Here is a 57,671-nt window from a genome sequence, read left to right as displayed (position 1 = left end):
GCATCCCGAAGACGCTGGTCGATGGGCTCGCCGGCACCGCCTCGACCTGCGCGCTGATCGCGCTCGGGGCCGGGCTGACCCGCTACCGCGTGCTGCACGATCTGCCCGGCGCCAGCGTCGTGGCGGCGCTGAAGCTAGGGCTGCACCCGCTCGCGGTCTACCTGATGGCGTTCCACGTCTTCACCATGCCGCCGGCCTATGCCGGCGTCGCGACGCTGTTCGCGGCGATGCCGGTGGGCATCAACGCCTACCTGCTCGCCGCCCGCTACCGCACCGAGCAGGGCCTCGTGGCTGCCGCCGTGCTGGTCTCGACGCTCGCCGCGGCGGCGACGACGGTGGGCTGGCTGATGGTCTTGGGGCGGGGGTGACACGCCCGCCCGCGCGTTGACCCGCGGGACGCCCCTCCATAGGGTGCCGCCCTTCGCGCCCCGGCCTTCGTCCGGCGCCTGCTCCCGATCCGAAAAGCCGTCTCAAAAAAGAATGTCCGCCCCCCAGTTCGATCCCGACATCCTGGAGGCCACCGCCTCCGCCGCCGCCTGGCCGTTCGAGGAGGCGCGCAAACTGGTGGCACGGCTGGAGCGCAAGCCCAAGGCGGAGGTGTTGTTCGAGACCGGCTACGGCCCCTCGGGCCTGCCGCATATCGGCACCTTCGGCGAGGTCGCCCGCACCTCGATGGTGCGCCACGCCTTCCGCGTGCTGACCAAGGACGCGGTGCCGACCCGGCTGATCGCCTTCTCCGACGACATGGACGGCCTGCGCAAAGTCCCGGACAACGTGCCGAACCGCGAGCTGCTGGCGGGCGCCCTCAACCTGCCGCTGACCAAGGTGCCCGACCCGTTCGGCACGCATGACAGCTTCGGCGCCCACAACAACGCGGAGCTGCGCCGCTTCCTCGACGCCTTCGGCTTCGAGTACGAGTTCCGCTCGGCCACCGAATGCTACCGCTCCGGCGTGTTCGACGATGCGCTCCGCCTCGTTCTGGAGCGCTACGAGGCGGTGATGGCGATCATGCTGCCCTCGCTGCGGGCCGAGCGCTCGGCCTCCTACTCGCCGTTCCTGCCGATCCATCCCGTTACCGGCCACGTGATGCAGGTGGCGATCGACGAGGTGCGCCCCGCCTCCGGTACCATCGTCTGGCGCGATCCCGCGACGGGCGAGGCCTACGAGACCCCGGTGACCGGCGGCCACGTCAAGCTGCAATGGAAGCCCGACTGGGCGATGCGCTGGGTCGCGCTGGGCGTCGATTACGAGATGGCCGGCAAGGACCTCATCGATTCGGTCAAGCTCTCGGGCCAGATCGCGAGGGCGCTTGGAGCGGAACCGCCGGAGGGGTTCAATTACGAACTCTTCCTCGATGAAAAAGGACAAAAAATCTCGAAGTCGAAGGGCAACGGCCTGACGATCGACGAGTGGTTGACCTACGCCACGCCGGAATCGCTCGCCCTGTTCATGTACAACAAGCCACGCGAGGCCAAGCGCCTGTTCTTCGACGTGATCCCGCGCCACGTCGACGAGTACGACAACTTTCTGGGCCGCTTCCCCGGCCAGGAAGCGAAGCACAAGCTCGGGAACCCGGTGTGGCACCTGCATGGGGGCAACCCGCCGGCACCCGAGGCGATCGACGAGGCCGGCACCACGCTCTCGTTCGGCATGCTGCTGAACCTCGTGGCGGTCGCCAACGCCGAGAACGAGACGGTGCTGTGGGGCTTCATCCGCCGCTACGCCCCGAATGTCGGTCCGCAGACGCATCCGCGGCTGACCGCCCTCGTGACCCGTGCGCTCGCCTATTACCGCGACTTCGTGCGCCCGCAGAAGCAGTACCGCGCGCCCACCGAGGAGGAGGCCGCGGCGCTCCGCGACCTTTCCGATACGCTCGCTGAGCACGAGGGCTCGACCGATCCGGAAGCCTTGCAGGCGGCGGTCTACGAGGTGGGGCGGCGCCACTTCCCCGACCTGTCCGGCAAGGCCAAGAGCCCCGACGGGCGCCCCGGCGTGTCGAAGTCGTGGTTCGCCTCGATCTACAACGTGCTGTTCGGCGAGGCGCAGGGCCCGCGCTTCGGCTCGTTCATCGCGCTGTATGGCGTCGCGGGGACGCGGGCGCTGATCGAGAAGGCGTTGAGCGGCGGGCTGGTGGCCGAGCATGCGGCGTTCTTGGAGGGGCGGAAGGCGGCGTAGGTCGTACCGTCAGGCGAAGTCCGCGGGCTTAACCGCGATAGTCAGGTGTGGCGGCTCGAAGTCGCCATCCTGCGCCTGCGGCATCGCCAGGGCGTCAGCGATGTTGCGCCGAGGCTCCGCGAGCTGCCGGTAGGCTTCGATCGTCAGGAGGACGTGCGTAAACCGACCGTCTTCGGCGATGAAGACGGGCCCGTCCTGAGCCGCCTCCATCGCCCGACGCAGGTTGCGGCCGGTCAGGGTCGTGATGTCCATCGCGATCCTCCTCCGGGAACGCCGGAGATCATGCCATCGAAACGCCTGCGTCGACATCGGTGACTTGACGCCCTGGATCGCCTCGGCTCCGCCTAGCGATGACGGTGCGGGGGCGTCATCGCCGGCTCGCCGCGTCACACCCCGCCGCCACGGCGATACCCACGGCATACGCCAGCAGATTCCACGGCGAAAACACCCGCCCCAGCAGCAATTGCCCGGCCAGCGTCAGCCGGAAGGCGTCGAGCCAGGGGGTATGGACGAGGCGGAAGAACTCGACTGCGGCCGAGACGGAGAGCGCAGCGACGGTAAGGCGGCGCACCGCGGCGGCAGGCCTCACGGCGGCGATGAGCCCGTAGACCATCGCGCCCCACAGCGTGGAGCCGGCATACTTCACCACGCCCGCCGGCAGCCCGAGCGGCACGAACCGCACGGCGAGGCCCGCCGCGATCACGGCGGCGACGGCGAGGATCAGGGCAGGGCGGCGGTGTCCGGCATCGACCATGGCAGGCGCTTGGGTTAAAGGGTCGGGCACGCCCGGTATCACCCGCGGCCCTCACACACGAGTTCCACACCAGATGCGCGCCGAGATCGAACAGGCCTCGGATGCCGCCAAGCAGTCTATAGGGCTGCTGAGGAGGCATCTTTGACTGGGATACCGTTGATAAACGCCTCGCGGAGCTGAATGCCGCGTCCGAAAACCCCGACCTCTGGAACGACGCCGAGGCCGCGCAAAAAGTCATGCGCGAGCGCCAGCAGCTCGACGAGGCCGTATCCGCCATCCGCAAGCTCGAGCAGGATCTCGAGGACGCCGCGACGCTGATCGAACTCGGCGAGATGGAGGGCGATCAGGCCTCCATCTCCGAGGGCGAGGCGGCGATCAAGGCGATCGAGAAGGACGCTGCGAGCCGGCAGGTCGAGACCCTGCTCTCGGGCGAGGCCGACGGCTTCGACACCTATCTCGAAGTCCATGCGGGCGCGGGCGGCACCGAAAGCCAGGACTGGGCCAACATGCTGCATCGCATGTATTCCCGGTGGGCCGAGCGGCGGAAGTTCAAGGTCGATGTGGTCGAGATGACCGACGGCGAAGAGGCCGGGATCAAGGGCGCCACGCTCCTGATCAAGGGCCACAACGCCTATGGCTGGCTCAAGACCGAGTCCGGCGTGCACCGGCTGGTCCGCATCTCGCCCTACGATTCCAACGCGCGGCGGCACACCAGCTTCGCGAGCGTGTGGGTCTATCCGGTGGTCGACGACCGGATCGAGATCGAGATCAAGGAATCCGACTGCCGCATCGACACCTACCGGTCGTCGGGCGCGGGCGGCCAGCACGTCAACACGACCGATTCGGCCGTGCGCATCACGCACAACCCGACCGGCATCGTCGTGGCGTGCCAGCAGGAGCGCTCGCAGCACAAGAACCGGGCCACCGCCTGGAACATGCTGCGCGCCCGCCTCTACGAGGCCGAGCTGAAGAAGCGCGAGGAGAAGGCCAACGCTGAAGCCGCCTCCAAGACCGACATCGGCTGGGGCCACCAGATCCGATCCTACGTGCTGCAACCGTATCAGCTCGTGAAGGACCTGCGCACCGGCACCCAATCGACCGACCCGGACGAAGTGCTGGACGGCGACCTCGACCCGTTCATGGAAGCCTCCCTGGCGGCGCGGGTCTACGGCGCGACCGAGCCGGTCGAGGACATCGACTGACGCTCTTTCGGCCGGCGCGTGTCGTGCGCCGGCCGAACCCTCGCGGCGCGGTGGTTTTCCGTCGACCGCCGAAATTCGGTTCGCTATACAACTTGAAGACGATTCGGCCGCGCGCGGTCGGTCGCCTCGACGGCTCCGTTTCGGGGCCCTCTGCGCATGTTTTGCCGATACTGTGATGAGATTGCCGTGTCCTCCACCGCGACGCCCGTTCAAGTCGCCTCGCCGGCGACTTCGCCCTTCGCGCTCCTCGATTGCCGCATGGCCCATGCGAGCCTGCTGGCCTACGCGATCGCCACCGCGGGCGGCGGCTGGTCGGTTCCGACGAATGCCGACTACGACGCCGTCGGGTTCGCCAGCGCCCCGGCCTGCTTCGCCGACGGCGAGGAGAACATCAACGCGGGGCTCGTCGGGACGACCACGGACGGCTGGGCGCTCGTGGCCTTCCGCGGCACGCTCCCGCCGTTCGAGGGCGATTTCTGGGCCTGGGCCGACGACTGGCTTCAGGATTTCGAGGCCGGGCCGGTGCCGTTCACGGTCGGCGGCAAGCCGTTCGGCAACGTGGAGCAGGGGTTCGCCGCGGCGATGGGCCTGCTCTTGCCGAAGGTGGAGGCGGCGCTCGCCGTGCTCGATCTGCGCAACGCCCGGGGCATCCTCGTCACGGGCCACAGCAAGGGCGCGGCCCTGTGCTTCCTCGGCGCGGCGCTCGTCAAGGCGGCCTATCCGAACATGCTGGTCAAGGTCCGGGCCTTCGCCGCGCCGCTCGCCTGCGACCGCGCCTTCCAGGATCAATACGACAACACCCTGAAGCTCGGCGCCTTCAGCGTGCGCTACCAGAACATCGACGACATCGTCCCGTTCCTGCCGTGGGTGCCGGCGCTGGACGTGCTCGCCACCGCCGAGCGCATCGACCGCAGCGACAGCCAGAACCATGTCGTGACGCTGCAACGGCGCCAGGATCAGGTGGACAACGATTACGTCCCCCTCGGCACGCTCCGCTTCACCGACGCGGCCGGTCGGGTCGTGCTCGAACCGGCGGCGAGCCACGACGCGCTGATCGCCATCGAGGAGGCGCTGCTGATGCTGGAATTCGACACGATCGCCCACGCGCACTCGATGGGCGGGGCGTATCTGAGCTGCCCCTGCACGGTGGTGGCGACGTCGTAGGCCCCTCTCGCGCGGTATCGCCCGTTCACGCCGAAGCGACGAACCGGGCACCCGTCAGTCCGAAAAGACCAACTCCGCCCCCGCGCGCAGGAACCGCTGCGGATCGACCGGCTCGCCGTCGATGCGGGTCTCGTAGTGGAGGTGGCTGCCGGTGGAGCGGCCGGTGGAGCCGACGAAGCCGACGACCGAGCCCGCCTCGACCCGCTGGCCGACGGCGACCGCATAGCCCGAGAGGTGGGCGTAGCGGGTGACGAGGCCGCGGCCGTGATCGACCTCGACCATGTTGCCGTATCCGCCCGCGTACTCCGCTGCCGTCACCCGGCCGGCGGCGGTGGCGCGGGCCGGTGCGCCGGTCTCGGCGCGCATGTCGACGCCGGTATGGAGCGCGACGGAGCGGGTGAACGGATCGAGCCGCGTGCCGAAGCTGCTCGTAGTGGCGATCTCGCCCGGCAGCGGCGGGCGGAAGGGGAGGGCGTCGGCGACGCGGCGCAGATGCGTCTCCTCCTCGATCTGGCGGCGCGCCTCGGCGAGGCTCGCCTCGAACGCATCGCCCGAGAGCGGCACCAGCGGGCCGCCGACCCCGCCCGTTGCCGGCTCGAATCGGGCCGGGTTCAGGCCCGTGCGGGCGATGAGATCGCGGAACCGGTCGGCGCTGCGCCCGGCGGCCTGGGCGACGCGGGACACGGCGCGCGCCTGCCCCTCGGCCAGACGATCCACCACCCCTTCGATCCGGGCAAGGCGGGCGGCAGCCGCGCCGTCGCTGGCCTCGACCCGGTCGTCGGAGTGCATCCGCAATTCGGGCGTCGGGAATGGTTTTTGCCCCCGCGAGGGGAGGGAAGCCGGCGGCTCGGGCGTGGGGATCGCGGCGGTGGTCGGCACGTCGAAGGCGGCAGTCCCACCGGGGAGCCCGGCCAGAAGACCCTGGCGTCGCTCAATCACGGCCTGCCGCTCCATCAGCGTCGCGAGCCGGGTCTCGATTCCGCCGCGGGTGGCGGCGTGGTCCGAGGCCGCGCGGTCGAGCGCCCGCTGGAGCGTGTCGATCCGCTCCTCGTAGGTGTACTGGATCGCGCTCTGGCGCGAGACGAAGCGGGCCAGCACCTCGTCGTGGAAGATCAGATAGTAACTCGCCGCCCCGGCCCAGGCCGTCGTCAGCGTCAGCCCGAGTCCGAGCGCCGCCGCGAGACGGGGCCGGGGGAGGGGTTTGGGGCGACGCTGGGCGGGTGAAGGCATGAGGCGACCGCTTCCGGTGACGGAGGCGATCACACCCGATTAAGGTTAAGGAAGGCTTCGGCTGCGCAAAGGCGCACGCTTCACTCACCGCCGTCATTCCGGGGCGCGCAGCGAACCCGGAATCCACCCGCGATGCACGGCTTCAAGAGGCGTTGCGGCCAGTCGTGGATTCCGGGTTCCGCTTCGCGGCCCCGGAATGACGGTGGTGAAATCCCAAAAAACCTCAGCCCAACGCCTTGGCGGCCTCCAGCACCTCCTCGACATGGCCCGGCACCTTCACCTTCGGCCAGATCCGCGCGATCTTGCCCGCGCGGTCGATCAGGAGGGTGGTGCGCTCCACGCCCATGTACTTGCGGCCGTACATGCTCTTCTCGACCCACACGCCGTAGGCCTCCAGCATCGACTTCGCCTCGTCGGAGGCGAGCGGGAAGGTGAGGCCGTACTTGGCGCGGAACTTGTCGTGGCTCTTCACCGAATCGGGCGAGACGCCGATCACGCGGGTTTCGGCTTCGGCAAAGGCGCCCTGCGCCGCGTTGAAGCCCTGGGCTTCCAGCGTGCAGCCGCTCGTGTCGTCCTTCGGGTAGAAGTAGAGCACGATCTTGTGACCACGCAGCTGGATAAGGCTGACGGTCTCTCCGCCTGCCCCAGGTAAGCTGAAATCGGGCGCGGGTTCGCCTTGTGCGATGGGCATCATGCCTTCCTTTCGGCCGATTGATGGTGTGCCCTGGTGATGCACGGATCGCCCGGCGGACGCCATACCGGAGGGGCCGAATCCTGAGGACGGGCGCTCGGCGAGGGCGGCGTCTTCCCGGCGGCAGCAGCGAACGAGTGAATGGATCAGGAAACGGCTAGGACCCTGCTTCAGGAAGCGGTCGAGCCTGCACCGTGCAAGGTCGTGCGCCGACGGCGCCGCCCCCTGCTGTGGAGCGCGGTCGTCCTCGTCTTTCTGCTCGGGCTCGGGTCCGGGCTCGCCTATCTGCGGCTGTCGCAGGGCCCGCTGCGGATCGACGGCCTGAGCCAGCGCGTCGCCGAGGCCATCGCCGGCAGCGTCGGCCCCGGCTGGCGCGTGTCGCTCAACGACAGCGCGCTCGAACTCGACGCCGAATCGTCCCTGGCTTTGCGCGTCGGCGGGCTCGACGTCTACAACCCCGAGGGCGCGCTGGTGGTGCGCGCACCGCTCGCCGTCGTCAGCCTCGACACCTGGGGCCTTCTGCGCCTCTCCGTGCTGCCGCGCTCCATCGAGTTCCGCGACCTGCAGATGACCGCGCTCGTCCACGACGACGGCTCGATCGCGTTCGCGGCCTCCGCCCCGTCCCAGGTCGATGCCGCCAAGCCCCATACGCTCCCGAGCGTGGACGCCGCCCGCGGCCAGATCTCGCCGGTCTCCGCCGCCGTCGCCTCGATCTTCGGCGTGGTGCTCGACCCCGCGGGCGTCATCGGCGCGCTCGACCGCGCCCGCATCACCAACGGGCGCCTGACCCTGGTGGACGACGCCGCGCGCCACCGCGCCACCTTCGAGCGGGTCAACGGCCTGTTCCACCGCGGCGGCAACGGCGACGGCGCGCGGATCTTCGAGCTGCGTATCGACGGACCGAACGGCGAGTGGCGCTTCGGCGGCAAGGTCCACGACGAGGCGGAGGGGCGGCGCGCGGGCGTCATCACCCTCGACGACCTCCCGGTGAGCGACCTGCTGCTGCTCTCGGGCCAGTCGAAGATGCCGGTCGAGACCGACCTGAAGGTCTCGGCCAAGGCCGACGTGGCGCTCCGCGGCTCGCGCATCGACACCATGACCTTCGAGGTGAAGACCGGCGAGGGCCTGTTCGTCGTCGATGAGAAGGACTTCAACCCGGTCGTCGTCGAGCAGGTGCGGGCCGAGGCGCGCTGGGACGAGGCTCGCCGCGCCCTCGACATCACCGCCATCGACTACCGCGGCGGCGGCAACGAGGCCCATCTCACCGGCGCCTTCGCCATCGGCCCGCCGGGCGCCGAAGACGTCTGGACCTTCGATTTCGGGGGTAAGGACGTCATGCTGCGCGGCGCCGCGCGCTACGATCCGTCGTTCCGCATCGGCGAGGTCAAGGGCCGGCTCACCGGCAGGGCCGGGGGCGTCAACATCGAGTCGCTGAGCATGGTCGGCGGCGGCATCAACGGCAATCTCAGCGGCACGATCGGCACGTCGAAGGACGACGACGGCATCACGCTCCACATCGTCGCCCACGACACCGACGGGCGCACCGCGCTCCGGCTCTGGCCGGAGAACATCGCGCCGGCCGTGCGCAACTACCTCGTGGACGAACTGCGCGGCGGGCGCCTCACCAGCGCGGACATCAAGGTCGATCTGAGCGGAAGCGAACTCGCCGCCGCCACCCGCGGCGATCCGATGCCGGATCACGGCCTCATGGTGAACTTCGCCGTCTCGGACGCCTCGCTTACGGTGTCGAAGGATGCGCCGCCGCTCACCCACGGCCGGGTCTCGGGCGTGGTCACCGGGCGCACCACGACGATCCAGGGGGCGACCGCCGAGGTGCGGCTCTCCGACACCCGTGCGCTCACGATCTCGGACGCCTCATTCCTGATCCGCGATCCGCAGCCCGACAGGATCGTCGCCCAGCTCGGCCTGCGCCTCGCCAGCAGCGCCGACTCGCTCGCCGCGCTCCTCGAGACGCGGATGTTCAAGGGGCTGACCGGCACCGAGATCGATCCCAGCGCGATCAAGGGCAAGGCGGACCTGCGCATCGACGTGCCGATCAATCTCAAGCACGTGCCCGACCTCGCCGAGCTGCCGGTGACGCTGTCGGGCACGCTCACGGACCTGTCGATGGACAAGGCGATCGGCAAGGACCGGTTCGAATCCGGTCGCTTCGCCATCGCCTTCGACCGCAACGGCTTCGCCCTGAAGGGCGACGGGCGCCTGCTCGGTGCGCCGATCGCCATCGACCTCAAGCAGTCGAAGCCCGGCGCACCGGGCGAGGCGGTGGTGACGCTGCCTCTCGACGATGCCTTCCGGGCCAAGCGCGGCCTGCCCGCCGCGCCCCAGCTCGCGGGCACGATTCCGGCCCGCGTCGTCGTGCCGATCGGCCATTCGGCCTCGGGGGCCAAGCCGCCGGTGCGGATCGAGGCGGATCTGACAAAGGCCTCGATCGACGGGTTGTTGCCCGGCTGGTCGAAGGCAGCGGGCAAGGCCGGGCGGCTGACCCTGTCGCTGATCGAGGCCGCGAACGGCCAGATGGAACTGCGCGACATCGCGCTCGACGCCGCGCCCGCCATGGCGCGGGGCAGCGCCACGGTCTCGACCGAGGGCGGGCTGGAGCGGGCCGACCTCACCGCCTTCAAGCTCTCGCCCGGCGACGACATGCGGGTGAGCCTCGACAAGTCCGGCAACGGCTACAAGGTCGCAGTGAAGGGCGGGGTCGCCGATGCGCGGCCCTTCCTCAAGGGCATGACGAGTTCGGATTCGAAAGGATCGAAGGATTCCGGCAAGGACGTCGAGGCCGACGTCGCCGTCAACATCCTGACGGGCTTCAACGGCGAGGCGCTGACGAATGCGGCGCTGAAGGCGAGCATCCGCGGCGGCGATGTCCGTAGCGCTCAGTTCCGCGGCCGCTTCGGCGGGGCCCCGCTCGCCGCCACCGTCGCCAGGGGCGAGCGCGGCCAGCCGCTGCTCTCGCTCGAATCCGCCGATTCCGGCGCGACGCTCCGCTTCCTCGACATCTACAAGCGGATGTATGGCGGGCGCCTCGCGCTCAGCCTCTATCTCAACGATGGCCCCCAGGCCGGCGTCGTGCAGATCAAGGACTTCGCGCTGCGCAACGAGCCGGCGCTGTCCAGCATCGTCGCCCAGGGCCCGGCCGACGGGCGTCGCGCCGCGCCCAACGCCAACGATGTCGGATTCGACAAGATGCGGGCGAATTTTACCCGCGCGGGGTCGCGGGTCAGCTTCACCGATGCCGCCATCTCGAACGCTGCCATGGGCTTCACCGCGGGCGGCTGGCTCGACACCGTCAAGGAGCGTACGCAGATCGACGGCACCTTCGTGCCGCTCTACGGGCTCAACAACGTGGTGGCGCACGTGCCGCTGGTCGGGCCGCTGCTCGCGGGCGGCAGCAACGAGGGCCTGTTCGCGGTCAACTTCAACGTCTCCGGCCCCATCGCCAAGCCGACGGTGAGCGTGAACCCACTCTCGGCGGTGGCGCCGGGCTTCCTGCGCAAGCTGTTCGGCGCGGGCAACGGTGAGGCCTTCGCCAACGGCGCGCCGGGGCCGGCGCCGGAGCAGTAGGAAGCGGCCGGCTCAGAACGGCAGCAGGATGTCCACCAGTTGCTGGCCGTAGCGCGGCTGCTGCACGTCGCTGATCTGGCCGCGGCCACCATAAGCGATGCGGGCTTGGGCGATCTTCGTGGAATCGATGGTGTTGTCCGACTCGATGTCCTCGGGCCGGACCACGCCGGCGACGATCAGCTCGCGCACCTCGAAGTTGATGCGGATCTCCTGCTTGCCCTCGACCACGAGGTTGCCGTTGGGCAGCACCTGATTGACCACCGCGGCGACGTTGGTCGTCACCGTCTCGGCGCGCTGGACCGAGCCGGCGCCGTCGCTCGACGAGGTCGATGAGCCGGTGATCAGCTTGCCCGGCGTGATGCCGGCGGCGGCGATCGCCGCGCTGCTCTCCAGGCCGAAGGCGTTGGGCAGGCCGAGGCCCTCCGCGTTCGAGCGGGAGCGCTTGGTCTCGTTGTTGAGGTTGGCCTTGTCGGTGACGTTGACCTTCACGGTCAGCAGGTCGCCGATGCGCGCCGCGCGCTGGTCCTTGAAGAAGGCGCGCGAGCCCGTGCGCCACAGCGAGTTCGGCGCGTAGCTCACCGGCTGGATGTCCGGCATCGCCATCCGGACGGGCTTGTAGCCCGGCTGGCTGGTCGGGTCCTCGATCGCCGACAGGTTCGGCGTCGCGCCGACCTGCGACAGGCGGTCGGCGGTGTTGCAGGCGGCCAGCGGAGCGATCGCGACGGCGGCGAGCAGCAGGCGGGAGAGGCGAGGGGCCATCGGAGGGGACGCCTTACAAACGAGAAGTTAATTGAGGCCGGCGCGTGCGGGCAGCGCGCTCGCCTGGAGGACGGGCTGCGGCGCCTGCGGGCTGACCGAGACGCGGCCGGGGCCGACGACGACGGCCTGGAGCACCTTCTTCGAGGCGCCGTTCGTCACCGCGACGCTGGCGCCGAGGCGCCCGGCCTCGTTGGCGGTGCCGCGCATGGCGAGCGACACGCCCGCGGTCTCGAACACGATGGTGACGGTTTCACCACGGCCGACGAGGTCCGGCGGGGCCACGTCGCCGGAGCGGAGCACCTGACCGGCGCCGACCGGGCGCTGCGCCACCTGGCCGACGGCGAAGGTGGCGGCGAGCGCATCGACCGGCACCGTCTCGCGCGGGCGCCGCTCGGTCGCGAGGTCGGAGGCGGTCACCGCCTCGCCGCGGTTCAGGTTGCGCGTCAGCACCGCGACTTCGCGGATTTCGACCGCAATCCCTGAGACCCGGAGCGAGGCCTGCCGCTCGCCGAGCACGACGAGGCCGGCGACGCGGCGGTTGCGCGGATCGTAGGTGACATCGACCGCCGCCGCCGGGCCGTCGAGATCGAGCGGGGCGAGCAGTTGCGGCGCCTCGCCGTCGAGGCGCACCGAGAGGGTTTTTGGGTCGAGCCCGTAGGCGGTTTCGAGCGTGCGCTTCAGCGCGGCCTCGATCTCCGGCGCGCCGACGCGGCGGGCGGCACGCTGTACGCTCACCTGCACCCGGCCGCCGGTCTCGATGCCGGTAAGCCCCAGCGCCGCCGCCGCCTCGACGATGCGGCGGGCCTGGATCGTGCCCACTGCGCCGAGGCCGGGGGCGCGGAACATCGCCCGCGCGGCCATGTCGGCGGGCGCGCCCTCGACGAGGTCGCCGAGGCTCAGCGTGTCGCCCCGCGCGGTCACGTCGCCGCGCAGGCGCAGGGCTTCGGCGGCCATCAGCGGGGCGGCGAACAGGGCCAGCATCGCGAAGGCGGCCACCGCGAAGGCCGTGCGGCCGAACGCGCCGCGGGTCGGCGGCGTGACGGCGAGTTTGACGGGGCGGCGGATGGGCTTGAGGGCGTGCATCACGGAAGTCCTCAGCCGCGGAACATCTGCGAGGTGGTGGAGAGCATCTGGTCGGCTGCCGTGACGACCTTCGAGTTCATCTCGTAGGCGCGCTGGGCCGCGATCAGCGACGAGATCTCGGTGACCGCGTTGACGTTGGCCTCTTCGAGGTAACTCTGCTGCAGGTTGCCGAAGCCCTCCGAGCCGGGAAGGCCGGTGACGGCCGGGCCCGAGGCCGCGGTCTCGACGAACAGGTTGTCGCCGATCGATTCGAGGCCGACCTTGTTGACGAAGCGCGCCATCTGGAACTGACCGAGCGCCTGGGGCGCGGTCTGTCCGGGGATCATCGCCTGCACCGCGCCGGTGGCGCCGATCGTCACCGAAGTCGCGGTGTTCGGCACGGTGATACCGGGATCGAGCAGGTAGCCGTCGCGGGTCACCATCTGGCCCTGCGCGTCGAGGTCGAACGAGCCGTCGCGGGTATAGGCCGTCCTGCCATCGGGCATGCGGACGCGAAAAAAGCCCTCGCCGCGGATGGCGACGTCGTAGTCCTTCTCCGTCATCGTCATCGTCCCCTGGGACATGACGCGGGCGGTCGAAACCGTCTTCACACCGGAGCCCAGCGCGAGGCCGGCGGGCAGGATGGTGTTCTGGTCCGAGGTCGAGGAGCCGGAGCGGCGCAGGTTCTGGTAGAGCAGGTCCTGGAAATGCGCCTGCTGGCGCTTGTAGCCGGTGGTGCGCAGGTTCGCGATGTTGTTCGAGATGACCTGGACGTTGAGTTCCTGGGCCGCCATGCCGGTGGCGGCGGCGTAGAGGGCGCGCATCGGGGCCGATCCTTATGCGAAGCGATCAGGCGACGTCGGCGAGGCGGCGGATCGCCGTGCCGCGCAGGTCGTCGAGGCGCGAGACGATGCTCGACACCATGGAATAGGTGCGGTTCACGTCCATCAGCCGGGTCATCTCGATCACCGGCTTGACGTTGGAGCGCTCCAGCGCGCCGGGCTCCAGCCGCCCTTCGGCGCCCGCGGGCAGGGCCGGCGTGTCGGAGGAGAACAGGTTGGCGCCCTCGTTCTTGAGCGCGCTCTGGTTCGCGAAGCGCACGAGCTGCACCCGGCCGCGCACGCCGAGATTGGTCGAGACCGTGCCGTCGGGGGCGATGGTGAGCCCCGTCTCCTGCTGGCCGATGGTGATCGAGCCGCCGTCGCCCTGAACGGCGTAGCCGTCGGAATTGACGAGGTTGCCTCCGGCGTCGAGTTCGAATGCGCCGTTGCGGGTGTAGCGCAGGCCCGAGGGCGTCTGCACCGCAAGGAACGCGTCGCCGCGCACCGCCACGTGCATCGGGTTGCCGTCCGGCTCGACCGGGCCCTGGCTGAGGTCGAGCGGCGTGCCCTGGTCGATGACGTAGGAGACGCGCCGGTCCTGCCGCTGGAAGCTGTCGGCGGAGGCCACCGGCATCAGGTATTCCTGAAACCGCGCCGAGCGGCCCTTGAAGCCCGTGGTCGAGACGTTGGCCATGTTGTTGGCGATGACGTCGAGCTCGCGGGCGAGCGCGGTCTGGGCGGAGACTCCGACGAAGAGCGCGTTCTGCATGGCTGGCCTCGGATGGCGGCGGTGGACGGAAAGCATCACCGCAGGGTCCGTGCCATCTCAGGCTCGGTCGTTTATCCCAATCCCATCAGGCGTTTGGCTGAAATTCGCCGGTCGACGCGGCCGGAACGGGCGCGCCCGGCGGCAAGTCCGACCCGGCAAATTCTGCCCGGCTTAATCGGGCGTTAACCACGCCGCCCGAGAACGGAAGCGGGGCCTTGAGCCCTCCAGCGCCACCCGTCCCGGTCCCGAGCATCCCATGGCCAAGAAGCCGAAGAAGGCGCCCGAGGCGGACGGCGAAGGCGGCGAGGCCGAAGCGCCGAAATCCAAGAAGAAGCTCATCGTCATCGCGGCCGTCGTGCTGCTGCTCGGCGGTGGGGGCGGCGGCTTCTTCATGATGAAGAAGAAGGCCGCGGCTGCCGCGGAAGCCGAGCACGGCGCGCATGCGGAAGTGAAGATGCCGGCCGTCTTCGTCGATGTCCGCGACATGCTGGTCAACCTCAGCGCCGATGCCGGCCAGACCAAGGTGAGCACGCTCAAGCTGCGCATCGCCCTGGAGCTGAAGGACGCCAAGGTCGAGTCCGAGGTGAAACCCTTGATGCCGCGCGTTGAGGATGCGTTCCAGACCTATCTGCGCGAGATCCGCGCCAGCGACCTAGCCGGCTCCGCCGGGCTCTACCGCCTGCGCGAGGAGTTGCTGCGCCGCGTCAACATCGCGATCCATCCGGCCAAGGTCGAGGCCGTGCTCTTCAAGGACGTGATCGTCCAATGATGGGCCCCGAGGACGACCTCGACGACGATTGGGCGGCCGCCTTCGCCGAGCAAGGCGCCGAGGGCGGCGACGCGACGCTCGCCGAGGAATGGGGCGCGGCCCTCGCCGAACAGGGCACCACCAAGAGCGCCAGCGACGTCGCCGCCGAATGGGCGACGATGATCGAGGACGGGGAGACCGAGAACCTCCCCGAACTCGCCGGCAACGACCGCATCCTGAACCAGGACGAGATCGACGGCGTCCTCGGATTCTCGCTGCGCGAGCTCTCCGCCTCCGGCGCGGGGGGCGTGCGCGCCATCGTCGATTCGGGCGTCGTCCAGTACGAACGCCTGCCGATGCTGGAAATCGTCTTCGACCGGATGATCCGGTTGTTGTCGACCAGCCTCCGCAACTTCTTTCAGGACAACGTCGAAGTCACCCTCGACAACATCACCTCGGTCCGGTTCGGCGACTACCTCAACGCGATCCCGCTCCCGACCCTGCTCGGCGTGTTCAAGGCCGACGTGTGGGAGGGCTCGGGCCTCGTCACGGTGGAGCAGACGCTCGCCTACTCGACCATGGACCTGTTGCTCGGGGGCAAGCGCGGCGGCTCGTCGAGCCGGCTCGACGGGCGCCCGTTCACCACGATCGAGATGAGCCTCGTGCGCCGCCTCGTCGAGATCATCCTCACCGACCTCGAACTGTCGTTCCAGCCGCTCTCGCCGGTGCGGTTCGGCATCGACCGGATCGAGACCAACCCGCGCTTCGCCACCATCACCCGCCCCGGCAACGCCGCTATCCTGATCAGCCTCAAGCTCGACATGGACGGGCGCGGCGGCGGGATGCAGATCCTGTTTCCCTACGCGACGATCGAGCCGATCCGCGACCTGCTCATGCAGAGCTTCATGGGCGAGCGGCTCGGGCGCGATCAGGTGTGGGAGAGCCATCTCGCCACCGAGATCTGGCAGGCCGACATCGAGATGGAGGCGGTGCTGCACGAGGTGACGCTGCCGCTGAAGCGCGTCCTGAACCTCAAGGTCGGCGACACGCTGATGTTCGACCGCAAGCCCACCGACCTCATCACCGTCCGTTGCGGCGACTGGGCGCTGACGCAGGGGCGCATCGGCCGGATCGACGACGCCATCGCGGTGCAGGTCGCCCGGCCGCTGCGCCAGTCCCGCACCACGCTCCAGGCCTACGAGGCCTCGATGCAGAACCGCAACGACGGCTAGGAGCGCGGGCGCCCCATGACCTTCTTCGTCTCGTTCGCCGCCGACATCCTCGTCGCCATCCTGCTGGTCGCGACCATCGCCTCCTCGGTCCGGCTGTCGCGGCGCATCAGCCGGCTCAAGGCGGACGAGGCGTCGCTGCGCACCACCATCGGCGACCTCGTGGTGGCGAGCGCCACCGCCGAGCGCGCCATCGCCGGGCTTCGCGCGACGCTCGACGAGTGCGACCGCACGCTTGCCGAGCGCCTCGGCACCGCCGAGCGCTACTCCGCCGACATCGCCGCCCATGTCGAGGCCGGCGAGAGCGTGATCGCCCGCATCGCCGCCATCGTCGGGCAGGCCCGCCCGGCGGCCGTCGCGCCGACGGCTCCCGCGCCGCGCCCGGTCGCCATCGAAGTCGCGCCCGGCAACGGCGAGCGGGTCGGGGCGGCGCTCGCCGCCGCGCACGCCCTGTCCGAGCGCGCCCTCGACCGCCTGCGGGCCAGGGCCGCATGAAGCTCCCGGCGCGCCGCCTCGCCCGACTCGCGAGCCTGCCGACGCGTCCCCTCCGGCTGCGCCTGATCGACGCCGTGATCCTGGCGGCGATCGGGCTTCTGGTGCTGAAGCTGACTGCCCTGATCGGCGACCCGCCCGCGCCCGGCGGGTCGCTGCCCGACTTCGCCCGGGTGCTGGCCCATGCCCGCTCCGACTACACGCCCCCCGACCCGACCACGACCGGCTCGGTCTCCGCGCCCCCGAAGAAGGCCGAGCCCGGCCCTCCGCCGACCTACCAGCCGCCGGTGGCCGAGCCGGTCTCGCCGACCGAGCGGGCGCTTCTCGAAAAGCTGCAGGCCCGCCGCGACGCGCTCAAGCAGCGCCAGGACGCGCTGGATCTGCGCGAGCAGATGCTGAAGGACGCCGAGCGCAAGCTCGAATCCGGCGTGTCCGACCTCAAGGACGCCGAGGAGAAGGCCGAGGCCGCGGGCACCAAGAAGGGCGAAGGCGAGAAGGCCGGCCTCAAGACCCTCGTGACCATGTACGAGACGATGAAGCCCAAGGACGCCGCCCGTGTGTTCGACCGGCTGAGCCTGGAAACCCTGGTGCCGATCGTGCTGGCGATGAACCCGCGCAAGATGGCCGAGGTGCTGGCCCTGATGGGCTCCGAGCCCGCCGAACGCCTCACCGTGGCGCTCGCCAACCGCGCCCGCGGCCTCGACGCCCCGCAGACCGCCTCCGCCGCCCCGAACCTGCCGCCGGGCGAGCTTCAGGCGATCGATCCGGGGCCGAAGGCGGGCCGATAGAGCATCGTCCCGAAAGGTCGTTCCCGGCTTTCGGAAGAAGACGATGCGACACAGGGATCTCAAGCATCGTCCCGAAAGGTGGCTTCCGGCTTTCGGAAGAAGACGATGCGACACAGGGATCTCGAGCATCGTCTCGAAAGGTGGCGACCGCCTGTCCGAGTGTCGGCGGCCGTCGCCTCGGTCGCCCCCGAGGAAACGGGCCTTCATCCGATTCTCGCCGGATCGCCCGCCGCTCCGCAAGCCGGTGCTGCGGCAGAGGCCGCGCGCGGCAATGCTCAGTTGAAACTACGTAGAAAAAGATCACTAAAATTTTCCGCTCTATTTTCCGCTCGACATTGTTTTTCATATGTCTTGTTCAGTGTGCAAAATATATCGTGAGAGATGCATATTTTAATCGCTGCGTGATCCGCTTTTGACCCGAACATTACATATTTAAAGCTTGCCCAGCGTCATTGCCGCACACCACAGTCACGTGTGGAAAAAATAACAGGGGAATGGGCGACGTGCGTCATCTAAGTGGTTCTTATCTAGTTGCCTTCGCGGCTTTCCTGGCCTTCATGCCGATCAGGGCTGCGCAAGCCCTTGATGGGCCGTACAAGGTCTCGCAGGGCTTCTATAAGTTTCTCGATCGATCCGATCCGCTCGTGGCGAGCGATCGCAAAATCGACTATTGGGCGCAAGTTTACCGGCCGACAACGCTCACCGGAAAGCCGTTTCCGCTGATCATCTTTCTGCACGGCAATCACTCGACCTGCGGGCGATACGACGATTCGGCGGAGGTCCGTTTCGACGATCGCTCCAATTACACGACAACCGGCAAGTGCCCCTCGGGCTATACGGTCGCTCCGAACCACCTCGGCTATACCTACCTGGCAGAGGAACTCGCCTCCTGGGGCTACGTCGTCGTCTCCATCAACGCCAATCGCGGGATAACGGGCGGGATCGGCGTCGATGGCGATTCCGGGCTCAACCTGATGCGGGGCCGCCTCGTCCTGCGCCACATGGCGCTGCTGTCCGCCTGGAACCGCGGCACAGGTCAGTTTCCGCCTCCGGTCACCCTCGGCTTCAACCCCTTCGGCACGATGGACTTCGACCAAGTCGGCATGATGGGCCATTCGCGGGGAGGCGAAGGCGTGCGTGCCGCGCTTCAGCAACTGCGCGACGCCGGGAGCCCCTTTCCCAAGTTGATCGGCCAGACCGACATCCGCTCGCTGTTCGAAATCGGGCCTGTCGACGGCCAGACCTCACGAGTGCTCAACGCCGACGGAGTCAACAGCATGATCTTGCTGCCGTCCTGCGACGGCGACGTCTGGAAACTGGACGGCATGAAGGTCTTCGACCGCGTGTTCTTGTCCAAGACGATCGACGCATCGAAGACGTTCCACGAAACAGCTCACGTCTGGGGCGCCAATCACAACGCCTACAACACCGAGTGGCAGACATCCAATTCGCTTCGGTGCTTCGGCAGCGACACACTCTTCCAGTCCGTGGGAAGCTCGAAGCCGCAGCAGCTGACGGCCCTGCAGACGCTAGCGCCCTTCTTCCGCGCGACGGTGGGAGCCAAAGTGGACCTGAAGCTGGCGCAGCTGTTCAGCCCGGCCAATCCGCTGCCCGATCGGCTGATCGACATCACCAACGTCGATCGCGGATACCTGCCGCGACCGATCGGTTCGGACGTGATCAAGCTCGAAACGTTCTCCCAGGATACCGGCAAGACCGACAGCGGTCTGGCGACCAGAGCCTACGGCGTGAGGGTCACCCACCAGTCGGCGGCCCAGGAGCATCAGTCCGGAACGCGGGTCGCGGCGGTCGAATGGGAATCGACGACCGGGGGCGGGCGCTATTTCCGCATCCCTTTCAAGGACGTTAAAAACTTCTCCAATGCCACGGCTCTGTCGTTCCGCACGGCTCTGGGCTGCTTCGGTTCGATCTGCGACTTCCCGGCCTCGCCGGATGGCGAAGCGGCCTACGGCGTCATTCTTCTCGATGCGAACGGGCAGGCCACCAACTTCGTCTCGACCCAGCAGTTCGTGCGTCTCAGCCGGCCGGTCGGCGGCAAACGCCTCCATCGTACGCTGTATACGGTTCAAATCCCGTTGACGGCGTTCCGCGGGATCGACCTGAGCCGGGTGACCGCAATCCAGTTCAACTTCCCGCAACTGAAGGGTACGGTCAACATTGCCGATGTGACGTTGTTGAAGTCGGATCCGCTGATTTCGACGACGGCGACCTCGGTGGCCTCGTTGAAGGGCAAGCGCATGGGAATGGCGCCGGTGGCACGGATGGCGGAGGCGGTGGTGACCGCGGCCGAGGATGCGAACACGATCAGGGTCGTGCGGGATCCTGCGGCCTCCCTGCGCCGATCCGCGCGGCCGGCGGCCGAGCCGGACGTGGACATCGTCCTGACGTCGAAGCGCAGCTTTCCCGTGACGAACGCGTTTCCGGAGTTGACGGTGGGCGACTCGACTCTCCAGGGCGGAGACATCAGCGCCGACGGGAAGACGATGACGGTCACCGTCCCGGCCTCGACGTTCGACCGACTGAAGCCTGGGGCGAACGTGTCCCTGTCCGTCGTCGCGAGTTCGCCGGTCTGGCAGTTCGGCCGCCTGCCGAAATAAAAGGACGCCTCACAGCAAGCCGCATGGAACAGGACCGCCGGTTCTGTTCCATGCGTTGGTGGACGACCGCCGCCGCCTACTCTCGTCCATCCTGCGCGCGGGCCATCGGCGGTGCGTCGTGACCATCGCCGATCGGTATCACGTGTCCCCTTCGCGATCCGGCCGCTGTGACTCGTGGGCGTCCGATCGAAACGGAGACGCCGACCTCCCGGCCTCAAGCTTCCGGCGCGGCCAGCGCCCGCTCGATCGCCCCTTCCAGAGCCGCCGGCTTCGTCGCCGGGGCGAAGCGCTCGACGACACGGCCGTCGCGGCCGATCAGGAACTTGGTGAAGTTCCACTTGATCTTCTGCGTGCCGAGAAGGCCCGGCTTTTCCCGCTTCAGATCGACGTAGAGCGGGTCGGCGCCCGCACCGTTGACCTCGATCTTGGCCAACACCGGAAAGGTCACGTCGTAGGTGAGCGAGCAGAACCGCTCGATCTCCTCGGCGTCGCCCGGCTCCTGCGCGCCGAACTGGTTGCAGGGGAGGCCCAGCACCACGAACCCCCGGATGCGATGGCGCCGCCACAGGGTCTCGAGGCCCTGGTACTGCGAGGTGAAGCCGCATTTCGAGGCGGTGTTGACCACGAGCAGGACCTTGCCGCGGTACTGCGACAGCGGATGCGGCCGGCCGCGCGCGTCGAGCGGGGCGTGCGCGAGGATGTCGCTCATGAGGCGATCGCCTTCCCTTGCCGAATGTTCCCAAGTCGTCTCGAAGCGTATGTGCAGGATTTTATGGAACGATTCCAGGCTTGAGCAGAATTCGGCGGGGGACATTGCATCCGTGCTCCCGCGAGGCTAGGCGGCCCGGACCATGTGCAGGAGTTCCGTGATGCCGTCCCCCTCCCGCAGGCCCGTGCCGCCGGTTTCCCAGCGGGCGCTGCTGCTCCTCGCCGGACTGGCGCTCGGCCTCTGGTCCGTGCCGGCGGCGCTCGCCCAGGATGCCGCGCCCGACGCGACTGATGCCGCACCCGAGGAGGCGCCGAAGCCCAAGCCGAAGCCGCGCCGCCCCCCGCCGAAGCCGAAGCCCGCGGAGGAAGCCAAGGAGACCAAGGAGCCGGCCGCCGGCGCCGGGACGGTGCTGGAACCGGCGGCCGTTCCGTCCGGCCCGGCGCAGTGGCCCGCGGGCGCCCGCTCGGTCAGCGAGAGCTACGGCGACTGGACCATGAACTGCACGCGGGAGGACAACCGCACCGATTGCGTCATCATCCAGTCCCAGGGCGACCGGCGCACGGGCAAGCGCCTGTTCAGCCTCGAGCTGAAGGTGCCGAAGGACGGGCGCACGGAAGGGCTGATCCTGATGCCGTTCGGCCTGCAGATCGAGCCCGGCGTGACGTTCAAACTCGACGACCGCGGGCTCGGCAAGGGCGCGCCGTTCACCTACTGCGTCGCCGACGGCTGCCTCGTGCCGATCAGCCTCCCGACGCTCGCCACCGACGCGATGAAGACCGCACAGAACCTGACCGTGACGGCGGCCAAGCCGGACACCAAGGAGCCGACGGTCATCACGGTGCCGCTCTCGGGATTCGCCGCCGCCTTCGCCCGCTCCGCCGCCTTCGGCAGCTGAGGCGCCATCGGGGGGGCGGTGATAGGCTGTGCCCCCAAGGATGACGGGACCCCGATGCGCCTGACCGCGACGCTTCTCCTGCCGCTCCTCGTTCTCACGACCGCCGCCGCGCGGGCGGAGGAGGCGCGGCCGGGCTTCGACCAGTGCCTGACCGGCCTCCAAAGTCTCGCCGAGGAACGCGGCGTGCCCGCGACCGCCCGCGATGCGCTGAAGGATGTTTCCCCCGATCCGGCGGTGCTGCCCGCGACCAAGACGCAGGCCGAGTTCGTCCGGCCGGTCTGGGACTACATCGACGCCTCGGTGACGCCGGAAAAGATCGCGACCGGCCAGGCGAAGCTTGCCGAATGGGCCGAGGTGCTCGGGCGGATCGAGGCGGCCTACGGCGTAAACCGGCACGTGCTTGTCGCCTTCTGGGGCGTCGAATCGGGCTACGGCACCGTGCTGGACGATCCCAAGATCGTCCGCCCGGTGATCCCGGCGCTGGCGACGCTCGCCTGCCAGGACGGGAGCCGCGCCACCTTCTGGCGCGACGAACTTTTGGGCGCCCTGACGATCCTGGGCCAGGGCGACGCGGATCGCGACCGCATGACCGGCTCCTGGGCCGGCGCCATGGGCCACACCCAGTTCATGCCGAGCGCCTACCTCAAGCACGCGGTCGATTTCGACGGCGACGGCAAGCGCGACATCTGGCGCTCGGTCCCCGACGCGCTCGCCTCGACCGCCAACTTCCTGAAGAGCCACAGTTGGCGATCCGGTGAGGGCTGGGGCCAGGAGGTCGTCCTGCCCGATGGGTTCGACTATCGGCTCGCCGACGAGACCACCGAACGGACCTTCTCCGAATGGGCGGCGCTCGGGCTGAAGCCCGCCGGCGCAAAAGCGTTTCCGGACGGGGCGGAACGGCGCGCGACCCTGGTGGTGCCCGTAGGGATGCGGGGGCCGGCGTTTCTCTTGGAGCCGAACTTCAAGGTGATCCTGCGCTACAACACGGCGCTCGCCTACGCCCTCACCGTCGCCCACCTTTCCGACCGGCTCGCCGGCGGCGCGGCCTTTGCCCGCGACTGGCCGCGGGGTGACCGGATGCTGACGAACGACGAGCGCACCGACCTCCAGACCCGCCTCGAAGCGCTCGGTCACCCCACCGGCGGCACCGACGGCAAGGTCGGCCCCAAGACCCGGGCGGCGATCCGCGCCTTCCAGTCCGCCCACGGCCTCGTGCCGGACGGCTACGCCGAGGTCGGCCTGCTGGAGAAGGTGAGGGCGGCCTCGCCTGCGCCGTAAGCGGCACCTGCCCACAAGGCACGGGCCGGTCTTGCAATTCGGGCGCGAAAGCCGATTATTCAGGGAGTGAGACGAGGAGGCGGACACCTCCTCGTCTCTTTCGGTGCTTCCTTAGCCGACGCTAACGCGGAGGATCAGGCTCAAGCTGGTCCTCCGCCCATGGCGGACCTTCACCGAAACGCGAAGGCGTGGAAAGAGCCACACCATCGTCGCCTCCTGGGTCGTGATCGAGCGATGCCGTCGCCTGCGGACGCCCGGCGGCTGACCGGGCGTGAGACCTTGCCGGATTGGCGCTTCCCGCGCGATCACGGCGGGCATCGTCGCCGCCCAACTCCGAAACCTCGGTCAATGGAGCCCGCGAGGGAGCCCCGCCCATGCGCGTCCTGCTGGTGCATTGCCATCCCCGCGCCGACAGCTTTTCCGCGGCCCTGCGCACCACCGCCGTCGCGACGCTCGAAGCCGCGGGCCACACGGTCGAGGCCATCGATCTCTATTCCGAAAACTTCGATCCCCGGCTGAGTGCCGAGGAGCGCGAAAACTATTACGACGAGGCGGCGCTCCCGCCCGACATCGCCGGGCATGTCGCGGCCCTGCGGCAGGCCGATATGCTGGTTCTGGTCTATCCGACGTGGTGGTTCGGGATGCCGGCGATGCTCAAAGGTTGGTTCGACCGGGTGTGGCGGCCCGGCGTCGCCTTCGCGCTGGGCGGCGCCCGCGTGCTGCGGCCGCGGCTGACGAACATCCGCCGGATCGCGGTGGTGACGACCTACGGCTCGCCGCGCTGGCTGCTCTGGCTCGTCGGCTGGCCGGACCGCCGCATGGTGAAGCGGGGCATCTGCGTGCTCTGCGCCCCGCGCTGCCGGCTCGACTGGATCGCGCTCACCGGTATGGACGGGGCGACGCACGGTGCGCGGGAGCGCTTCGTCGCACTCGTCCGCCGACGGCTGGCGCGGTTCTGACGGGGGTCAGCCCGGATACCGCTCGAAGCGCGGGAGCGTGTGCGCGTCTTCCATCCAGGCGATGCGCTCGGCGACCTGGATATGAACCTGCGGCGGCAGTGCGGCGGGATCGTCGAGGGTGCCGGTCTGCACGTCGATCATGCCCGGCAGCATCTTTTCATTGACGTAGAACAGGCCGGTGCCGCAGCGGCCGCAGAAATGGCGCCGCCCGTGCTCCGACGAGGCGTAGACCGTGGGCTCGCCTTGAATCGTCACCTGTCCGGTCGGCACCATCGCCCAGCCGACCATCGGCGCTCCTGCATGCCGTCGGCAGTCGGAGCAGTGGCAGAGCGCGTTGTGCACCGGCTCTCCCTGCATGGTGTAGCGGATCGCTCCGCAATGGCAGCCCCCGGTCGGCATCGGCCTCTCCCGTCGAATCGCGATGCCGGACCGTAACCTCCGGGCGACCCGCAAAAAACAGGAAACCGCGACAACCCTTCGGTTGCCGCGGCTCCCTCACGGACGGGGCGTAAGGCGTGGGACGGTACCCGCCCGGAGCTCTTTCTTGGCTTTTACTCAGCGGCCTGGAGAACCGGGGCGGCGACGGGGGCCGCCTCGACCGGCTTGCCGCCCAGCGCGGCGTGGAGCTTGGCCTCATCGACTTCACCCTCCCAGCGGGCGACCACGATGCAGGCCACCGCGTTGCCGATGAAGTTCGTCAGCGCGCGGCACTCCGACATGAAGCGGTCGATGCCGAGGATCAGCGCCATGCCGACGACCGGCACGGAGGGGACCACCGCCAGCGTCGCGGCGAGCGTGATGAAGCCCGAGCCGGTGACGCCCGCCGCGCCCTTCGAGGAGAGCATGGCGACGAGAAGCAGCAGGATCTGCTCGCCGTAGGTGATCGGGGTGTCGGTGGCCTGGGCGATGAAGAGCGCCGCCATCGTCATGTAGATATTGGTGCCGTCGAGGTTGAACGAGTAGCCGGTGGGGACGACGAGACCGACGACGGGACGCGAGCAGCCGGCGCGCTCCATCTTCTCGATCAGCGAGGGCAGGGCCGACTCGGAGGACGAGGTGCCGAGCACCAGCATCAGCTCTTCCTTGATGTAGCGGATGAGCTTGATGATCGAGAAGCCGTTGTAGCGGGCGACCGCACCGAGCACGCCGAGCACGAAGATCGCCGAGGTCAGGTAGAAGGCGCCGACGAGGTAGGCGAGGTTGGCGAGCGAAGAGATGCCGTACTTGCCGATGGTGAAGGCCATCGCGCCGAAGGCACCGATGGGGGCGACCTTCATGATGATGTTGACGACGCCGAAGATGGCTTCCGACATGATCTTGATGATGTCGAGGACCGGCTTGCCGCGATCGCCGAGGAAGGCGAGGCCGAAGCCGAACAGCACCGAGAAGAACAGAACCTGAAGGATCTCACCGCCCGCGAAGGCGCCGACGGCGGTCGTCGGGATGATGTTCATCAGGAAGTCGCCGATGTTCTGTTCCTTCGCCTTGCCGGCGTAGGTCGCGACCGCCTTGGGATCGAGCGAGTTCGGGTCGATGTGCAGGCCGTGGCCGGGCTGGAGCACGTTGGCGACGATCAGGCCGACGATGAGGGCCAGTGTCGAGAACGTGAGGAAGTAGGCCAGCGCCTTGCCGCCGACGCGGCCGACCTTCTCGAGGTTGGTCATGCCGGCGATGCCGGAGACCACGGTGAGGAAGATCACCGGGGCGATGATCATCTTGACGAGCTTGATGAAGGCGTCGCCGAGCGGCTTCATGTCGGCGCCGAGCTTCGGATAGAAGTGGCCGAGCGTGATGCCGATCGCGACGGCGACGAGCACTTGGAAATAGAGCGTACGGTAGATCGGCTTGGGGGCGGACGGCGCGTGCGGCGCGGTCAGCGGAGACGGTACGGCACCCATGGGGCTTCTCCCTGCGAAGCGTGAATCGATCGGTGGGAAGCCGTCGGTCCCTTTGGGGATCGGCGTCGGCGTCCACTCTTGCTTTTGGCCTTGCGGCTCGCAGCTCTGCGGTTCAGGCATGGCTGCGTTTCGGGATATGAATGGCAACCCGCGTGCCAGCTCCGAGGAGCTCGTAACTTTTTGCTAACGCCTTGAAATGAGACTTATTTTTCAACCTCGCGCCCGGCGTCCGAGTCCGGCCTTGGCGGCTTTCCGCACGGCCCTCCCGGATTCGTTCCGGGATTCCGCACGGGGGTTCGGGCCGTGAACGGACCCGTCCCCGAGGAGGTGCGCCCGCGCACCGGCCTGTTCGTCATCGCCGGGCTCGTCGCGATGGCGCTCGCGGTCTGGCTCGCCGGCCGCGTGGCGGAACGCCTCGCGCTCACCGACCTGCGGCGCACGGCGCAATCGGCGCTCGGCCTTCAGGTCGCGGCGCTTTCGGCGGAGATGCAGCGTCAGAGCGCGCTGCCCCTGGCGCTCGCCACCGATCCCGAGATCGTCCGCGCGGTGGGCCCTTCGCCGGACAAGGCGCTGATCGACAGCGTGAACGGCCGGCTCAATCAGATCGCCCGCGCCACGGGGGCGACGGTGATCTACGTCATCCGCGCCGACGGCGTGACCCTTCTGGCGAGCAACGCGGGCGAGCCGCGCAGCTTCATCGGCGCCGACTACACCTTCCGCCGCTACTTCCGCGAGGCGATGGCGATGGGCTCGGGGGCGCAGTTCGCGCTCGGTACCGTGAGCAAGCGCCCCGGCTTCTACCTGTCCCGGCGCCTGCCCGAATCTGCCGGCGTGGTCGTGGTCAAGATCGAGTTCGACGGGGTCGAGGCGGCGTGGCAGGCGGGGCGCGAGAGCGTGTTCGTCACGGATGCCCGCGGCATCGTGCTGGTGGCGAGCGAGCCGTCCTGGCAATTCACGGCCTTGCGCAGCCTCGACGCGGCGGAGCGCGAACGTATCGACGCGTCGCGCGATTTCGGCGACGCGAAGCTCGCGCCGATGCCGATCTATCCAAACGGGGAAGAGGACGACCTCGTGCGCGTCGGCAACGGCGCGCGGCCGGCTTGGCCCGCCCTGATGCTCGACGCGGCCGTGCCCGACACCTCATGGCGGCTTCACACCCTGACCCCGATCGCGGCCGCGGTCGAGCGCGAGCGGGTGCAGGGGCGGCTGATCGCGCTGCTCGCCACCGGCCTCGCCTGGGGCGCGCTGGCGACCTGGCTCGCGCGGCAGCGGCGCATCCGCAACCGCCTCTCCGAGGAAGCCTCTCGCCGGGCCGAGCTGGAGCGGCGCGTCGCCGAGCGGACGCAGGCGCTCAGCGACGCCAACCGCCAGCTCGTCGCCGAGATGGAGGAGCGCCGCCGCTCCGAGGCCGAGCGCGAGCGGCTGGGCCGCGAACTCGCCCAGGCCGGGCGGCTCGCCGCGCTCGGCCAGTTCGCCGCCAGCATGGCGCACGAGATCAACCAGCCGCTCGCGGCGATCCGGTCGTATGCCGACAACACCGCGATTCTCGTGCGGCGCGGGCGGATCGAGGACGCCGCCGAGAACGTGTCCGCCATCGGCCGGCTGACCGAGCGGATCGGCGGGCTGACGCGCCAGCTCAAGGGTTTCGCGCGGCGCGCCTCGGGCCGGCGCGAGCCGGTGCGGCTTGCCGAGATCGTCCGCGGCAGCCTGGAAGTCTTAGGGGGGCGAGCGAGCGAATCCGGCATTCGTCTCGACGTGGCGGCGCTTCCCCCCGATCTCGCCGTGCTCGGCGACGGGCCACGCCTGGAACAGGTCGTGGTCAACCTCGTCCAGAACGCCCTCGACGCCGTGACCGGGCGGCCCGATCCGTGGGTCCGGCTCGACGTGGAGGCGGAAGGGGAGCGGGTCGTCCTGTCGGTGGCGGACAACGGCCTCGGCATCCCGGAGGCCGCCCGCGCCCAGGTGTTCGACGCCTTCTTCACCACGAAGGCCGACGGGTTGGGGCTGGGTCTCGCCATTTCCCGCGGCATCGTCGAGGAATGCGGCGGCACCCTGTCGGTGGTCTCGGGGGAGGGCGGCACGGTGTTCCGCATGGACCTTTTGCGCGCGGACGCAATCGTGCGAGAGGCCGTGCAGGAGGTCTCATGAGCGAGAGCCAACAATCCGAACGCGTCGTCTTCATCGACGACGAGGAGGACGTGCGCCGGGCCAACCGCCAGAGCCTCGAACTCGACGGCTTTGCGGTCGAGACCTTCGAAACGGCTGAAGCCGCGCTGGCCGCCATCCGGGCCGAGCCGCCGGGCGTCGTCGTCACCGACGTGCGCCTGCCCGGCCTAGACGGGCGGGCCCTGTTCGAGCGGGTGCGGGCCGACGACCCGGACTTGCCCGTGATCCTCATCACCGGCCACGGCGACATCTCGATGGCGGTCGCGGCGATGCGCGGCGGCGCCTACGACTTCCTGGCCAAGCCCTATCCGGCGGAAGCCCTGATGGGTTCGGTGCGTCGCGCGCTCGACCATCGCCGCCTCGTGCTGGAGAACCGCCGCCTCCACGCCCGGCTCGATGCCGCGATCGAGGAGGACCCGGCCTTCCTCGGCATCTCGCCGGAGATCGTGGCGCTCCGCCGCCTCGTGCGCGACGTGGCCTCGGCCGACGTGGACGTGCTCGTGCTCGGCGAGACCGGCTCGGGCAAGGAGGTGGTGGCGAGCGCGCTCCACCGCTGGAGCCGGCGGGCGGGCAAGAACTTCGTCGCGATGAATTGCGGCGCGCTGCCCGACAGCGTGGTCGAGAGCGAGCTGTTCGGCCACGAGGCCGGCGCCTTCACCGGCGCCCTCAAGCGCCGGGTCGGGCGCATCGAGCACGCGCAGGGCGGCACGCTGTTCCTCGACGAGATCGAGAGCATGCCGCTGGCGCTCCAAGTGAAGCTGCTTCGGGTGCTGCAGGAGCGCGTAGTCGAGCCGCTCGGCACCAACGAGCGCCGCCCCGTCGACATGCGGGTCGTCTCGGCCACCAAGGTCGATCTCGGCCAGGAGGCCGCCGCGGGCTCGTTCCGCGACGACCTCTATCACCGCCTCAACGTGGTGAGCGTCGCGATCCCGCCGCTGCGGGAGCGGCGCGAGGATATTCTGCTGCTGTTCCAGCACTTTTTGTCCCGCGCGGCGGCGCGGTTCGGGCGCGAGCCGCCGCCGGTCACCTCGGCGATGCGCGACCACCTCACCCGCCATTCCTGGCCCGGCAACGTGCGCGAACTCGACCATTTCGCCGAACGCTGCGCGCTCGGGCTGGCCGGTCAGCCCGCCCCGGACGCGACCGCGCCGACGACGGCGCCGACGCTGTCGGAGCAGGTCGAGCGGTTCGAGCGCGGCCTGATCCGCGAGGAGCTGATCATGGCCGGCGGCGACGTGCGCGGGGCGGCGGAATCCCTCGGCGTCCCGCGAAAAACCCTCTACGACAAGATCGCCCGCTACGGGCTGACGCCGACGGATTTTCGCTGAGGGCGTCAGGCCGCCGCCACGATCCGCCCCCGCATGAAGGCGCGGGCGTCCTCCGCGGCCAACGGGCGGGAGAGGAGAAAACCCTGCACCTCGGTGCAGCCCTTGTGGCGCAGGCGGCCGAGCTGTTCCTCGGTCTCGACGCCCTCGGCGGTGATGGTGGAGCCGAGCCGCTCGCCGATGCCGACGATGGCGTGCACGATCGCCGCCGCCACCGGGTTGTCGAGGTCGCGCACGAAGGAGCGATCGACCTTGATCTTGTCGAAGGGGAACCGGCACAGGTAGCTCAGGGACGAGTAGCCCGTGCCGAAATCGTCGAGCGCGATCCGCACGCCCAGCGCGCGCAGGCGGTGCAGGCAGCCGATCACGGCATCCGAATCCTGCATCAGCACGCTCTCGGTAATCTCCAACTCCAGCCGCCGGGCGGGCAGGCCGGAGGCGGCGAGCGCCCGGATCACCGCCTGCTCCAGCCCCTGCTTGCGGAATTGCACCGCCGAGACATTGACCGCGACCCGCATCTCGCCGGGCCAGCCCGCCGCCTCGCGGCAGGCCTCGTTGAGCGCCCAGGTGCCCATCGGCGCGATCAGCCCGGATTCCTCGGCGACCGAAATGAACTCGGCGGGCGAGACCGGCCCGCGCACCGGATGGTTCCAGCGCAGCAGCGCCTCGAACCCGCTCGGGGCGCCGTCGGCCACCGCGAAGATCGGCTGGTAGTGGAGCGCGAAGCCGCCGGAGCGCAGGGCCTCGCGCAGGTCGAGTTCGAGCAGGTTGCGGGTCGCGACCGCGGCATCCATCCCGCGCTCGTAGAAGCGGAAGGTGTTCCGGCCCGAATCCTTGGCCCGGTAGAGGGCGATGTCGGCGTTCTTGAATAGGGTCTCGGGGCCGTCGCCGTCCTCGGGCCCGATGGCGATGCCGATCGACACGCCGACGACCGCGCTCAGGCCATCGAGATCGACCGGACGGGCGAGCGAGGTGATGATACGCCGCGCGACCGAGGCGATGCGGCGGGCCTCGTCGGGATCGCTCAGGATGATGGCGAACTCGTCGCCGCCGAGCCGGGCCACCATGTCGCCTTCGCGGAGCGCGCCCCTCAGCCGCTCGGCGACGACGCGCAGCAGCGCGTCGCCCGCCGGATGGCCGAAGGTATCGTTGACCGCCTTGAACCGGTCGAGGTCGCAGCAGAGCACCGCCACCCGGCCGCCCCGACGGCGGGCCTCGGCGATGGCGCGGCCGAGCACTTCATGAAACAGGCGGCGGTTCGGCAGGCCGGTGAGGGTGTCGTGGCGGGCCATGTGCTCGACCAGCGCCTCGGCCCGCTTGCGCTCGGTGGCGTCGGCCACCGTACCCTCGTAGCCGGCGGGCGCGCCGTCGGCGCCCGGGATGAGCCACGCGGTCTCGGAGACCCAGATCGTCTCCCCGCCCGCGTGGCGGCGCACCTCGGAGACGAAGTCCTCGACCCGCCCGTCGCGGTGCAGCAGGTCGAGGAAGGCGGCGTGGCGCTCGGGCTCGACGTACCAGTCGTGGCCGAAATCGGTCTCGGGCACGAGGATGCCGCTTCCCTCGCCGTAGCCGTGCAGACGCACCAGCGCCCGGTTCGCCTGGACGATGACGCCGTCGAGGCCGGCCCGGTAGACGCCGATCACCGCGTTGTGGAACAGCGACTGATAGTCGGCCTCGGCCGCGCGCAAAGCCGCCTCGCCGTGGCGGCGCTCGGTCACGTCGGTATAGGTGCAGACGGTGCCGCCCGAACTCGTCGGGGCGATGTTGACCTCGACGACGACGCCGTTGGGGCGGATGCGCTCGTAGCGGCTGATGGGGGGACGCGGGCTGTCGCCCAGGAGCCATTCGCGCACCTCCGGCGGGGCAGTGCGGAACTCGCCGGATTCGGCCTGGAAGCGCAGCAACTCGGCGTAGCGGGCGCCCTCGTGCAGCACCGCGTCGGGCAGGCCGAGCAGGGTGCGGGCGCGCTGGTTGTGGACGCGGATGCGGCCGTCGGGGTCGATCATCATCAATCCCTGGCCCATCGCCTCCAGGGTCGTGCGCAGCGATTCGCCGGCCTCGCGCTGCTGGCGCTCGGAGCGGGCGAGATCGGTCACGTCGAGGCAGACGCCGTAGAGGGCGACCAGCCGGCCCGTATCGTCGTGCTGGGCGATGCCGTGGACCGTGACGACACGCTCCTCGCCGTCGGGCCGGATCACCCGCGAGCGGTGATCGTAACCGCCGGTCTCCCCGCTGCCGCGTCCAGCGAGCGCCTCCTCGACGGTACGGCGGACCCCGGCCCGGTCGTCGGCGTGGTAGAGGGCGATGTGCTCGTCGATGCTAAGCGGGCGCAGCGCGTCGTTGCGCCCGAAGATGCGGGCGATGCCGGCCGACCACGCGATGGTCCGGCGCCTGACGTCGATCCGCCAATGGCCGAAGCAGGCGGTGCGCTCGGCCATGGCATGCGCGGCCTGGGTGACGCGCAACGCCGCCTCCCGCTCGACCAGCCGTTCCTCGGCCTCGGCGCGCGCCAGAGCTTCGGCCGCGGCGGCGTCGCGCCGCTCGTGCAGCTGGAGATGGGCCTCGGCCAGCAGCGCCAGCTCCTGCAGCGCGCGCACTTGCGTCGCCGAGAAGTCCGGACGCGCCTCAATGTCGATGATGCAGAAGGTGCCGATGGTCCGCCCGGTGATCGAACCGATCGCCACGCCGGCATAGAACCGGGCCCGCGGCGGGCCGACGACCAGCGGCGAATGGGCGAAGCGCGGATCCTCGGTCAGATCGGGGACCACCAGCGCCTGCCCGCGGGCGCGGCGGATGGTGTGGTTGCAGAAGGCGCTCTCGCGGTCGGCCCCGTCCTCCTCGACGCCGCAGCGGGCGCGAAACCAGAACCGGTCCTCGTCGATCAGCGGGATCAGGGCGATCGGCGCGCCGAACAACTCGGACGCCGTCCGGCACAGGGCGTCGAGATGCTCCTGCGGGCCGGTTTCGAGGATGGCCCCGCGCGGCGGAGGGACGGCGTCATGGTCGAAGCTCTGCACCGCTGGGTCCAACGTCTTCGCTCGGGTCTCCCACCGGAGCCAAGATCGGCTTCAGGCGGAAGACCTTCGAAACGGAGCGGAGAATTCCAGCCCAGCGTTAACAATCCCATCGCGAACGGCGGCAAAAGACAATCCAGGGCGGCCTAAGCCGCAGCCCCGCGCTGAACGAGAGGCCGTCTCACTCGATCCCCAGCTTCTCCTTCAGAAGCGCGTTGACCGCGGCCGGGTTGGCCTTGCCGCCGGTGGCCTTCATGGTCTGGCCGACGAACCAGCCGAGCAGCGTGGGCTTCGCCCGCGCCTGTTCGACCTTGTCGGGGTTCTTGGCGATGATCTCGTCCACCGCCGCCTCGATGGCGCCGGTGTCGGTGACCTGCTTCATGCCGCGGGTCTCGACGATGTCCCGCGGGTCGCCGCCCTCGGACCAGACGATCTCGAACAAGTCCTTGGCGATCTTGCCGGAGATCACGCCCTCGCCGATGAGATCGACGATGCCGCCGAGCTGCTCGGCCGAGACCGGCGTGTCCTCGATCGAACGGCCCTCCTTGTTGAGGCGCCCGAACAGCTCGTTGATCACCCAGTTGGCCGCGGCCTTGCCGTCGCGGCCCTGCGCCACCGCCTCGAAGTAGTCGGCGGACGGGCGCTCGGCCACGAGCACGCCCGCGTCGTAGGCGGACAGGCCGTAATCCTTGATGAAACGGGCCTTCTTGGCGTCCGGCAGCTCCGGCAGGCCCTCGGCCAGCCGATCGACATAGGCCTGATCGAATTCGAGCGGCAGCAGGTCCGGGTCGGGGAAGTAGCGGTAATCGTGCGCCTCCTCCTTGGAGCGCATCGAGCGGGTCTCGCCCTTGCCCGGATCGAACAGCCGCGTCTCCTGATCGATCGAGCCGCCGTCCTCCAGGATCGCGATCTGGCGACGCGCCTCGACCTCGATGGCCTGGCCGATGAAGCGGATCGAGTTGACGTTCTTGATCTCGCAGCGGGTGCCGAGCCCCTCGCCGGGGCGGCGCACCGAGACGTTCACGTCGGCGCGCAAGGAGCCCTTCTCCATGTCGCCGTCGCAGGTGCCGAGATAACGCAGGATCGTGCGCAGCTTCGTCACGTAGGCCTTGGCCTCCTCCGACGAGCGCAGATCGGGCCGCGAGACGATCTCCATGAGCGCCACGCCCGAGCGGTTGAGATCGACGAAGCTCTTGGTCGGGTCCTGATCGTGCAGCGACTTGCCCGCGTCCTGCTCCAGATGCAGCCGCTCGATGCCGACCGTGATCGCGCCGCCGTCCGGCAGATCGACCAGCACCTCGCCCTCGCCGACGATCGGGTCCTTGTACTGCGAGATCTGATAGCCCTGCGGCAGGTCCGGATAGAAGTAGTTCTTGCGGTCGAACACCGAGCGCAGATGCACCTTCGCCTTCAGCCCGAGGCCGGTGCGCACGGCCTGGGCCACGCATTCTTCGTTGATGACCGGCAGCATGCCCGGCATCGCCGCATCGACCAGCGAGACGTGATCGTTCGGCTCGGCCCCGAAGGCGGTCGAGGCGCCGGAGAACAGCTTCGAGCGGCTCGTGACCTGGGCGTGGATTTCCATGCCGATCACGACCTCCCAGTCGTGCAGGCCGCCCTTGATCAGCTTCTTGGGATCGACGCGCTCGGTCATGTCTTTTCGCGATCTTCGTGCAGTCAGCGCCTGAAGGGCGCGTTTCGTTCGCAGTGTGTAGGAAGCGGCTGCCGGACGGGTCAAGCCGGCGGTTTCGCCCCCGGCCGCCGCGCCGCCAGCGTCACCGCCGGCCCGTTCACGAAGTCGGGGTCGTCGGTGATGATCGTGGTCTCGCTGAGCCCGTGATGGGCGAGCACCCGGATCAGGTCGGGCAGCTCCATCCAGCGGGTCTTTTCGCGATTTCCCCCCCAGAAGGTCGCGAGCTTGCGGTCCTGATAGGTCAGCTCGTGCAGCGACAGGCGCAGCCCCTCGTGCTCGACCGCGTGGGTGACGTGGCGGCGCAGCCGCCGCTCCTCGCGGAAATAGTGGGTCCAGATGAAGATGCGGTCGGTGCGGGCGGCCGCGAGCCGGATCAGCTCCAGCGGATCGAGCATGTGGTAGAGGATGCCGCAACAGAAGATCAGGTCGTAGCGCGGCCCCGGCGCCTCCAGATGCCGGCTGACGTCGCCGAGCAGGAAGGTCGAGCGGTTCAGCCCGGCGATGTTCTTGACGATCAGCGACTTGAGGAAGGCCTCCGAGTTCGACTCGACCGCCGTGATGCTTTTCGCGCCGAGCGCTTCGAGCTGGCAGGTATGGGCGCCCTCCAGCGGCCCGAGTTCGAGCACGTCGTAGCCCTCAAGCCGGCCGTTCACCCCGAGATGCGCGGCGGCCTGACCGGGCCGCGGATCGGCGCGGAAGCCCGGCAGCCCGCCGGACGGCAGGCCTTGGGCCAGCTCGGACAGGTCGCTCGCCCAGCGGTCGGCGAACAGATCGGTCGCGTTGCGATGGTTCGGTGTCGTGGTGACGAAGACGCGGCGGTTCATCGAAGCGTGCTCGGGAACCGCGCCGCCCGCGTCAAGCCCCAGGGCGGTGTTCCCCTCAAATCACCGGCACCCCTCTGGCCTTCGCCTTGTCCCCCGGCTCGACGTGGATGACCACCACAGCGCCCTCGATCTCGCTTTCGATCGCATCTTCCAGCCGGTCGCAGATCGCGTGCGATTCGATCACCGTCATCTCGCCGGGCACGACGAGGTGGAAATCGATGAAGGTGGCGCTCCCGGCATGCCGCGTGCGCACGTCGTGGGCTTCCAGAGCGCCCTCGCTGTGCGTCGAGATCAGGCCGCGGATGCGGGCGATCATTTCGGGGGAGGCCGCCTGATCCATCAGGCCGTTCACCGAATCGCGCACCATGGTCCAGCCCGACCACAGGATATTGAGGGCGACCACCCCCGCCACCACGGGGTCGAGCACCGGCGTGCCGGTGACGGCGACGAGGCCGACGCCGATGAGCACGCCGCCGGAGGTGACCACGTCGGCGATGATGTGGCGGGCATCCGCGATCAGCGCCGGCGAGCGCAAGCTCCGGCCCTGGCGGAACAGCGCGAAGGCCCAGGCGGCGTTGATCGCGCTCGCCACCGCGTTGACCGCGAGGCCCATTGCCGGGGCGTCGAGGGCCTTGGGGTCGAGGATGCCGTGATAGGCCTCCCGCAGGATCAGCACCGCCGCGACGATGACGAGTGCGCCCTCGATCACCGCGGAGAAGTACTCGGCCTTGTGATGGCCGTAGGGGTGCTCCTCGTCCGCCGGCTGGGCGGCGACGCGCACCGCCAGGAAGGCGCAGGCTGCCGCCACGACGTTGATGATGCTCTCCAGCGCGTCCGAATAAAGCGCGAGGCTGCCGGTGAGCCAGTAGGCGACGAATTTGAGCGCCGTCACGACGACGCCCACGGCGGCGCTCGCGAGAGCGGCTTTCTCGGTCCGGGTCATGGCGGGTTTTGGTGGGGTGTGGCGGGGTGCCACGCCCTTAAGGCCGGGCCTCCGGGAAGGCCACGGCAAAGGTCTTAGCCCGGGCTATCGGCTACGTCTGGGCGGCCTCGGCCGGCAGGCGACCGCGGGCGACCTCCTTGGCGCGGCTCCCCGCCGCCAAGTCGCGGGCGCGTCGAGCCCGCCGGGCATAGCCGCGGGCGAGCCAGCCAAAACTGGCGCGGGCCGCGAGCCCGTCGAAGCGGGCCGCCTCCTTCTCCCAGTAGCGCAGGGTTTGCGCGTCGAGCGTCTCGTGCGGGGTCGTGGCCATCACATGCTCTCCTCACGCCTCGGGGGCCGGGGGCGCCTGCGTCTCCTCCACGAGGAGCGCGTCCTCGTCGCCGAGGAACGAGCCCGCGCCGCGGTTGGGCAGCGGTTGGCCCGGCGTGCCGAACGGCTCGCTCGGATAGGCCTCCAGGAAGCGGCGGCGCGCGTCGGCGGCATCCTCGGCCTTGAGGCTGACCTGCGGCGTCTCGGGCAGCGGCCAGCGCGGATCGGCGGGATCGCGCGGGCGCAGGGCGTACCAAGTCATGTCGGGCATCGATCCTCGTGCAGAAGCCGCCGATCAACGCGCGAACGGCCCGCGGGCTGCATCGTCAGGACGGTGCGAGGTGGGCGAGGTAGCGGGCCGCCGCCGCCCAGTCGCCGGGTTCGGCATTCAAGCCGACATAGCCGTCGGGTCGCACCAGATAGAGCCGAACGTCCGGCGGGGTCCGCGTTTCCGGAACGATCAAGGTGGGGAAGCGCGCGGCGAGCGCGGCGCCCTCCGGCCCGCCCTCGGCGTAGAGCACGAAGCGCGGCGCACCGCCCGCACCCGGCGGAGGCCCGGCATCGTGCTCCGGCGGCCAGCGCAGGCCCGCGCCCGGCCCCTCGGAGAGGAAGCTGTCGGGATAACCGATCTCGATCTCGCTCATGGTCGCGGCCATCCGGTCCCGCACCGCGTGAAAACCGAGCAGCGCCCGGAGCGCGAGGTTGCGGGCGGCCTGCGCGGCCGGGTTGGCGAGCGTCGCTGCGGCGGTGAGGCGGGCGGCGTTGCGCAGCACGGTCTCGCCCACCGCGGCGCGTTCCGGGCTGTAGCTGTCGAGGAGGTCCGGCGCGGCCGCGCCCCGCAGCACCAGGGCGAGCTTCCAGGCGAGATTCACGGCATCCTGCATGCCGGTGTTCATGCCCTGGCCGCCCGCCGGGCTGTGGATATGCGCGGCATCGCCCGCTAGGAACACGCGATCCACCCGGTACTCGTCGACCTTGCGCTCGTGGATGCGGAAATGGCTGAGCCAGACCGGATCGGACAGGCGGAGGCCGGCCCCCGCGCGCATCTCGGTCAGCGCCTGCACCGCGTCGAGGTTCGGCTCGGGCCGCGGATGCTCGGGGTCGGCCCTGCCCACCGTCGCGACCACCCGCGCCCGCCCGCCGGGAATGGGGAACAGCACGAGCGGCCCGTCCCGGTGCAGATAGACCGCGACTTCGTCGGGCGGCGGCGCGCCCGCTCCCTCGACCCGGACATCGGCGAGCAGCCACTCGTCGCCCTGCGCCTGACCCGCGAAGGCCAGATCGAGGCCGTGACGCACGTGCGAATGCGCTCCGTCGCAGCCGATCAGGAACGGCGTGGACACCGCTTCCTCGCGCCCGTCGGAGTGGGAGAGCCGCGCCGTGACCGTACCGGCCCCTTGCGAGAAGTCCGACAGGGCAACCTCGCGCTCGACGGCAACGCCGAACCCCGCGAGATGCTCGGTGAGAAGCCGCTCGGTCTCGGCCTGCGGGATCATCAGGGCGAAGGGATAGGGGCTGGCGATCTCGGTGAAGCGCGTCCCTCCGAGCACCTGTCCGCCGCTGCGCAGCGTGGCGCCCCGCGCGTGCAGCCCGGCGGCCAGGAAAGCGGGTGTGCAGCCCATCCGGTCCATGAGTTCGAGGGTACGCGACCAGACGACTAGCGCCTTCGAGGTCCGCGTTGGCTCCGGGCTGCGGTCGATCAGGCGCACGCCGATCCCGTACCGCGCCAGCTCGCAGGCCAAGGTCAGGCCGACCGGCCCGGCTCCGACGATGAGGATCTTTTCGAGCACCGGTGGTCCCTCCGGTCGAGCGCATCCCTCGGGACCTCCTTGCGCCCCAAGCCCCGGCCGGGGCAACCCGCATTTGCCTCCCGGCCGCATCCGCGGCAAAGCCGCTCGGTTCTCGTGCCGCATCGGCTTCTCCCGACAAGCCGGCGGCCACCTTGTCAGACCGATGCTCCATGCGCGTGGACCTGTTCGACTTCGATCTCCCCGAGGCGCTGATCGCGCTGCGCCCGGCGAACCCGCGCGACGCGAGCCGCCTGCTCGTGGTGCGGCCGGGCGAACCCCTGCGCGACCGCGGCGTGCGCGATCTGCCCGGCCTGCTGGCGCCGGGCGACGTGCTGGTCTTCAACGACACGCGGGTGATCCCGGCCCGGCTCGCGGGCATTCGCCACCGTCCCGGCGGCACGGGCCAGCGCTGCGAGGCGATGCTGCACCTGCGCGAGGCGCCCGACCGCTGGCGCGCCTTCGCGAGGCCGGCCAAGCGGCTGGCCGTCGGCGACCGCATCCACTTCGGCTCCGAGGGGGAGGGCGCAAGCGAGGTCTGCGCCATGACCGGCCTCGAAGCGACCGTCGAGGCCAAGGGCGAGGGCGGCGAGATGTCCCTGCGCTTCGACCTCGCCGGCCCGGCGCTCGACGAGGCGATTATGGCGCTCGGGGCCCTGCCGCTGCCGCCCTACATCGCCGGCAAGCGCGCCACCGACGCGCAGGACGCGACCGATTACCAGACCGTCTACGCCCGCGAGCCCGGCGCGGTGGCCGCCCCCACCGCCGGCCTGCACTTTTCGGATTCCCTATTATCCGCCATCGACTTGGCGGGGATCGGGCGCGCCCACGTCACCCTCCATGTCGGCGCCGGCACCTTCCTCCCCGTGAAGGCCGACGACACCGAAAACCACCGCATGCACGCCGAGATCGGCACCCTCGACGCCGCCACCGCGGAGCGCCTCAATACGACGCGGGCGAACGGCGGCCGGGTCGTCGCGGTCGGCACCACGGCGCTTCGCCTGCTGGAGAGCACCGCCGGGCCGGACGGCACGATCCGCCCGTTTTCCGGGCCGACGGAGATCTTCATCACGCCGGGTTACCGCTTCCGCGCGGTCGATGCGCTGGTGACGAACTTCCACCTGCCGCGCTCGACCCTGTTCATGCTGGTGAGCGCGTTTGCCGGCCTCGACACCATGCGCGCGGCCTACGGGCATGCCATCCGTGAAGGCTACCGCTTCTACTCCTACGGCGATGCGAGCCTGCTGTTTCCGGCGCCGCCCGCCTCATAGAGTTCTCGAGAACATGACCGATCCGCGCTCGATCAGCCCCGATTTCAACTTCGCGATTCACGCCCGCGACGGGCAGGCGCGCACCGGTGCCATCTCGATGCCGCGGGGCAGCATCCGCACGCCGGCCTTCATGCCGGTCGGCACGGCGGCGACCGTCAAGGCGATGTACCCGGAGCAGGTGCGCGAGCTGGGCGCCGACGTGGTGCTCGGCAACACCTACCACCTGATGCTGCGCCCCGGCCCGGAGCGGATGGAGCGCTTGGGCGGCCTGCACAAGTTCATGCGCTGGGATGGGCCGATCCTCACCGATTCCGGCGGCTTCCAAGTGATGTCGCTCTCGGCGCTGAGGAAGATCGACGAGGACGGCGTCACCTTCCGCTCCCATGTCGACGGCTCGTCCCACCGGATGAGCCCGGAGCGCTCCATCGAGATTCAGGGGCTGCTCGGCTCCGACATCCAGATGCAGCTCGACGAATGCGTGCGGCTCCCCGCCGAGCGCCCGGCGATCGAGAAGGCGATGCATCTCTCGCTCCGCTGGGCCGAGCGTTGCCGCGTCGCCTTCGGCGAGCAGCCGGGCAAGGCGATGTTCGGCATCGTCCAGGGCGGCGACGTGCCGGAGTTGCGGGTCGAGAGCGCGCGGGCGCTGACCGATCTCGGCCTGAAGGGCTATGCCATCGGCGGGCTCGCGGTGGGCGAGCCGCAGGCGGTGATGCTCGCCATGATCGAGACGGTGGAGCCGCACCTGCCGCAGACCAAGCCGCGCTACCTCATGGGCGTCGGCACGCCCGACGATCTGATGCAGTCGGTCCTACGCGGCATCGACATGTTCGATTGCGTGATGCCGACGCGGGCCGGTCGCCACGGCCTCGCCTATACCCGGCACGGCCGGATCAACCTGCGCAACGCCCGCCACGCCGAGGATGTCCGCCCGCTGGACGAGGCCTCCGACTGCCCGGCGGCCCGCGACTATTCCCGCGCCTATCTCCACCACCTCGTCCGCTCGGACGAGATTCTGGGGATGATGCTGCTGACGTGGAACAACCTCGCCTACTATCAGGCGCTGATGGCGGGCATGCGCGCGGCCATTACCCAGGGGCGGCTCGCCGACTTCGTCGCGCAGACGAAGGAGGGCTGGGTCCGCGCCGAGGCCGATGCGAAAGCCTGAGGGATCAGCGGAGGTCGGCGCGCTTCTGCGCCTTGGTGTAGCTCGTGATCGCCGCCTGGCAGCCGGGCGAGAGCTTGGCCTTGTTGGTCTTGAAGCAAGCGCGCACCTCGGCGCTGTCGGGGGCGAGGTCGCCGCAGAAGCTCAGGTAATCGCCGGTGCAGTGCTGCCGCAGGGCATCGCGGTCGGCCGGCTGGCTCGGGGCGGGGGCAGCGAGCGCCGCGCCGGAGGTGAGGAGGAGGGCCAAAAGGGTGCGTCCGATCATCAAGTCGTCTCCTGCGCCCGGTCGCGCCGGGCCGCGGAGGGTAGACGCTCCGATCTGGACGAGAGTGCGACCACAGCATGGCAGCGCCTCCGCCGCCCCCGCGGCATGCTCGCCACGCCAATCCATCGCCCCGCAGCCGGCCCCGCGCACACCGACTGTGGGCACACCCGCGCTTCGTGTTGACCCTCCCGCCCCGACCCCCTATTGCGAGCCACGCACACAGCCACCCCGGCCCCGCCGGACGGCCCCCGTGCGAGCGCGTAGCTCAGTTGGTAGAGCAACGGACTTTTAATCTGTAGGTCCTGGGTTCGAGTCCCAGCGCGCTCACCACTCATCTTACTGCTCCCACCGTATTATTGTGAAATTCGGCTTCCGCTGATCGTTGCCGGTTGCCAAACTCCTTTGGTGTCGGCTGTTCTGGAGCTTGCGCCGAAGAGGTTCCTTCGGGTCTCCGTCCAACCTTCCTTGAGCTTGCGTGCAGTCTCACCCGACGCGCCGGGCCTGTCGCCTTCCCGCTGATAAGACAGCGGGGAAACAGCGGGGCGGGTCCGAACAGCGGCGCTGGCCGCCGATCGCCTGAGCGGGTCGGTCTCCTGATTACAATGGGCAAAAACAGGAGCGGCTGCCCCGAAAGTACGGGGCCGTTACGGGGGGCTGCCGGAGCCGCAGCCGACGGGCTCGCGCCCTGTTTCAACCGGCGGAAACCGGCTCGGCTGGGGCTCGGTCCAACCGGAGCACGGTGTTGGCCTCGGGGCGGCGGAACAGAGCCTCGGCGGCCTGTCGCGGCGCCGGGGGCACCCCCGCGACGAGGCGGCCCACTTCTCCGACCGGGCGGCGCCGATGGCTCGGACCCGCGTGCGGTGGTGGTGCTGCGCCGTGGCCCGCGTGCCGGCGATGCGGCCCTGGGAGAAGGCTGCGGCCGTGGCCTTGGAGGCGCGGCGGCGCCTGCTCGCCGAGGTCGGCGATGAGCGAGTGGATTCCGGCCTTCACCTCGTCCACGCTCTCGACGTTGGCCTCGTCGAGCGACGGGCCCCGGCGGTCGGACGCGTCAGGCGACGCCAAAGAGGTCGTGCAGGCGAGCGGAGATTTCGCGGGTGTCCATGGCCGGGCTCCGGTCGGATCGATGGTCCGACCTCCCTGGCCGGTGGCTCCACCGTCAAGGGACGTTCACGTCGCGCAGCGCAGAGTTCGTACTGTAGGAAAAGCAGGCTTTCCGGCTGTCCGGCGTGCCAGCGCATCGTCCCGAAAGGTGGTTTCCGGCTTTCGGAAAAAAGGCGATGCGGCACAAGAACATAGAGCATCGTCCTGGATCAGATATCCAAGACGATGCTCTAGATCGCGGCCGGGTTGAACCGGGCCGGGGAGGGCGCGCTCGAAGCCCTGGAAAGCCTGCGGGTCGAGGCGCCGGCCCTGGCCGTTTGCGTCGAACTGCTGTGAATTCTCCTCTGGGCGGAGAGCGGCGGCCTAGCAGACGGAAGCTGACCTCAAGGGCATTCGTCGTTGGTCCAGGTGTACCGGCCCTTCGCCTCGCGGGCGATCGCCGCGCAGACGCTTTCGGGAACGTCGCCGGTGCAGGTGCGACCGCCGACATAGTCCGTCACCCGGCAGGCGCCGGTCGTCGCGGGCTTGGGCGCCGGGGCCGTCCCGGCGCCCGTCTGGCTCTGCTGCTGCGCCCAGGCCGGGGTCCCCAGGAGGGACCCCGCGAGCAGCGCCGCCGCAACCGTCGTTCCGAGTAACACGATCCGGGTCATGACAGGCGTTCCCTTCGATTTCAAAGCTTACCGGATCCGCACGACCTTCGCGACGCTCGGCACGCCGGCGGCATCGATCGCGAACAGCATCCAAGTGCCCGGCAGCAGGATGCCGGGGTCGGCGGGCAGCGCGAGCTGGTGGCTCGTGCCGCTCTGGGTGACCGCGAGCGGCACCCGGCGCTGGTCGGTGTTGGTCGAGTGGGTGACGCTGCTGAGCCGCACCAGGGAGAAGCCGGTCACGGCCCGATCCGTCGTCACCGCGAGCGTGCCGCCCACCGTGGCGCCCGTCGGCGCCCCGGTGATGGTCGGGCGGCTCGCGAGGTTGCCCTGCGCGTCGTAGAGGTTGGGCGGGGTCAGGATCTCGAAGTCGAGATGGTCGGCCCCGCCGCAGCCGCCGCACAGGCCGCCGCCGCCGACGAGCACGCGCCCGTCGAGCATCAGCATGGCGATGCTGTGATAGTTGCGCGGCACGGCCATCGGGGCGAGTCGGCGCACCTTGCCGGTCCGGGGCGACCAGATCTCCGGCATCATCACCGGCAGGTTGTCGGTGAACTGCGCGGCCACGTTCTGCCCGCCGACAGTCACGACGTCACCGTCGGGCAGGACCACGGAGTTCATGTAGGTCCGCGGAAAGAGCATCGGCGCGGTCTCGGCCACCGTGACGGCGCCGTTCGGGCCGGCACCGATGTCGATGGTTAAGGCCGTGTCCAGCGACGGCACCCCGGTATAGGCGGGGGCGCCGCCGACTTTGAAGATCTTGCCGACGTCGTACATGTTGGCGGTGCCGTTGACCGCGAACGGGTCGTTGCCGCGCTTGCCGACGGAGCGGATTCCGCCGTCCCCACCGGTGTCGATCCAGTGCATCTCGCTGCTCGGGCCGGCATGGAACACCGAGCCGTTGGCGCCGGCGAACAGCCAGTAATGGGTGTCGCCGGGATAGACCGGCACGCTCGGGTCGGCCGCCGCCTCGCCCTTGACGTTGCGCAGCACGCGCCAGCGGTTCGTCGAGGGCGACCACACCTCCCCGTCCTTGCCGCCGGCCCCGCCCGACCACGAGCCGCCATAGGTGAAGGAATCACCGTTCGAGAGCGTGGTGTTGGCGTTGTAGCCGCGTGTGATGTTCATGTCGGCCACGCGGGTCCACGTGTTCGCGGCCGGATCGTAGATCGTCGAGACGCCGGCCGTGATTCCGCCGGTGATCAGGATGCGCCCGTCCGGCAGGACGTTCGTGCCGGGGCAGAACATGTTGTGGCCGGTGTTGGCGATGTAGGTGTCCGTCGAGCGGTCGGTCGCCGGATCGTAGAGGGTCGTCCACGTTCCGTTGCCGGAGTTGAAGCTGTTGCGCTGCTCGGCGGCCCAGAACACGACCTTGCCGTTGGGCAGCACCGCGCCGGCGACCGGGACGATGCCGATGCCGCGCGGCGCGGTCCACGCGGACGGGGCGCGCCCCTCCGGCCCGAGGATCGTCCAGCGCTGCGGATCGGCCGAGTCGCAGTCCCACTGAACGATGGCGCTGCCCGAGTTGCGGTTGTCGTTGCCGCCCGTCGGGCTGAGGCAGCGGCCCGAATGGGTGGCGACGATCTCGGTCCACTTGTCGAGCTTGCGCAGGCGGAACAGGGCGTTGGCGGCGGTCGAGCAGCCCTGCTGCACCACCCGGACGCCGTTGCCGGTGCCCGCGTTCTCGACCGTGAGGCACTGGCCGGTGGTCGCGCTGCGGATCTGGTATCCGCCCGCCGCGGGCAGGAAGGTCCAGTTCTGACCGGCCGTGTCGCGGCAGATCTGCTGGACGACCCCGTTGCCGGCCCCGTCGACGCAATTGCCCGAGCGGCGGTTGATCAGCACCGAGTCGCCGCTCGGGGCGGCCTCGCCGGGCGGCTGCGCGGTGGTGCCGCCGTCCGCGCCGGTTCCGGTTCCCGTCCCCGTTCCCGTTCCGCCGGTACCCGTGCCGCCGGTCCCGGTTCCCGTGCCGGTCGTGGTGGTGCAGCGCAGGGTGTAGACGAGGTTGCGGCCGGGCGCGCCGGAATCGCCCCACACGTCCTGCCGCCCGCCCGTGGCGCAATCGCCCGAGGTTTGGAGCGCGCGCTGGTTCGGCGTGTCGCTATAGTAGAGGATCGGCGTGCCGCCCCGCGACTTGTCCTGGTTGGCCCAGATCCGCAGGCCGACGGCCCAGCGCCCGCCCGTGGGCACGGTGATGGGCTGCGACGGCGCGTTCATGCCGGCCGGCGTCGCGCCGAAGTTGTAGGACAGCACCAGCGTCTGCGTCCCGACGCTGCCGTCGGCGTTGCGGGTGAACAGGAACACCTCCTTGGCGAACCAACCGTCGACATAGGTCGGCGTCAGGGTGACCGAGGTGGCGGTCGCGGTGCCCGTTCCCGTCGTGGAACCGGCGTCCTGCACGTCGCAGGCCTTGGCCACGCCGTAGAGCGGATCGCCGAAGGTGGCGTTGTTGCAAGCGATCGAGCCGGTCGCGGTGCGGGTGGCGAAGGTGCCGTTGGCGCCGTAGCGCACCGTCCGCGTGCCCGAGACGACACAGGTCTGGTTCTCGGTGGCGCAGCGCGTCCAGGTCACGGTGCCCGTTCCTGTGCCGGTCCCTGTGCCCGTGCCGGTCCCCGTTCCGCCGGTGCCCGTATCGGTGCCGCCTCCGGCCGTGCCGCCGGTGCCCGTGCCGCCGGCTCCGGTTCCGCCCGTCCCGGTGTCCGTCCCTGCCCCCGTACCGGGATCGGTGCCCCCGCCGGTGCTCGTCCCCCCGCCCGTGCTGGTCCCGCCGCCGGTGCCCGTCCCGGTCGGGGCGGTGCAGTTCAGGGTGTAGAGCACGTTGCGTCCCGCCGTGCCGGCGTCGCCCCAGGCGTCCTGCCGGCCGCTGGCGGCGCAGTCGCCCGAGGTCTGGAGCGCGCGCTGGTTCGGCGTGTCGCTGTAGTACAAGATCGGCGTGCCGCGGCGCGACTTGTCGCCGTTGGCCCAGATCCGCAGGCCGGCGCCCCAGGTCGAGCCGGCCGGCACCGCGATCGGCTGGGACGGCGTGTTCAGGCCCGCGGTCGCGGCGCCGAAATTGTAGGAGGCGACCGTGGTCTGGGCCGTGATGGTCCCGCTCGCGTTGCGCACGAACAGGAACACCTCCTTGGCGTACCACCCGTTGATGGCCGTCGGCGTCAGGGTGACCGAGGTGGTGCCGGTCGCAGTCCCGGTCCCCGTCGTGGTCCCGCCCCCGGCCGAGGGCGCCGCCGCGCTCGCGCCCGGCACGAAGGTCTGGTTGCCGCTGCCCGAGCAATCCCATTGGATCAGCCGCTCGCCGGTCGCCTGGGAGGCCCCGTAGACATCGAGGCACTTGCCCGAATACGCCGCCGTGAGCCGCGCTCCGGCCCCTTGCGCCTGCGCCGTCCACATCTGCTGCGTCACGCCCTGGCAGCGGATCTGCCAGACCGTGCTGGCGTTGTTTCGCGTGGCCTGCGAGTCCATGCACAGGCCGGTCGCCCCGTTGGCGAGGGAGAAGCCGTTTCCGGCGGGCACGATGCGCCAGGTCTGCTCGGCGCTGCCGGTGCAGGGTTGCTGCACGATCGGCACGGTCTCGGCCGGGTTGGCGCCGGGGACGGCGAGGCACATCCCGGAATGGGCGGCCTTGATCGGGCCAGAGCCGGTGCGGGCGGCGAAGTCGATGTCCGCCCAGGCCGGGACGGGGGCGGCACCGAGGAGAAGCAGCGCCGGAAGGCAGGCCCTCCTTCGCAGGAACGCCGTCGCCCCACTCGCTGTCCGTGCCGTGTCCATCTCGCCCCCGCGGTCGATCGAGTCCCGATGAGTTGCTTTGCAACCTCGGACGACTTCAATATGCAGCGGACGTTTATGACTCTTGACCGCGAGGAGGTCTCGACATCCGAGGGATAACAAATGGTTTTTCGAGGATTATCGTTATGAATCGTGGTTTAACGCGGCTCGTCCGAAGGAATGCGTCGGGGTTGAATTGAAATTCATCCCTTGGTCAGCAGCATCAGCCGCTCGCAGGCCGGATGAACGGTGCCGGGCATGGTCACGAGCGTCGAAGTGCGCCACGTGAGGAGCCCCAGGCCGGTGCTGCGCCCATCGACCGAGAGGGCCGCAGCCCGGCCCGAGCGCCCCCCGGTTGGCGTCTCGGCCACCACGCGGATCTCGTAGAACTGGCGCAACGACGACTTCACGTGCCGGCGCAAGCCCTCGGACCGCGCCCCGCCGCGCGCCGCCAGCACTGGGTTGAGCATCGGATCGATGCCGCCGCTCGTGTTCCAGACGGTCACCGCGGGCCGCAGGATCGCCGCGATCGCCCGCGTCATCGAGGGCAGCCGGTCGAGTTCGTCGATCGCGTCGTAGGGGGCGTTGCGCGGGCCGTAGGCGAGGCCTCGGGCCTTGTATTGCGGGGCCTCGGCGCCCCCCATCGGCTCGGGGACATCGTCCGTGTCGCGGTCGTCGATGATCTCGGCGGCGATCGCCGAGGCGTCGCGGTCGGCGAGGCCGAGTGCGCGAAAGCCCTCCTCCAGGAGCGGGCGTGGGGAGGCATTCAGGTCGATCAGGCCGCCCTGATCCTGGAGCGTGACGCGGATCGCGCCGCCGCCGGGCAGCGGGCAGGCGACCGTGCCGCCGTTCTCGGGCAGGCCCAGGCCCGGCAGACGCCGCACCCGCTCGTTGATGAGGGAGATCGCGACGAACCGGGTGAGCCCGTCCACCAGTCCCTGCAGCCGTAGCCCGTCGAAGCGGGCCGTGGTCGTGCGGGTGTGAGTCTGCATCTGCTGCGTCGCCAGGGCCGCGGCGGCGGCAACGACGATTAGGATGGCGACGACGGAGGGCAGGACGAAGCCCGCTTCGCCGGACCGGGCTCGTTTCATGGCCCCGCTCCGAGCGGCAGGACGAGGGCGGGCCAGCGCCGCGCGTCGGCGGCGGGGAAGTCGACGCTGACCTCGACCAGCGTCGGCAGCCGGTCCCTGCGCTGCCAGCTCGTGACCCAGCGCGGCTGCCAGTCCGAGGCGCCGCCCTGCCCGAGCACGCCGAAATAGCGCAGCCTCAGCCCGACGATGCCCTCCAGCAGGATCTCGCGCTGCGGCCCCGTCGCCGCGTCGGAGGTGACGCGGATGTCCTCCACGAGCGCGAGGCCGGTGCCGCCGGGCGTCGCCGCCACGCTCAGCCCGAACGCGATCTCGGAGAGGCGCTCGGCCTCGACGTTCGCCCCGATGGTCGCCGTCAGCGCCTCGCCCTGGCCGAGGAAGGCGACGCGCCGCCCGTCGCGGCGGCGGCGGACGACGTTGGCGAGCGTGCGGCGCAGATGGCCGCGCACGAGCTGCACCTCCTCCTGCGCGGCGAGCCGCTGCGCGCTGCGGGTGACGAGCCCTGTGGCCTGGAGCGACTGAATCAGCAGCATCGCGATCAGGGACATCAGCGCGAGCGAGACGATCATCTCGATCAGGGTGAAGCCGGATTCGTCGGTCCCGGCGCGCATCGCGAGATGCCCGCACGCGGCGGGCTTCCCGCCGGTCACGACGGTGCAGCGGGCGTTTCGGGAGAGACGCTCAGCCACCGAGCCCCTCCGCCACGAGGGTGGTGTAGATCACGCGTCCGTCGCTACCGCCCTCCCGCAGGCGTACGCGCCAGAGCGGCGGCAAGTTCTGCCAGCCGAGCATCGGGCCGATGTCGGCGACTTCGAGCGACCAGATCCGCCCGTTGGAGAACCGGCCCTGTTCGAGGCCGGGCCGCAGCGCCCCGGCGGCGGCGCGCAGCTGCACGATGCTCTCGGCCTCGTCGATGACGATGTCGATGGCCGCGACCCTCTGACCGCGCACGAGGATGTCGCCGTGGATCTGGAGCACGAACATCGTGGCGAGCGCCACGATCGCGAAGGCGACCAGCACCTCGACCAAGGTGAAGCCGGCCTCGGTCCCTGACGACTCGGCAACCGCCGGCCTCACAGCGCCACTGCAGCCCGCCGGACCGCACCCGTCGCCCGGCTGACGACGAGGATGCGGGTGCCGCCCGATCCCGATAGGGTGATGCGCGCGCCGGTGCTGCCGCCGTCGGGCAGGAAGCGGATTTCTCCCGGCTCGACGCGGCCCGGCGTGCCGCCCTCAACCGTCACGCGCCACTCGGGCATCGCGAGGACCGGCGCGCCGGGGCGGGCGCTGACGAAGCGGCGCGTCTCCTCGTCGAAGGCGAGGCTCATCGGGCGGCCGGTGCGCTGGGCCTCGATCCGCAGCAGAGCGACCTCGCCGACGATGGCCTCCGCGGCGGCGTTGATCCGGTGCGACGGGATGATGCCGCCGAGCGACGGCGCACCGATCCCGACGGCAAGTCCGAGGATCGCCAGGACGACCAGCATCTCGACGAGGGAGAAGCCGGCCGTCCCCTCGCCGGTGCGGCGGGCGCTCATCGCGCGGGCGCCTGCCGCCGCGGCCGGTCGCCCTCTGCCAGCGCAGCGAGCCGCTCCGCAAGCCGGTCGGGCGCTTCCTCGGCCGCGAGCCGATCCACGATCAGCCCGTTGCCGTCGATGAGCAGGACTGCCGCGGTGTGGCCGTAGACGTGGCCGCCCCCCGGCAGGTCGGTACGCTGCGCCACCGCTCCGAAGCTCGCCAGCGCCTCATCGATCGCTTCGCGCGTTCCAGACAGGGCAACGATCCGCGGATCGAAATGCGTCATGTACTGCGCCAGCACGTCTGGCGTGTCGCGCTCGGGATCGACGGTGACGAAGTAGAGGGGCAACTCCGTTCTCGGCATCTGCGCCAGGGCGGCCGACAGCGCCGCCAGCGTGGTCGGGCAGATATCGGGGCAGTGGGTGAAGCCGAAGAACAGGCCGTAGGGTTTGCCGGCGAGCGCATCGGAATCGACCATCGTGCCGTCGGGTGCGACCAGACGGAAATGTCCGGCGAGGAGGCTCAGATTCGAGGGGGCGAGCCTTGCCGGGATGGGCGGCGGTAACGGCTGCATCGCGATGGCGGCGGGGCCGAGGAGGACGAATCCGAGCGTGGCGGCACTGATCCTGATCGCGAGCATCGATGAGCCTTGCAGGATTTTGGCCTGTCGGGACTGGCATCCCGTCTCGGGGGCCTGATCTTCAGCTCTATCCCGAAACCATTAACGATGCCTTCGGCAGTCGGACGGGGGCAGCAGCAGATCATCCCGACGAGTATCCAGGTTCACCTCGGTCACCTGAAAACAAGCTTTCCCGGAATCCACCAAGACCCGGTCTCATTACGGGCGCTGGAGGCTCGTTGGGGGGGAGCGGCGAGCATCGTCAGCGTCGGGGGGAGCGTCTGACGCTCACCCCGGATCGCCGATGGGGACACCCGTCGCCCGTGCCGAGCTTGTGCGCGAGAGCCTGCCTTATTCAAGCAGCCCGACCGGCACGGAGTGGGCGCTGATCACCCCGCTGCTGCCCGTCTCCTCCCGCACCGGACGTCCCTGGCGCCGGCCGCTGCGGGTGATCCCGGATGGCATCCAGTACGTCCTGCGCACCGGCTGCGCGTGGCGGCATCTGCCGTTGGACTTCCCGCTCTGCTCCACCGTTCACCGCCGGTTCCTACGCCTGTCGAAGGCGGGCGTGTTCGAGCGCCCGGCCCATGCTCTGACACTGGCCGCCCGCTCGGGTGGCGTCGGTGTTGCGGGCGAGCGCGGCTACGACCCTGCCCGGCGCGTCGTCGGCCGCAAACGTCACGCGCTCACCGATACAGAAGGACGGCTGCTCCTGGCCCAGTGCTTTGCCGATCAGGCCTATCAGGGCGCGCGAGGCGGCGGGCGCTGAGAACTTGCGGGGCCGACCGTCGGCAGGCCCGCCCCGGAAACAAGAAGCCCCGCCGCGGCGATGCCGGGTGGGGCTGAAGGGCGATGGAGCGCTTCGAGATTTTGCAGCAGCGGCTGCTGCAGGGCGCGGAGCTGCCTCTGTCCTTGCGGCGCCGACCCGCCTTCCCCGGCAGGGGCAATGAAACCCATTTCCCCGGTGCAGCGCCCGATCAGGCGATGACGAAGTCGCCCGCGTTCAGCGCCGCCCTGTTGTCGAGGGTGGCAAACTGCACCGCGGCCCCCGCGCCCGAGCCGTCCACGTCGTAGGACAGGGCGCCGGTGCCGCTGTCGTAGAGGATGCGGTCGCCGGCATCGACGTTTTCGCCCGCACCCACATCCTTGAAGGCGTCGGCCCGCAGGGCGCCGGGGCTCAGCGTCTCGAAGATCGACGCCGAGAGCCGGATCGTGTCGGCGCCCGAGAAATCCTCGATCCGATCGACGTTGCCGCTGCCGAGCGCGGTCGAGAACACGAAGGTGTCGGCCCCGCGCCCGCCGGCCAGCACGTCGGCCCCGCCGCGCCCGTCGAGGACGTTGTCACCGGCATTGCCCGACAGCCGCTGGCCGAAGGCGTTGCCGGTGATGTCGAGAGCCGCCGTGCCGGTGGAGCGGAGGAGATGGAGCAGCTCGATCTCCTGGCTCGCGGCCAGCGTGTAGGACGAGGTGAGGTAGACACGGTCGAAACCGCTGTTCGCCTGCTCGTAGACCTGATCCCGAAGGTCGTCGACGCCGTAGATGTCATCGCCGAGGCCGCCGATCATCACGTCCTTGCCGCCGCGCCCGTCGAGGAGGTTGTCGCCGGCATTGCCGAACAGGGTCTGGTCGAACGCGTTGCCCTTGAGGTCGAGGTCGGCGCTGCCGGTCGAGCGGAGGAGGTGGAGCAGTTCGATCTCCTGCCCCGCCGCCAGCGTGAAGGATGCGGTCGCGTAGACCCGGTCGTAGCCGCCGTTTGCTGCCTCGATCACTTGGTCGCGGCCGTTGTCGACGCCGTAGATGTCGTCGCCCAGGCCGCCGATGAGGCGGTCGCCGCCGGTGCCGCCCTCCAGCGTGTCGTCGGCGCTGCCGCCGAGCAGGACGTCGTTGCCGGCCAGACCCTTGACCACGTCGTCGCCCGCTGCGCCGTCGAGCCGGTCGGCGCCGTCCGTCCCGCGGTACGTCGCCGAGACCGCCGCGGTCACTTGCAACGACACCTCGAAGCCGCGGGCGGCACCGCCCTCGGTGTAGGTGAGGCCGAGCGTCTGGCGGCCGGTCGGGGCGGTGTCGGTCACGCTGTAGGTGAGGGCGGCGACCTGCGCCGCGCTCAGCGTGTCGCCGACCCGGACCGCCGTGTCGCCGAGGCGCAGCGTGCCGGAATCGGGCAGGTCCGCGACGGTGTAGGGGACGTTCGCCGGGGGCTCGATCGAGAGCGGCGCCGCGATGCTGCCCTGCTCGATCGTTGCGTCCGGATCGGCGCCCGGCAGCACGGTGTCGTTGCGGACGTTGAGGTTCTGGATGCGGTCGTCCTCGGTCGGGGCGGTGTCGCGGGCGCCGTAGGGCGTCTCGCGGAAGAAGGCCGAGAGGTACTCGGCGAAGGCGTCCTGCTCGGTGCCCTCGTTGGCGAAGTTCGCCACCTGGCCGGCATCCGGGACGGTCGCGGCATCGAGCGCCACCACGTCGGCGAAGCTCGGGTCGGCCGTCACGAAGTCGCGGAACGGATAGCCGTCGCCGCCGGTCACGAGGAAGCTCAGCGTCACGACGCGGATGGCGGCGGGGGCGCCCGCCACGACCGCGCCGTCCTCGACGAGCGCGCGGGTCGGGTTGCCGGCCTCGTCGATGAGCGAGGCCGAGACCACGCGCTGGCCCGCGGGCAGGTCGGGATCGTAGCTGAAACCGACGCCGCCGATCTGGGCGAACTGGCCCGGCGTCGCGCCCGGAGCGGTCGCCGCGACCGCGTGTTCCAGCACCGCCAGGAGCTGGTCCGCGGTCACGGTGATGAGCGAGAGCGCGTTGTTGAAGCGCAGCGCGTTGGCGATGTCGAGCTGCGAGACATCGCCCTCGGCCTTGTTCGCCTCGGGGTTCGCCGCCGGGGGCAGCTCGGCGGGGTTTTGCGGATCGGCGCTGATCGTGCCGATCGAGTCGCGGATGCCGCCGCCGTTCTTGATCGAGACGAGGACGGTGTCGTCGGCCGACTTCGCGTACCAGAGGTTGGCGTCGGCCGAGAGGTTGCCGAGGTTGGTCTCCTCGGTGCGGACCTCGCCGCGGCGGCCTTCCAGATAGACCGAGGTCTTGCCGAAGATGTTGGCGTCCTGGCCGTTGATCACAGCGCCGACGCCGGCTGCGATGTCGTTCACGAGGTCGCCGCGGGTGCCTTCGGCGAACGGGTCGGTGTCGACCGTGCCGTCGCCGTCGATGTCGATCGGGTTGGCATAGAGATCGTCCACCACCCCGTCGGTCGTGGCGTAGGCGCCGTTGAGGCTCGGATCGAGGCTGTCGGCGATGATGTCGCCGTTCTCGTCGAACTCGACCACGAGGCGGCCGACATAGGAGTACTCGTTCGAGGTGTTGACGATCACGGTGGTCTTGCCGTCGGCATTCCTCGTGACGAAGGGGTAGGTCTCCTCCGCCCTGTCGCCGGGCTGGAGACCGCGGGCGACGTCGTCGGCGTTGGCCATCAGCGTGTGCGAGCCGCCGGCCACGATCACGTCGACGCCCTTGAGCAGCGGTGCCAGCGCCTTCTCCAGCGCGAGCTGCTGCAGGTGGGAGACGAGGACGATCTTGTCGATGCCTTGCGCAATCAGCGCGTCGATGGTCGGCTGCAGCACGGCCGCGAGCGCCGCCATGTCGTCGCTCTGGGGGCCCTTCACCGTGACGCCGCCGGTCGAGGACAGGCTCTGGACGATCTGGGTGGTGGCGCCGACGATGCCGATCTTCTCGCCGTTCTCGGTAATGATGGTGGCGGGCGCAATCTTCTTGTTGTTGCTGCCGACGCCGACGGCGGGCGGGAAGCCGGCATAGTCGGCGGCGTCCCGGATCTCGCTCGTGGTGAGGCCGCGCAGGTTGGCGTCGCCCGAAAAGTCGAGGTTGGCCGCGAGGTAGGGGAACTGCGCAGCCGGAAAGCCCGCGGTCTGGCGCATGATGTTGGCGAGCGCGCTGGTGCCCGCGTCGAACTCGTGGTTGCCGATCGCCGAGGCCTGGATGCCGATGATGTCGAGCATCGCGATGTCGGCGGTGCCGAAGCCGGGGGTGATGTTGAGCGTGCCGGCGGCCAACCCGTAATGGGTCTCCAGGGCGGTCTCGTAGACCTCCTTGAGCGAGGCGTCGCTGCCGGCGGCGAAGAACGGGCTCGGCAGGAAGTTGTCGCCCGACGACAACGTGATCGAGTTTACTTGCGTGTCCTCCAAGTAATCGACGATCGCCGCGAAGTTGCCGGCGCGATCGACGGCGTCGAGCCCGGCCTCGAAGTCGGAGGCGTGCAGGATCTGCAGGCGGTAGGGCGTGGTCTCGGGCAGATCGACCTCGTAGGCGGTCACCGTGCCGCTGACTTCGTTCGCCACCAGCAGCATGCCGGTCCCGGTCGGGCTCTCGCCCGCCGGCACGTACTTGACGATCTCCGGTGCCTTATCCCCCTCGGCGGGGGCGAGATACTTCACGTAAGCCGGGTCGGCCGGATTGGTGACGTCGTAGATCATCACGCCGCCCTGGCGCTCCAGGCCGACGAAGGCGTAGGTCTTGTCGCCGATGGTCGCGACGTCGATGCCCTCGGGCTCGCCCGCCTTGTTGTCCGAGCGGGTGTCGAAGCTCGGGGTTTCCTCGCCGTTCTGGTTGAACACCGTGCCGGCCTCGGGCAGCGCGGCGATGATCTTTTCGAACTCGCCGCCGGTGTCGGACACCTTGGTGATGGTGCCGTCGGCGTTCTGGCGGAAGATCGACATCCCGCGGCAGCCGAAGGTGACGATCTCTTCGACGCCCGCTTGCGTCGGGTCGGTGTCGCCGTCGATCTTCGAGACGACGAGGCGGCCGGCATAATCCTCGCTCTTGAGCGCGGCCTCCTGGCTACCGAACACCGTGTCGTTCAGATCGAGGCCTGAGAGGCGCACCTCGTCCGAGCCGTCGACCCGCGAATCACCTTCGTTGGCGGTGGCGAAGTAGGTGACGCCGGCCACCGTCCAGGTCGCGACCGCGTCGGGCATCAGCAGGCCCTTGATCGGGGCGGTGACGATGTTGATCTTGCCCTGGCTGCCCGAGCCGGTGCCGGGCCCGTCACGGTCGGAGAAGTCGCCCTCGTTGCCGGCGAGCGCGTGATCGACATGGCCGAGCGGCAGGATCGAGAGCAGCACCGGAGCGGTGCCGGTGATGTCGAAGCTCGCGACCGCGTTGTTCTCTTGCAGCGTGACGTAGGCGCGAGTGCCGTCGGCCGAGACGTCGATGTATTCGGGCTCGAGGCCCTGCGAGGCCGTGAGGCCTTCGAAGAGGCGCACGCCGGCCGCCCGCAGGCCGTCCTCGGAGCCGTCGAGGGCGGAAAATCCCGTGGTCGCGACGGTGGCGTTGGCCGCGCCCTGCGACAGGTCGATCAGCGAGACCGAGCCCTCCGATTCGACCTCGCCCGCGCCGGGGTTCTCGCCCTCGTTGGCGACGAGCAGCTTGATGCCGTCGGGGGTGAAGGTCAGCATGTCGGGCAGCGCGCCGACGGTCAGCGTCTTGAGGAGCTGGCCCGTGGCGGTCGAGAATAGGGCCACCGTGCCGGGATCGGATTTGACCGCCGCTTCGATCGCGACCGCGAGCACGCCGTTGGCGACCGCGATCGAGTTCATGCCGCTCTCAGCCGTGTAGCCCGCGACCAGCGCCGCCACGTCGATCTCGCCGGTCTTGGCGGGCGCGGTCGGGTCGGCGAGGTTCACGATCTCGATCCGGTCGGTGACGTTGTTCATCACGAACAGGCGCTCGCTCGACGCCTCGAAGGCGACGACCTCGGCCGAGCCGGAGCCCGAACCGGTGGCGTAGGTGCCGAGCAGGCGAGTGGCGAGGCTGTCGGTCGCGACCGGGGTCGTGGTCGAGCCGGTGAGCGTCGAGTCGCCTTCTTCCAGGATCGCGACGCCGTTCACCGCGGCGGCGGGCACGACGAGGCTCGCGAGCAGCGGATCGTGGTCGCTGGTCTGGTCGGCGAATTCGGCGTTGATGTGCACGATGTCGAACTCCGCACCCTGAAGCAGGCCGCCCGTGACCAGGACATGGTCGAGCGTCTGGGAATTGCCCTCGAAGACGTAGTCGTAGCGGTCCGTCACAGGCAGCGCGTCCATGAGGTCGGACAGGATGGCGGTACCGCCGGCCGTGTAGGTGGCGGTCGCGTCGATCGGATCGCCGCCCGGCACGGAATAGTCGGTGAGGCTCGCCTCGCCCTTCAGCACGCTCAGCGGCTGCTCGCCGGGGAACTCGTTGAGGTCGCCCACGACCATCACCTTGGCACCTGCGTCTTGGGCCAGCAGGCGATCGACGAAGCCGTTGACCGCCTGGGCCTGGGCGGCGCGCTGCACCTCGCCCGCGTTGAGGGGCGGCTGGTCGGAGCCGAGGAGGGGCGCGCTGCCGCCCTTCGAGGTGAAATGGTTGTTCACCACCGTCACGGTCTGGCCGTTGAAGGTGAAGTCGGCGGCGAGCGGCGGGCGCGAGCCGAAGAAGGGATTCGCAGAATCGGTCTGCTGGCTCGCGTCGGTGGCCGTGAGCGGGGCACCGTCGACGCCGACCGTGCGCAGGGAATCCTCGATGAGGCCGACCCGGTCGGTGCGGTAGACGAAGGCGGTGCGGATGTTGCCGCCCGGCTGGCCGCCGTTGGTGCCGTCGCCGATGAACGGGTTGTCGATGAAGGCGTAGGTCACGCCCGCGGGGGCGGCCGCGTCGAGGGCGTCCACCAGCGCCTGGAGGGTCGCGGCGGCGCTGGTCAGCCCGTCGTTCGTCGGGCCGTTGCCGTCCTGAACCTCTTGGAGCGCGACGATGTCGGCGGCGTTGAGCGCGCCCAGGATCTCGGAGGCGACCCGCTCGAACCGGGCGGCGCCGTCGCTCGGGTTGAGGTTCTCGGCGTTGTAGCTCGCGACCAGCAGGCGGCTGGCATTGCCGGACAGGGTGCCGTCCTCGCGCGTCAGCAGGCTCGGCTGGGCCACGGTGAAGGCCTGCGTCGCGCTGACCTGATAATTGCCGAACTCGTAGGTGACGATTCCGGTCACGTCGGAGAGCCGGGCGCCGACATCGGCATCGGGCGTGGTGAAGCCGCGCAGCAGGCCGGAATCATCGTCGATCTGGATGCGCTCGGGGTTGAAGTCGCCGCCCGCCGTGTCGGTGTCGCCGAAGCTCGGGCTGCCGAGATCGGTCAGGAGGTTGCCGCGTCCCGTCAGCCCGGTCGCGCTCGCGCCGTTGGCGGCTTCGCCGTCGTCGACGACCGTGAAGATCTCGCCGAAATCGTTGGTCGGGCCGGTGGCGACGGGCGCCTCCACCGTGACCAGCATGCCCTCCAGGCTCTCGAAGAACGCGACGCCCTCAGCGAGGCTTTCCGTCGGCGGCAGCAGCCCGCCCGCGCCGCCGATCTGCACGGGGGCGATGTCGGGAGCGTGATCGGCCGCGGCCAGGATCTGCACCGAACCCGCGGCGGAGGCGGTGATCTGCGTGGTCGAGAGGCTGCCCGGCGCGGCCCCGCTCGCCGTCAACTCGCTGACGAGCCCGGTCGCCTCCACGAGCTGGCCGACCGAGACCGCGGGCGCCGTGCGGGTGAAGACGAACAGCCCGTCCGAGGTGGCGGCGTTCCCGTCGCCGGTCGGGTCCTGGATGGTGAAGCCGTTCGAATCGACCGCGGTGACGACGCCGCTCGTCGTCACGCGGGTGCCGGCCACCGGCGAGACCGCGCCCGAGCCCTGGATGTCGTAGATGCGCACGGGGGTGATCCTCCACCGAAGACCACACGATGAGCCGGCCAAGTATTCGGCCCGGTCATCGTGTCGCCTCGAAGCCTGCTCGATGTCGTTCGACGTGCCCGATGCTCGCAGGCGCAAGGTTGCGCCGCGAGAACTCGGGTCGGGACAGGTCTTTCGTTCGAGCTTCGCTAAAACAGCGATCCGTGACAGGCATGTGAAACGGCGATCACGCTCGCATGAGCCGCGAAACCGTCAGAGCCGTCTCACCCCATGGGCTGCAGGACGCGGGCATCGCGGCCCCGGCGGCGGGCCTAGAGCATCGTCCTGGATATCGGATCCAGGACGATGCTCTCTATCCTTGTGCCGCATCGTCTTTTTCCGAAAGCCGGAAACCACCTTTCGGGACGATGCTCTAAGCCCTCAGCTCCCCCGCGGCGCGAACAGGATCACCGCCATCCCGATCAGGCAGATCGCGCCCCCAGCGACGTCGAACCGGTCGGGGCGGTGCCCCTCGACCAGCCACAGCCACAGGATCGAGGCCGCGACGTAGACGCCGCCATAGGCCGCGTAGGCCCGGCCGGCGGCCTCGCTCTCGACCAGGGTGAGGAGGAAGGCGAACAGGGCCAGCGCGGCGAGCCCCGGCGCCACCCACCAGACCGAGCGGCCGAGCCGAAGCCA

The 57,671-nt window shown here is 69.8% G+C and carries 46 protein-coding genes, 1 tRNA gene and 1 pseudogene (2 of these 48 running past the window's edge); 19 read left to right on the top strand and 29 right to left on the bottom strand.

Features of this window, described 5'->3' with window-relative positions; all coding sequences use genetic code 11:
* Both ASG52_RS19385 and ASG52_RS19380 read left to right on the top strand, forming a co-directional pair.
* A protein-coding gene (locus ASG52_RS19385) for an AEC family transporter (protein ID WP_056246824.1) crosses the window boundary here: on the top strand, positions 1-368 show its 3' end. The gene continues 562 nt to the left of window position 1, outside the view; the window shows 368 of its 930 coding nt (coding positions 563-930); its start codon lies beyond the left edge, outside the window; it ends in the stop codon at positions 366-368.
* Between the two features lie 112 nt (positions 369-480).
* A complete protein-coding gene (locus ASG52_RS19380; protein ID WP_056246822.1) occupies positions 481-2,175 on the top strand; it encodes a lysine--tRNA ligase in 1,695 nt (564 codons plus the stop codon).
* Positions 2,176-2,184: 9 nt separating this feature from the next.
* Here the strand turns inward: ASG52_RS19380 and ASG52_RS19375 are convergent, their stop codons facing one another.
* Positions 2,185-2,427, bottom strand: coding sequence for a type II toxin-antitoxin system Phd/YefM family antitoxin (locus ASG52_RS19375; protein ID WP_056246820.1), 243 nt, complete (start codon positions 2,425-2,427; stop codon positions 2,185-2,187).
* Between the two features lie 115 nt (positions 2,428-2,542).
* Positions 2,543-2,929, bottom strand: coding sequence for a ribosomal maturation YjgA family protein (locus ASG52_RS19370; protein WP_056246819.1), 387 nt, complete (start codon positions 2,927-2,929; stop codon positions 2,543-2,545).
* A gap of 73 nt (positions 2,930-3,002) precedes the next feature.
* On the opposite strand from ASG52_RS19370, the gene prfB reads away from it, so the two are divergent.
* Together prfB and ASG52_RS19360 are read left to right on the top strand one after the other, a co-directional pair.
* Positions 3,003-4,131 (top strand): peptide chain release factor 2 gene (gene prfB / locus ASG52_RS19365; RefSeq protein ID WP_156384045.1). Its coding sequence is split into 2 segments (ribosomal slippage): positions 3,003-3,071 and positions 3,073-4,131, totalling 1,128 coding nucleotides; the frame shifts between segments, so codons are not numbered across the junction.
* 186 nt (positions 4,132-4,317) lie between these two features.
* The gene (locus ASG52_RS19360) at positions 4,318-5,295 is read left to right on the top strand and encodes a lipase family protein (protein ID WP_056246815.1); all 978 of its coding nucleotides are present in this window, start codon (positions 4,318-4,320) and stop codon (positions 5,293-5,295) included.
* A 54-nt stretch (positions 5,296-5,349) separates the two neighbouring features.
* On the opposite strand, the gene ASG52_RS19355 is transcribed toward ASG52_RS19360, so the two are convergent.
* A complete protein-coding gene (locus ASG52_RS19355) occupies positions 5,350-6,525 on the bottom strand; it encodes a M23 family metallopeptidase (RefSeq protein WP_056247082.1) in 1,176 nt (391 codons plus the stop codon).
* A gap of 223 nt (positions 6,526-6,748) precedes the next feature.
* A complete protein-coding gene (locus ASG52_RS19350; protein ID WP_056247080.1) occupies positions 6,749-7,216 on the bottom strand; it encodes a peroxiredoxin in 468 nt (155 codons plus the stop codon).
* 141 nt (positions 7,217-7,357) lie between these two features.
* Here ASG52_RS19350 and ASG52_RS19345 point away from each other — a divergent pair, with 141 nt between their 5' ends.
* A complete protein-coding gene (locus ASG52_RS19345; RefSeq protein ID WP_056246813.1) occupies positions 7,358-10,801 on the top strand; it encodes a YhdP family protein in 3,444 nt (1,147 codons plus the stop codon).
* Between the two features lie 12 nt (positions 10,802-10,813).
* Here ASG52_RS19345 and flgH read toward each other — a convergent pair whose 3' ends face one another.
* From flgH to flgF, 4 genes are read right to left on the bottom strand one after another with little or no spacing between them, the layout of a single operon-like run.
* Positions 10,814-11,560, bottom strand: coding sequence for a flagellar basal body L-ring protein FlgH (gene flgH, locus ASG52_RS19340; RefSeq protein WP_056246811.1), 747 nt, complete (start codon positions 11,558-11,560; stop codon positions 10,814-10,816).
* Between the two features lie 27 nt (positions 11,561-11,587).
* Positions 11,588-12,643 carry a flagellar basal body P-ring formation chaperone FlgA gene (gene flgA, locus ASG52_RS19335; RefSeq protein WP_056246809.1) on the bottom strand — a complete coding sequence of 352 codons (1,056 nt, stop codon included), beginning with the start codon at positions 12,641-12,643 and terminating at the stop codon, positions 11,588-11,590.
* Positions 12,644-12,654: 11 nt separating this feature from the next.
* A complete protein-coding gene (gene flgG / locus ASG52_RS19330) occupies positions 12,655-13,446 on the bottom strand; it encodes a flagellar basal-body rod protein FlgG (RefSeq protein ID WP_056246807.1) in 792 nt (263 codons plus the stop codon).
* 25 nt (positions 13,447-13,471) lie between these two features.
* Positions 13,472-14,212 (bottom strand): flagellar basal-body rod protein FlgF, encoded by a 741-nt coding sequence (gene flgF, locus ASG52_RS19325; protein ID WP_056246805.1) that lies wholly within the window; start codon positions 14,210-14,212, stop codon positions 13,472-13,474.
* A gap of 256 nt (positions 14,213-14,468) precedes the next feature.
* Here flgF and fliL point away from each other — a divergent pair, with 256 nt between their 5' ends.
* From fliL to ASG52_RS19300, 5 genes are all read left to right on the top strand, one after another.
* On the top strand, positions 14,469-14,981 hold the full coding sequence (gene fliL, locus ASG52_RS19320) for a flagellar basal body-associated protein FliL (RefSeq protein WP_056246803.1): 513 nt from the start codon (positions 14,469-14,471) through the stop codon (positions 14,979-14,981).
* Positions 14,978-16,192 (top strand): flagellar motor switch protein FliM, encoded by a 1,215-nt coding sequence (fliM, locus tag ASG52_RS19315; protein ID WP_056246801.1) that lies wholly within the window; start codon positions 14,978-14,980, stop codon positions 16,190-16,192. Before fliL ends, fliM begins: the two co-directional genes overlap by 4 nt.
* 15 nt (positions 16,193-16,207) lie before the next feature.
* Positions 16,208-16,684 carry a DUF6468 domain-containing protein gene (locus ASG52_RS19310; RefSeq protein ID WP_056246799.1) on the top strand — a complete coding sequence of 159 codons (477 nt, stop codon included), beginning with the start codon at positions 16,208-16,210 and terminating at the stop codon, positions 16,682-16,684.
* The gene (locus tag ASG52_RS19305) at positions 16,681-17,469 is read left to right on the top strand and encodes a MotE family protein (protein ID WP_056246797.1); all 789 of its coding nucleotides are present in this window, start codon (positions 16,681-16,683) and stop codon (positions 17,467-17,469) included. The genes ASG52_RS19310 and ASG52_RS19305 overlap by 4 nt, the downstream gene beginning before the upstream one ends.
* Before the next feature lie 494 nt (positions 17,470-17,963).
* Positions 17,964-20,087: an alpha/beta hydrolase gene (locus ASG52_RS19300; RefSeq protein ID WP_056246795.1), complete on the top strand. Its 2,124-nt coding sequence runs from the start codon at positions 17,964-17,966 to the stop codon at positions 20,085-20,087.
* 214 nt (positions 20,088-20,301) lie between these two features.
* On the opposite strand, the gene ASG52_RS19295 is transcribed toward ASG52_RS19300, so the two are convergent.
* Positions 20,302-20,796, bottom strand: a complete 495-nt coding sequence (locus ASG52_RS19295) for a glutathione peroxidase (protein WP_056246792.1) — start codon at positions 20,794-20,796, stop codon at positions 20,302-20,304.
* Between the two features lie 160 nt (positions 20,797-20,956).
* Between ASG52_RS19295 and ASG52_RS19290 the strand changes: the two genes are divergently transcribed.
* The 3 genes from ASG52_RS19290 to ASG52_RS19280 all read left to right on the top strand — a co-directional run bounded on the left by ASG52_RS19290 (position 20,957) and on the right by ASG52_RS19280 (position 23,928).
* Entirely contained in the window at positions 20,957-21,691 is a 735-nt protein-coding gene (locus ASG52_RS19290; RefSeq protein ID WP_056246790.1) for an invasion associated locus B family protein, read from the top strand.
* Between the two features lie 54 nt (positions 21,692-21,745).
* On the top strand, positions 21,746-22,969 hold the full coding sequence (locus ASG52_RS19285; RefSeq protein WP_056246788.1) for a lytic murein transglycosylase: 1,224 nt from the start codon (positions 21,746-21,748) through the stop codon (positions 22,967-22,969).
* A gap of 374 nt (positions 22,970-23,343) precedes the next feature.
* Positions 23,344-23,928 (top strand): NAD(P)H-dependent oxidoreductase, encoded by a 585-nt coding sequence (locus tag ASG52_RS19280; protein WP_056246787.1) that lies wholly within the window; start codon positions 23,344-23,346, stop codon positions 23,926-23,928.
* Between the two features lie 6 nt (positions 23,929-23,934).
* Here ASG52_RS19280 and ASG52_RS19275 read toward each other — a convergent pair whose 3' ends face one another.
* On the bottom strand, positions 23,935-24,327 hold the full coding sequence (locus tag ASG52_RS19275; RefSeq protein ID WP_056246785.1) for a GFA family protein: 393 nt from the start codon (positions 24,325-24,327) through the stop codon (positions 23,935-23,937).
* 152 nt (positions 24,328-24,479) lie between these two features.
* Complete coding sequence (locus ASG52_RS19270) at positions 24,480-25,826, bottom strand: dicarboxylate/amino acid:cation symporter (RefSeq protein WP_056246782.1); 1,347 nt, start codon at positions 25,824-25,826, stop codon at positions 24,480-24,482.
* Positions 25,827-26,129: 303 nt separating this feature from the next.
* On the opposite strand from ASG52_RS19270, the gene ASG52_RS19265 reads away from it, so the two are divergent.
* Both ASG52_RS19265 and ASG52_RS19260 read left to right on the top strand, forming a co-directional pair.
* Positions 26,130-27,974 carry a sensor histidine kinase gene (locus ASG52_RS19265; protein WP_056246780.1) on the top strand — a complete coding sequence of 615 codons (1,845 nt, stop codon included), beginning with the start codon at positions 26,130-26,132 and terminating at the stop codon, positions 27,972-27,974.
* Positions 27,971-29,320, top strand: coding sequence for a sigma-54-dependent transcriptional regulator (locus ASG52_RS19260; protein ID WP_056246778.1), 1,350 nt, complete (start codon positions 27,971-27,973; stop codon positions 29,318-29,320). Before ASG52_RS19265 ends, ASG52_RS19260 begins: the two co-directional genes overlap by 4 nt.
* A 5-nt stretch (positions 29,321-29,325) precedes the next feature.
* Here ASG52_RS19260 and ASG52_RS19255 read toward each other — a convergent pair whose 3' ends face one another.
* The 7 genes from ASG52_RS19255 to ASG52_RS19225 all read right to left on the bottom strand — a co-directional run bounded on the left by ASG52_RS19255 (position 29,326) and on the right by ASG52_RS19225 (position 37,887).
* Positions 29,326-32,334: a bifunctional diguanylate cyclase/phosphodiesterase gene (locus ASG52_RS19255; protein WP_286159108.1), complete on the bottom strand. Its 3,009-nt coding sequence runs from the start codon at positions 32,332-32,334 to the stop codon at positions 29,326-29,328.
* 178 nt (positions 32,335-32,512) lie between these two features.
* A complete protein-coding gene (gatB, locus tag ASG52_RS19250; protein ID WP_056246774.1) occupies positions 32,513-33,985 on the bottom strand; it encodes an Asp-tRNA(Asn)/Glu-tRNA(Gln) amidotransferase subunit GatB in 1,473 nt (490 codons plus the stop codon).
* Positions 33,986-34,065: 80 nt separating this feature from the next.
* On the bottom strand, positions 34,066-34,848 hold the full coding sequence (locus ASG52_RS19245; protein WP_056246772.1) for a class I SAM-dependent methyltransferase: 783 nt from the start codon (positions 34,846-34,848) through the stop codon (positions 34,066-34,068).
* 55 nt (positions 34,849-34,903) lie between these two features.
* Complete coding sequence (locus tag ASG52_RS19240; RefSeq protein ID WP_056246771.1) at positions 34,904-35,791, bottom strand: cation diffusion facilitator family transporter; 888 nt, start codon at positions 35,789-35,791, stop codon at positions 34,904-34,906.
* Between the two features lie 91 nt (positions 35,792-35,882).
* Positions 35,883-36,098, bottom strand: a complete 216-nt coding sequence (locus ASG52_RS19235; RefSeq protein ID WP_056246769.1) for a hypothetical protein — start codon at positions 36,096-36,098, stop codon at positions 35,883-35,885.
* 12 nt (positions 36,099-36,110) lie between these two features.
* Positions 36,111-36,359 carry a hypothetical protein gene (locus tag ASG52_RS19230; protein ID WP_056247078.1) on the bottom strand — a complete coding sequence of 83 codons (249 nt, stop codon included), beginning with the start codon at positions 36,357-36,359 and terminating at the stop codon, positions 36,111-36,113.
* A 64-nt stretch (positions 36,360-36,423) separates the two neighbouring features.
* Positions 36,424-37,887, bottom strand: a complete 1,464-nt coding sequence (locus ASG52_RS19225) for an FAD-dependent monooxygenase (RefSeq protein WP_286159106.1) — start codon at positions 37,885-37,887, stop codon at positions 36,424-36,426.
* Between the two features lie 170 nt (positions 37,888-38,057).
* Between ASG52_RS19225 and queA the strand changes: the two genes are divergently transcribed.
* Together queA and tgt are read left to right on the top strand one after the other, a co-directional pair.
* Complete coding sequence (gene queA, locus ASG52_RS19220) at positions 38,058-39,155, top strand: tRNA preQ1(34) S-adenosylmethionine ribosyltransferase-isomerase QueA (RefSeq protein ID WP_056246765.1); 1,098 nt, start codon at positions 38,058-38,060, stop codon at positions 39,153-39,155.
* A 13-nt stretch (positions 39,156-39,168) separates the two neighbouring features.
* Entirely contained in the window at positions 39,169-40,320 is a 1,152-nt protein-coding gene (gene tgt / locus ASG52_RS19215; protein ID WP_056246763.1) for a tRNA guanosine(34) transglycosylase Tgt, read from the top strand.
* A 4-nt stretch (positions 40,321-40,324) separates the two neighbouring features.
* On the opposite strand, the gene ASG52_RS19210 is transcribed toward tgt, so the two are convergent.
* Positions 40,325-40,582: a hypothetical protein gene (locus ASG52_RS19210; protein ID WP_056246761.1), complete on the bottom strand. Its 258-nt coding sequence runs from the start codon at positions 40,580-40,582 to the stop codon at positions 40,325-40,327.
* Positions 40,583-40,836: 254 nt separating this feature from the next.
* Between ASG52_RS19210 and ASG52_RS19205 the strand changes: the two genes are divergently transcribed.
* Positions 40,837-40,912: transfer RNA gene (locus tag ASG52_RS19205), tRNA-Lys, on the top strand.
* 360 nt (positions 40,913-41,272) lie between these two features.
* Here ASG52_RS19205 and ASG52_RS19200 read toward each other — a convergent pair.
* The 8 genes from ASG52_RS19200 to ASG52_RS19165 form a co-directional block, all read right to left on the bottom strand.
* Entirely contained in the window at positions 41,273-41,644 is a 372-nt protein-coding gene (locus tag ASG52_RS19200) for a hypothetical protein (protein ID WP_056246758.1), read from the bottom strand.
* Positions 41,645-42,066: 422 nt separating this feature from the next.
* A complete protein-coding gene (locus ASG52_RS19195; protein ID WP_056246757.1) occupies positions 42,067-42,333 on the bottom strand; it encodes a hypothetical protein in 267 nt (88 codons plus the stop codon).
* Between the two features lie 27 nt (positions 42,334-42,360).
* Positions 42,361-46,095, bottom strand: coding sequence for an RICIN domain-containing protein (locus tag ASG52_RS19190; protein WP_082552648.1), 3,735 nt, complete (start codon positions 46,093-46,095; stop codon positions 42,361-42,363).
* Positions 46,096-46,295: 200 nt separating this feature from the next.
* Positions 46,296-47,183: a type II secretion system minor pseudopilin gene (locus ASG52_RS19185; protein WP_056246755.1), complete on the bottom strand. Its 888-nt coding sequence runs from the start codon at positions 47,181-47,183 to the stop codon at positions 46,296-46,298.
* Entirely contained in the window at positions 47,180-47,869 is a 690-nt protein-coding gene (locus ASG52_RS19180) for a type II secretion system protein GspJ (protein ID WP_156384044.1), read from the bottom strand. Before ASG52_RS19180 ends, ASG52_RS19185 begins: the two co-directional genes overlap by 4 nt.
* Positions 47,862-48,257 (bottom strand): type II secretion system protein, encoded by a 396-nt coding sequence (locus ASG52_RS19175; protein WP_056246749.1) that lies wholly within the window; start codon positions 48,255-48,257, stop codon positions 47,862-47,864. The genes ASG52_RS19180 and ASG52_RS19175 overlap by 8 nt, the downstream gene beginning before the upstream one ends.
* A complete protein-coding gene (locus ASG52_RS19170; protein ID WP_056246747.1) occupies positions 48,254-48,715 on the bottom strand; it encodes a GspH/FimT family pseudopilin in 462 nt (153 codons plus the stop codon). The genes ASG52_RS19175 and ASG52_RS19170 overlap by 4 nt, the downstream gene beginning before the upstream one ends.
* Complete coding sequence (locus ASG52_RS19165; protein ID WP_056246744.1) at positions 48,712-49,335, bottom strand: SCO family protein; 624 nt, start codon at positions 49,333-49,335, stop codon at positions 48,712-48,714. Before ASG52_RS19165 ends, ASG52_RS19170 begins: the two co-directional genes overlap by 4 nt.
* A 283-nt stretch (positions 49,336-49,618) precedes the next feature.
* Here ASG52_RS19165 and ASG52_RS19160 point away from each other — a divergent pair.
* Positions 49,619-50,074: pseudogene (locus ASG52_RS19160) on the top strand (transposase); the annotation flags it as partial.
* A 217-nt stretch (positions 50,075-50,291) separates the two neighbouring features.
* Here ASG52_RS19160 and ASG52_RS27710 read toward each other — a convergent pair.
* Together ASG52_RS27710 and ASG52_RS19150 are read right to left on the bottom strand one after the other, a co-directional pair.
* Positions 50,292-57,014, bottom strand: coding sequence for a choice-of-anchor I family protein (locus ASG52_RS27710; RefSeq protein ID WP_056246740.1), 6,723 nt, complete (start codon positions 57,012-57,014; stop codon positions 50,292-50,294).
* Between the two features lie 399 nt (positions 57,015-57,413).
* A protein-coding gene (locus tag ASG52_RS19150; protein WP_056246738.1) for a YnfA family protein crosses the window boundary here: on the bottom strand, positions 57,414-57,671 show its 3' portion. Its footprint extends 72 nt past the window's final position; the window shows 258 of its 330 coding nt (coding positions 73-330); its start codon lies beyond the right edge, outside the window — the gene reads right to left on this strand; it ends in the stop codon at positions 57,414-57,416.

The sequence above is a fragment of the Methylobacterium sp. Leaf456 genome (genome assembly GCF_001425465.1).
Taxonomy (GTDB): Bacteria; Pseudomonadota; Alphaproteobacteria; order Rhizobiales; family Beijerinckiaceae; genus Methylobacterium.
Note: the sequence above shows the minus strand (reverse complement) of the source record. Positions and strands in the feature narration are given on the sequence as shown.

Coding starts and splice junctions, on each gene's coding strand:
- ASG52_RS19380 (WP_056246822.1), top strand. CDS start 481: ATGTCCGCCCCCCAGTTCGATCCCGACATCCTGGAGGCCACCGCCTCC.
- ASG52_RS19375 (WP_056246820.1), bottom strand. CDS start 2,427: ATGGACATCACGACCCTGACCGGCCGCAACCTGCGTCGGGCGATGGAG.
- ASG52_RS19370 (WP_056246819.1), bottom strand. CDS start 2,929: ATGGTCGATGCCGGACACCGCCGCCCTGCCCTGATCCTCGCCGTCGCC.
- ASG52_RS19355 (WP_056247082.1), bottom strand. CDS start 6,525: ATGCCTTCACCCGCCCAGCGTCGCCCCAAACCCCTCCCCCGGCCCCGT.
- ASG52_RS19350 (WP_056247080.1), bottom strand. CDS start 7,216: ATGCCCATCGCACAAGGCGAACCCGCGCCCGATTTCAGCTTACCTGGG.
- ASG52_RS19345 (WP_056246813.1), top strand. CDS start 7,358: ATGGATCAGGAAACGGCTAGGACCCTGCTTCAGGAAGCGGTCGAGCCT.
- flgH (WP_056246811.1), bottom strand. CDS start 11,560: ATGGCCCCTCGCCTCTCCCGCCTGCTGCTCGCCGCCGTCGCGATCGCT.
- flgA (WP_056246809.1), bottom strand. CDS start 12,643: ATGCACGCCCTCAAGCCCATCCGCCGCCCCGTCAAACTCGCCGTCACG.
- flgG (WP_056246807.1), bottom strand. CDS start 13,446: ATGCGCGCCCTCTACGCCGCCGCCACCGGCATGGCGGCCCAGGAACTC.
- flgF (WP_056246805.1), bottom strand. CDS start 14,212: ATGCAGAACGCGCTCTTCGTCGGAGTCTCCGCCCAGACCGCGCTCGCC.
- fliL (WP_056246803.1), top strand. CDS start 14,469: ATGGCCAAGAAGCCGAAGAAGGCGCCCGAGGCGGACGGCGAAGGCGGC.
- fliM (WP_056246801.1), top strand. CDS start 14,978: ATGATGGGCCCCGAGGACGACCTCGACGACGATTGGGCGGCCGCCTTC.
- ASG52_RS19310 (WP_056246799.1), top strand. CDS start 16,208: ATGACCTTCTTCGTCTCGTTCGCCGCCGACATCCTCGTCGCCATCCTG.
- ASG52_RS19305 (WP_056246797.1), top strand. CDS start 16,681: ATGAAGCTCCCGGCGCGCCGCCTCGCCCGACTCGCGAGCCTGCCGACG.
- ASG52_RS19300 (WP_056246795.1), top strand. CDS start 17,964: ATGGGCGACGTGCGTCATCTAAGTGGTTCTTATCTAGTTGCCTTCGCG.
- ASG52_RS19295 (WP_056246792.1), bottom strand. CDS start 20,796: ATGAGCGACATCCTCGCGCACGCCCCGCTCGACGCGCGCGGCCGGCCG.
- ASG52_RS19290 (WP_056246790.1), top strand. CDS start 20,957: ATGCCGTCCCCCTCCCGCAGGCCCGTGCCGCCGGTTTCCCAGCGGGCG.
- ASG52_RS19285 (WP_056246788.1), top strand. CDS start 21,746: ATGCGCCTGACCGCGACGCTTCTCCTGCCGCTCCTCGTTCTCACGACC.
- ASG52_RS19280 (WP_056246787.1), top strand. CDS start 23,344: ATGCGCGTCCTGCTGGTGCATTGCCATCCCCGCGCCGACAGCTTTTCC.
- ASG52_RS19275 (WP_056246785.1), bottom strand. CDS start 24,327: ATGCCGACCGGGGGCTGCCATTGCGGAGCGATCCGCTACACCATGCAG.
- ASG52_RS19270 (WP_056246782.1), bottom strand. CDS start 25,826: ATGGGTGCCGTACCGTCTCCGCTGACCGCGCCGCACGCGCCGTCCGCC.
- ASG52_RS19260 (WP_056246778.1), top strand. CDS start 27,971: ATGAGCGAGAGCCAACAATCCGAACGCGTCGTCTTCATCGACGACGAG.
- gatB (WP_056246774.1), bottom strand. CDS start 33,985: ATGACCGAGCGCGTCGATCCCAAGAAGCTGATCAAGGGCGGCCTGCAC.
- ASG52_RS19245 (WP_056246772.1), bottom strand. CDS start 34,848: ATGAACCGCCGCGTCTTCGTCACCACGACACCGAACCATCGCAACGCG.
- ASG52_RS19240 (WP_056246771.1), bottom strand. CDS start 35,791: ATGACCCGGACCGAGAAAGCCGCTCTCGCGAGCGCCGCCGTGGGCGTC.
- ASG52_RS19235 (WP_056246769.1), bottom strand. CDS start 36,098: ATGGCCACGACCCCGCACGAGACGCTCGACGCGCAAACCCTGCGCTAC.
- ASG52_RS19230 (WP_056247078.1), bottom strand. CDS start 36,359: ATGACTTGGTACGCCCTGCGCCCGCGCGATCCCGCCGATCCGCGCTGG.
- queA (WP_056246765.1), top strand. CDS start 38,058: ATGCGCGTGGACCTGTTCGACTTCGATCTCCCCGAGGCGCTGATCGCG.
- tgt (WP_056246763.1), top strand. CDS start 39,169: ATGACCGATCCGCGCTCGATCAGCCCCGATTTCAACTTCGCGATTCAC.
- ASG52_RS19210 (WP_056246761.1), bottom strand. CDS start 40,582: ATGATCGGACGCACCCTTTTGGCCCTCCTCCTCACCTCCGGCGCGGCG.
- ASG52_RS19195 (WP_056246757.1), bottom strand. CDS start 42,333: ATGACCCGGATCGTGTTACTCGGAACGACGGTTGCGGCGGCGCTGCTC.
- ASG52_RS19190 (WP_082552648.1), bottom strand. CDS start 46,095: ATGGACACGGCACGGACAGCGAGTGGGGCGACGGCGTTCCTGCGAAGG.
- ASG52_RS19185 (WP_056246755.1), bottom strand. CDS start 47,183: ATGAAACGAGCCCGGTCCGGCGAAGCGGGCTTCGTCCTGCCCTCCGTC.
- ASG52_RS19170 (WP_056246747.1), bottom strand. CDS start 48,715: ATGAGCGCCCGCCGCACCGGCGAGGGGACGGCCGGCTTCTCCCTCGTC.
- ASG52_RS19165 (WP_056246744.1), bottom strand. CDS start 49,335: ATGCTCGCGATCAGGATCAGTGCCGCCACGCTCGGATTCGTCCTCCTC.